A 57,671-nucleotide genomic window follows, 5' to 3' on the forward strand; every position below is an offset into this window, starting at 1 on the left:
ATTGCTATTTGCTGCAGAATAAAGCACAATGAAACCAATACAGCAAATTAAGCTAATTAGTAAAATTAAAGTAATCGGTAATTTTTGTAATTGTTCTAGATAATTTTTATGCATTGTTTTTGTATTCAGTAGAGGTGTTGTATGTCATTCCTGCAAAAGCAGGAATTCAATACTTTAAAGCTTTTTAAAAGCTTTATTTAAATTTTATAAGTAAAACTATATAAAGTAAAACTATATAAAAATCTTGATTTCAAAGATTTTTTGAAAAGCTCAATTTATTGCGCTTTTTCTTGGATTCCTGCTTTCGCAGGAATGACATAACAGGACTCCAGCAACAAATCTGCTAACTAAACCCCAACATCAAACACCTTGAAAATAAATACTAATTCGTCAGCTATCTCTTTCAGATAATCAAAACGACCGGCAGAACCTTTATGTCCCGTATCCATATTTGTTTTTAATAATAAGGGATTATTGTCCATTTTTAGTTCTCGTAATTTTGCTACCCATTTAGCAGGTTCCCAGTAACCTACACGTGGGTCGGATATACCGCAAGTAACGAATAGAGCAGGGTAGTTTTGTGCTTTTACGTTATCATAAGGGGAATATGATTTAATATATTCAAAATATTCTTTCTCTTTCGGATTACCCCACTCATTATATTCCAAGAGAGTTAACGGTAAGCTTTCGTCAAGCATGGTACTCAAAACATCAACAAACGGTACATGCGCGATTGCTGCTCTATAGATTTCCGGTTTTTCGTTGAGTACGTAACCGATTAACATACCGCCGGCACTACCGCCCATTATTACTATATTGTTGTTACTTGTATATTGTTCGTTAATTAAAGCTCTACTACAGGCTATAAAGTCTTCAAATGTTCTTTTTTTGGTTAAAAACTTAGCAGCTTCATACCACTCATGACCTAGATCATCGCCACCTCTAATATGAGCAACTGCGTAAATAAAACCGCGATCGGCAAGTGTCACTGCGGTATTTCTAAAATTGACGGGCATAGCGATGCCATAAGCACCGTAACCCATTAGATATAAAGGATTTGAACCGTCTTTTTTAAATAAAGATTTTTTATAAAACAAGGTTATAGGTACTTTTACATCTTCATTATCTGCAAATATTCTCTCTACTTTATACTCCTCCGGGTTAAAGCCTGAAGGTATTTCGTGGCTCTTTAATATCGTTAATTTATCGCTATTAAAATCGTAGCTATAAGTGGTATTGGGTCTTGCTAGAGAAGAGTAATCTATTCTGATATCGTCTTCCTCAAAGTTTGTAGAAAAACTACTTGCTTGGAAACTTTCGTCGGGAAAATGAATTGTGTTTTCTTGTAAATCTTTAAATCGCTTTATTTTAATTAGTGGTAAACCTTGGTCACTATAGTTTAAGATTAAATAATTATTTGTAACATTAAAGCTTTTTAAATATTTGTCTTGTTCTTCCTTAATATAAATATCATCCCAATCATCCCAGCTAGTATTTTCAAAATTATTTACTGGCAGTTTTATAATATGGAAATTTTTAGCTTTATAATTAGTTTTAATATAAAAATAATTGCCATTATATTCTATTTCATAGAATATTTTGTTTTCTGCAGCTCGTACTAATTTAGGCGTAAAACTATCATCCTGCATAGAAATTACGTAAATTTCATTTTCATTATGATTGCCTGAATTTATAAAAATATATTCATGACTTGCTGATTTCTCGCAGCTGATAAAATGAAGAGGGTTTTTTACCTCGAATATTAATTTATCCTGAGTGACCTCTTCACCTAGACGGTGAAACATTACCTTATCCCAGCGTTGATTCTCATTAATAGTAATATAGAAAAAGCCGTTTAAGTGTTCATGCCAAATTATAGTAGGAGCTACAGCTAAATCTCGATCGCTTGATACAAGCGAATTTTGCGGCATTCGCCTATGCTCACGTACATTTGTACGTTCCGCAGGCTCTTCCTGAAATTCATCTTGTCTGAAGCGATCGAGATTTAGCTGTACATTGCCTAATTCATCAGGTAAGTATTTTTGTTCTTTAAGGTTGTATATTTTGATATTGTATTGTTCATTACCTGTAAAATTAACACTATAAGCCATTAAATTGTGATCAGGTGACATTGCAATTGTAGCAACATCAGTGAAACCGCTATTTGGAGCAAGAAGGTTGACATCTAATATTACTTCTTCCGCTGAATCCATATTATTATGCTTTCTGCAATATATCGGATAATTTTTATTCTCCTCTACTCTATGGTAATAGTAATAATCTTTGTTCTTAACATAAACCGATTCATCGTCTAATTTAACCCGTCCTTTTAATTCTTCAAAAATCTTTTCCTTATCATTTTGCAGATCGGCAAAGAAATTTTCGGTATATTGATTCTCAGCTTTTAAATAATCTAAAATTTTAGAGTCTTCTAAATTTGGCCACTTAGGATCACGCAACCAGTGATAATCATCGTTTATTGTTGCTTCGTGAACTTCAAAGCTGTAATTTTGTTTGTCTGTTATTGGTGGTTTCATGTTTTTTATTTTTTTGTGTTGTTATGCCTAAAGTCGTCATTGCGCGGAGCCGTAGGTAGGCGACGCAGCAATCTAGTAAAATAATAAAAAAAATTCTGTAATCAGAATTGTTTACTGGATTGCTTCGTCGAAACTTACAGTTTCTTCTCGCAATGACGATTTTGGTATCTATGCAACAATGACATCGAATTATTGTAGTGTTAAAATCAAACTAATTAATAGGAATAATACAATCAATATAGCAGTTTGCTGATTATGCCAAGCAGATATTTTACTTAAAATATTATCCCAAATAACCTTAAAATTAAGATATTCTGCCGCATCTTCGTTATTGTCTGCCGTTTCTTTATATTTATCGATACTGAAATATATAAATTTTTCAATATATTGGTATAGGTCAAGGTTTATGTTTTCTGTCGAAATGCGTGGTATTTTTCTAAATATTAAAGCCAGTAACAGTGAGATTGCAAGGATAACTAGCTTAAAGTTAGCAGTATGTGATATTTGAATAGGGTAGAATAAACATATGCATAAAGTTATGATGCAGAAAGAGAGGTAGGGTATAGTTCTTATGTTATTCCCGCGAAAGCGGGAATCCAGAAATATTATAAAGCTTTTATTTTTAAGGTTTTTACTGGATTCCTGCTTTCGCAGGAATGACATAAAGAGAGACGGGAATGACGTAGAACTCTCCATCAACAACCCAAATAATACGGTACAAGTCGCTATCTTGGAAAATAGCATTACACTATTCTCGTTTAAAATATTAGCTATTTCATCTTTAATATAAGAAGAACTAATAGGCAGTATAGATGTATAGATCAATATACTAATAACAAATCCGCTAAATAAAATAAAATTAATTTGAGTATTCTGAAGATCTTGGTAATGTTTAATATCATACTCATCTTCTATATAAGCGAAATATAAAGCAAATAAACCGTTATATAATATATGTATGAATATAAAGCTTGTAATAAGATAAGCTATATTTGGAGAGTTTATGCTAATAGCTGTTAATATAAAACCAAGCTGTGATACGGTAAGATAACATATTAATCGTTTAAGTTTTTTTTCAATTAGAGAAAATACTAATCCGTAAATGATCATTGATATCCCAAAAAACTTTAATATCGCAAGACCGCTAAATAATTTTAAAATGATAATTAAAGTAACTTTAGTAGTAAAACTAATTAAATATACAATACCGCTACTTGAAGCTATAGGATAGCAATGAACCACCCAGCCGTTTACAAAAATAGCCGAGGCATTAATTAAACAACCTGTAAGTATGAATATTGCTGGTAACTCAAAGTTATTTACTGATTCCGTTAAAGAAGTAAAAGTCGTATTACTGGTTGTTTGGATTAGAAGAGTCATACCGATTAAGATTAGCCCGCTGCTGAATAAATGAGTGAGGAAATATTGACGTGCCGGTTTTATCTTTAATTGGTCACAAAAAATAATTATGCAGGCAAAAATCGTCATGAATTCAAGCGAGATTATCATGGAAATAAAATCAGCTGCAAATACGCATATAATAGAGGATAAACAGTATAAACTACCTATTAAGCATTCTAATTTTCTATTTTGGGAAATTGTATAAAGATTTAAGATAGCAGTAACAATTAGAAATGCTAGAGCTATTAGCTGATTTTGTGGGTGAAAATCAAACATAAGCTCAAAATTAGTAAGCGGAAATGTACACTTGGTATTTTGAATAAACATTTTAATCTTTAGAAGAAACTGTTAAAACCTCTAGTCCCTGGATTCTTTTAAAGTCTTTTACATTTAGAGTTAATATCGGAAAACTGTAATAGCCGTTGCTGCAATAAGCATATCATGAGTTCCTATAGTTGTTATACGTTGCGTGTATAAATCATGAATAATACGTGCATATGTATATACTTCTTCAATACCGAAAGGTAATATAGTAAACAGACTTTTTACGTATTCTATAAAAGCTAAACATTTTATACGTTTATTCTCATTCTTGACTCTATCTACTCCTATTAATAGTTCAGTTAACACAATAGGGCTAATATAAGCCTGACCGTAATGTGCCCATTGCTTATTAGTACTTACCTTTCCTCTTTCTAAAGCTATGATTATAGCAGTATCAATAATTAATCCCATTTTTCAACCAATTTTTTAATATCTTGTTTAGTATTGCGTCTTATTCCTTCGAGATTTTTCATGCATTGATCAGCATCTTCAGGATCAAGATGTGGACCATTTTTAAAAGCTTCCTCTAAGTCTCTTACTGCTATAGAAGGCTTGATTTCTGCAGGCGTAATCCTTGCTACGATATGATTACCTTTTTGAAGGTCAAAGCTTTTACCTTTATAGTCAACTCTATTCATAATATCTGAAAAAGATCGTACACATTCTGTTGCTCTAATAATTTGTGCCATATTTATACCTTTGATACTTCAAAAGTTGGAAGTCAAATAAGCAGTGCGCCTGCACAGCGTACAATATAGTACGTGAGCACAGGCGAATCCCGAAATTTGACGTACCAAGTCTTGAAGTATCAAAGGTATGAATATTATATGATTATGTGTAAATTATGTAAATATGTTTATGTAATATAAGCTAAAAATTCTCTGATTAAGATTTGAATAAAATAGAAAAGAGTTACGGCACAGCAGCACATTATTATACTAATTTGCATAGAGTAGGGGAGTGGTTTTGTTACGCTAGATTCTACTAAAGAAGGTTTATAAATAGAGCTTAATATTTTGAGCAGGTAAAGGCTTGAGAATATACTACTAGCTATTACGACAATCATAACAATGATTTGATTCTGTTTGCTTGCGGCAAGTAATATTGAGAATTTGCTAATAAATCCGCTAAAGATAGGTATACCGATTAATGATAATGAAGAGATAGATATAATAAAAGAAATTAAAGGAAATTCTTTGGATGTACCATGTAAATTCTGTACTTGATCAGCTTTCTTTAAACTGTAAATACTTCCCATACTATAAAATAAGCAGATTTTTGTAAAAGAATGTGAAACTAAATGGAGTATTGCGGCTCCAAGTGCCTTAGGTGTTAACATGAAAGCACTAAGCAATGCAATGCTTAATTGGTTCATAGTGGAGTAGGCGAGTATTTTTTTGATATTATCCGTGTCTAGGGCTTTGATTGAGCTATAAAATATGCTTACTATCGGTATAAAAATTAACCAGTTAAACTCAGCAAATATCATTTGTAAATACGATAAACCGAATATATATAATAGGATTTTGTAAATACAAAATAATCCGGTTTTAACCACTATTACGGCATGCAGCAAACTACTAATGGGGTAATGTGCAACCATTGCAGCAGGAAGCCATGAATGCACCGGAAAAATTGCAGTTTTAGCAATACCGCAAATAAACATTAACAATAGAATAATTGACTGGTTTTTGGAAAAATAATTTTCTACTAAACTTCCACTTGCAAAATCTCCGTTACCGGCTTTAGTATAAATAATTATCACTGCCGGTAAAAATAATATTGTGGCAGAAATCATCAGAATTTTTAGATATTTATATAACCCGCTAAGTACTATATTATTTTTGGTATGTCCTATTAAAAAAGCTGTAGAAATAGTTAAAAGCTCATAGCAAATAAACATCGTGAATAAGTTGCTAGATAAAGCAATTAAAACACCGATTAGAATAGTTAAGTTAAAGAAAAATAAGAATCTAGAAGAATAGTCTATATTATTAATAGCAAGATATTTAGGAGTGTAAAGTAAAGCACAAATCCATAAAAAACCTATTAAGCTTAAGAAAATAAGCCCTAAAGGTTCAAGATGGAATCCTATAGAGTAATTACCGAATATATTAAATTCAAATCCTGCTCTAATACCTTTTAAAAACAACCAGTCTATAATTAAAATATTACCGAAGAAAAAAATAGCGATAGTAATAAGTAAAAAATTACGTATAAAGCTATCTTTTTGAGTGGCATACGGGCTAGTTAAATTTAATGCACCAACTAGCAAAGTTGATATAATCAAAAGACTCGGAGTAGTAAATTGTGTAATCATGATAAGCTGTGATACTTTTTTTGATAGTATGGTTAGAGCATTACCTGTATGGCTTTCTATGTCATGCCTAGCTAAAAGTAGACTCCAGAAAAAGCGAGATAAATCGTGCTTTTAGTTTTAAAAACTTACTGTGTTTATATTTTTTAATTACTGGATTCCCGCTTTCCGCTTTCGCGGGAATGACAATAGTACCATTTTATAATGGTAAAATAACGATCCTACGGAGCTAAGTAAAATTATAATAAAATCTAATAGTAGATTTTGTGTTAATAATAATTCAAGAATATTTACTTTGATAAAAAATAATGGACTGATAGGTAAGCCACAGCTGCAAATAATAGCAATTATTATTAAAACTTTGTTAGGCTCTCTTTTATAGCTTTCATTATAAGCATCTATCAAGAAAAGAGCTATTTTATTTATACTATCCGCAAGTAATAAACTTGGTAAAACTATTATACCGTTTTCGGTTACGTATAATAAAAATACGTAACCTATTTGAGTGAAACATGAATAAATTATAATATTCTTGAAATCTTTTGCTTGGTAAGCAAAATACGGGGCTATAATAAGAGTAGCTAAAGCGATAGGTTTGAGAAAATTTGTAATAGCCGTTTTAATTGTCTCATAGCCTATAATAATATAAGTAAATTTATATATTATATATATTCCTATTATAGTAGAAATCCCTGCTAAATATACTAAAATAACTGAAGCCGTGTTATTATAAGCTCTCATCATCCAAAAATGCATAGGGAAAAAAGCGGTTTTTAAAATAGCACCTATTAAGAAAAAACCGATAGCTATAGTGATTATACGGGAATTAGTATGTTCTTGTAAATAAGCTGCAATTTCTGCCATATTCAAACTACCCGTAATGCTTAGCAAAAATCCTATAGATATAATAATAAGAGTTGCACCGATACTACCTATTATCAAATAATCAAAAGCTCCGATTAAAGATTTTGGATTATTACCTGAGGCTATCAGGACATAGCTACTAAGTGCCGAAATCTCTATAAATATATATAGATTAAAAAAATCGTGAGTAGCAATCATCCCTAAATAGCCCGTATGAGCGAATAATAATATCCCGTAAAATAAAGATTTTCTATTATTGTTTATATATTTTAAGATAGTTTGATTAGTAATCTTATGACAAAAAACTAAAAAGAATAATAAAACCAAGTTAAGATAAATAATAATAGCTTGGTTTAGTGCATTTAGCCGATATTCTATTCCTATTTTTGAAGTCCATCCTCCCATGGTATAAGATAGCTCCGTATTTTGTATAATGCTATATCCATAAACACTGACCAAAAGGCTAGATAAAATGCAAATCGTAGTAATTACTCGTGCAAAGGTAATAAAGCGAAAAGATATTATTGAGAGTAAAGCCCCGAATAAAGGGAATAATATTTGTATGATAGGGACATGGTTAGCTAGAATCATTTCTCAAAATTAATTTCATTTTCTGATATTGTACCAAAATGTTTATAAATTTGATATATTAAACTTAAAGCTACGCTAAGAGTAGCAAACCCAACTACTATAGCAGTTAGCATTAATACATGAGGCAAAGGGCTAGTGTAAGTAGTGACGCCCTCTTGTAAAATAGGTACACCGCCTGTTTTAATTTTTCCGATACTTAAATAAAATACTAACACCGAACTTTGAAAGATTCCAAGCCCGATAATTTTATGAATATAATTACGACTTGTAAGCATTATAAATAAGCCGCTAGTTAGTAAGATCAAGGCAAAGAAATATATTAAATGATGCATAATTATATTGTTATTGTAAGAACAGCATTGTTACGTGAATCAGTTTCATCGTCATTGCCACGCTCCTTTTAGTTGCTCGCAATGACGTTGGTAGACGTTAGTTAATACGCTTTGAAAGACTGATTAAATACACATGTGACTTTTTTGCCCTTACGTATAGCGAGCTTAGGAAAAACCTGTTCAAGGATCACCATATTAGGATTATCTTGAGCAAGGCGATAATTTACTAAAGATTCTCGAAGTGAATCATCTACAGCAAAAATACCGGAAATTTCAGCGTTTTTATCTCTAAATTGCAGATAAGTAAACTCGCCATCATCAAAAATTTTAATAGGAGCTATTTCTTCGCTGCCGCTAATATAGTAATTAAAGTTATATTTTTCAGGATGAGTTAGGTCGGGACTTGCTAGGGCAGCAGAAAAAGTTTGCATATGACCGCTCATATTGTCATTTTCGTCATCCGGATAAAGAAACTTTACGTTAAAGACCATTTCAGGATCACGCATATCAAGAGTTTCGGCGGCATATAGTTCAAAGAAGTAAGTCCGTTTATTAGTAATTAAAGTCATATTAGTAGTAGCATCCGGTTCCATCGGTTTAATAAAAATCCTATGACCAGCAGGTACTATTTGCCATGAAGTAGTATCTCCCATAGAAATACTTACTATTTCCTCGTCTCTGGCTAGTTCTATACTTGCTTGATAGCCGTAATATCCTGTGAATTTGAAAACATCGTCAGGGTTATAAGTCATAACTCTTAGACGTGGGTCTCGACCTAGAGGTCGTGATATAGTAAGAGCAAATACATCTAATGTAAGTATTATAAAAGTACAAAATATTATTAGTTGCTTCATATTATTTCTGATTTTTATTCCTTAATAACTTTAGCTTGTAACTAGTAACGGTAAAATTGAACGGCATATCAGGTGATGTACTTGTACTGATAGAATCCATTATAAATCCGATTCTTGCTTCCCATAACATATTTTCTAAAATTGTACCCGTACTATTTTTTGCCAATGATTCAAAAGTAACAACTGCCTCGTTATCGTTTATATTGTTAATTGATAATATATTAATTGAGCGTCTATATAGTTTTTGATATCTTATGACCGGTGATAATGGGTTATCAATATGCATAAAATTAGCAAATTGCATATAAACAATACTCGTAGAAGCATTTTTGATAAAGGTAAATTGTTCTTTTAATATATCGTAATTGTATTCTTCTCGTTGGTTTACATAATTCTGAAGCATAATATTTGCAACAGAGATATAAGGATTTGCTAATGTTGAATGTTTAGTATTAGTAATGGCAGCTTGTTTTTCGGCATCATCTTTTATTAAATAACTTACTTTTTTGTTGATTGGTAGCAATATGTTGATATTTATACAAATTAAGGTTAATAATAAGGTAAAAATCGTGCATATTAAAAGCAGAAGACTTCTATGACTTAACGGTAAGATATACTTAAAATTATACCATTTTCTTGCATCAATAAAATATTCGCCGGATTTTATATATTCTTGTATTGCGTTGGTTAATGGGTCCATAATTACTAGATTAATATCTAATTTTATTCTGTTTTAACTCTATCATAATTATAATATGATTATGATTTGTTAATTTAATGTTATTTAAAGCTATAAAATAAGTTTATATTTTTGCTACAATACCAAATATTGTTTAACTTTAAAATTAAAATAAATAAATTATAAATTAAAATTATACAATAACAATTATTGATGGTAGTTATTATGTTATACTCGTCCCACTTGAAAAATTGGCGACAATGTCTTTATAAGTCCGCAGGTAGCCACGTATTAAGTATACGCTCTACTCCCAAGCTGAACTGCGTATAACTACTCTTTATTTACTTCAGAGTATAATAGTTTACAATCTTTTTAATATTTTTTTCTATTTATAAATAGATTTTTTCAAAAAATGCTTGTGAACTATTGTATAGTAAGGTAATTTTATAAATAGTAACAAGATAATTTAATAATGTATAATTAGAATGTTAAAATCATTAAAGCTTCTATTAGTATTAATTATGCTTGCTCAATTGTTGTCATGTACCCCTTCAGCTCCTTATGAAATTAAAAGCCCGTGCGTTTCTGCTGATATAGATGATGGCTCGAGTGTAAGCGTAAATCCTTGTATAAGAAGACCTGTTAATTCAGTAAATATAGCATAAAAGTAATAGTTTTTTTACACAATAACAATGTAATAATAAAAATACCTTTGATATGAATAATATATTTGGCTTCTTTAAATCAAGTAATAACTCGCAAAGCGGTTCAGGAGATACACAAACGCAAAAAAGTATTAAATCGGCTAATCCTTTAAAAATTACTCAGAATTGGTATGAAGAGCGATCTGATAAGTTACTTGTTCAACGTAACTTACTTATCATATTAATAATACTACTAACCATTTTTATGGTTATATCAACTTTAGTAATAGCATTTGTAGTAAAATCTAAACAGTTTGATCCTTTTGTTATTCAGCTTAATAGTAATACCGGACGTGCCTCAGTGGTAGAACCTATTTCATCACCGGTGTTAACGGCGGATGAGTCTCTTACAAGGTATTTTATAAAGAAATACATAACAGCACGGGAAACATATAATCCGGTTGATTTTGCGACGATAGCTCGTACGACAATAAGATTATTTTCAACAAGCAGTGTGTATTACAATTATCTTGGCTATATAAGAAATAAAGATTTTGATCCTACTTTAAAATATAAAGAAGAGAATACTACATTTTTAGTAATAAAATCATGGTCAAAAATTGCAGCAGATAAATATATAGTTAGATTTTCCGTAAATGAAACATCAGGAAACCAATTAGTTTATAATAAAATAGCGGTAGTAAGTTATGCTTATGTGCCTATGCAATTAACAGATTCAGAACTTGATGTAAATCCGGTAGGGTTTCAAGTTAACGGATATAGGGTAGACGATGACAATAGTTAGATTTTATTTTTTAGTTTTTATATTATTAAGCGGTTTTACAGTACAACGAGAATGTCCACTTGTAGATGATACATGTAATAGTAGTAATAATTATGTAGATGATTTATCTATAACTAAAGATAATAGGATAAAAACTTATATATATAATCCAAATGAAGTTTATTTATTAGTTTTGCATTTTGGCTTTCAATCTCATATAGAATTTGCTAAAAACGAAGAAATCCAAAATATAATTCTTGGGGATGCTTATGCTTGGAAAATAACTCCTTTGGCAAATAGATTATTTATTAAGCCTCTTGAAAAAGATATTCGTACAAATATGACTATTATAACTAATAAAAGAATATATGAATTTGATATCGCTTCTACGGAACTTATGATGGGTAACGAAAGGGATTTAGTATATGTAATTAAATTTTACTATCCTAAGAAAAATAGTAATTACATGGTAAGATTTTAATCGATGTCATTTCTGCGTAGATACGTCATCGCGAGCAGCCGTAGGTTGTATGGCAATCTCATGAAATAATACAAACTCCTGAGATTACGGACGTACAATTGCTCTGCGATTTCCTCGCAATGACGGAAAAACCGATCCACGCAACAATGACAATAAAAACACTTTAATTAATATAATTTAGATATGGCTGAAGAGCAAAATAACAATCATAATACCGGTTCTTTATCAGGAGCAGATTCTCCTGAAGTACAAAGAGAATTATCAAAAGTTTCGGTTAGCTTTAATAAGAGTATTGCGATAGTAGTCGTAATTTGTGGTATTTTTATATATATTTTTTATACTCTTTTTTTCGGTACTGAAAAAGAAGAAATACCGGAGACTCAGATACCGAGTAATATTGTAAAACCTGTTACGGAGGTTGATGATAATATCCCGGAGATTCCAAAGTTACCTGATCCGCCTAAGCTTGAGACGCCCACCGCGCCTCCACCGCCTCCGGTAGTAAAAGTTCCACCGGTCTTACCTCCTACTACTCCTGTAGAAGAGAATAAAGACAAAACGTTTCCATTGCCGCCGATTTCGTTGCCTTCGACTTCAGGAACGTTAGTTGAGAGCGATGCAGAGAAGCAACGTCGTGAAGCAAAAAGAAAATCAGCTATAGTGTTAATTGGTAGTGTAGAGCCTAAAAAAACACCGGAACAGATTACGGCAGAAGCGACCTTTAAAGATCGCGGTGATATGTCTTTGGTTCTCGGACGCGGTAAATTAATTGATGCAGTCCTTGAGACGGCAATAAATAGTGATCTCGGCGGTGAAATAAGAGCCATTATTAGTAGAGACGTATTTTCTGAGAAAGATAAAGTTATATTGATACCGAAAGGGTCAAAAATATTCGGTAAATATGCAACCTCAACTTCGTCAGATAGTTACGGTAGAGTTTCTATAATATGGGATAGAATCGATTTAACTAACGGTTATACTATAGCATTCGACTCACCTGCAGTTGATAATTTAGGTAGACCGGGATTGCAAGGAAGAGTTGATAATAAATATAAAGAACAATTTGCAAATGCCGTATTACAATCCGGCTTTAATATAGGGCTTGCTAAAGTCCTTGATAAGTTAGTGCCGCCTCCTATAGATTCTCAGGCAGCGGCTACCAATAGTGCTACGGCAACACAATTGTTAAATACTGCTCAAACTATTGCGTCTAATACCGCTATGGATGCAAATACTAGGATAGTTACAATTTGTACTAATATACTTGCTGCTATTACCGATAAAACTTCGACTGCTTATACTATTATGACTCAAGCATGTACAACCGCACAAACTGCTTCTTCAGCGAATACTGCTGAGCAGAGACTTCAAACCTTAGTACAGGCAGTTAATACGGCAGCTTCAAGTTTGCTTACTACTACCTCTATAGCATCAACTCCGACGCAAGCACAAAAAGCTTCTACTCAAGCTTTTACGGGTGTGACGAATGTTGTACAAAATATGATAACTCAGCAGCAGTTTAAGCCGACGACAACGGTTAATCAAGGTACGCCGGTTAGAATATACGTTAATAAGGATTATAAATTCCCAAAAGCCGTTTTATTAAAATCGAAGGTAATGAAATGAATGAAGAATTTGCAGCCTTAGAGACGTTTTTACTTCCTTTTAAAAATTTATTTGCTGAAGACGGTATTAACGAAATTATGGTTAATAAGCCCGGAGAAGTATGGGTTGAAAAAAAAGGCGATATATATTCTCAGCAAATACCGGAGCTGGATAGCGAACATCTACTTGCATTAGGGCGTTTAGTCGCTCAATCTACCGAACAGATGATTTCAGAAGAAAAACCGCTTCTTTCGGCAACTTTACCGAATGGCTACCGTATTCAAATAGTATTTCCTCCTGCTTGTGAGATAGGACAAATCATTTATGCTATAAGAAAGCCTAGCGGTATGACTCTAACTTTAGATGAATATGCTAAAATGGGGGCATTTGATGATACTGCAACAGAGAGTTTAGTAGATGAAGATGCAGTAATTTTAAATAATTTCTTAGCTGAAAAAAAGATTAAAGAATTTATTAGACATGCAGTTGTTTCAAAGAAAAATATCATAATTAGCGGCGGTACTTCAACCGGTAAAACTACTTTTACTAATGCGGCACTTACTGAAATACCTGCAATAGAAAGATTAATTACTGTAGAAGATGCTCGTGAGGTTGTGCTATCAAGCCATCCTAACAGAGTGCATTTACTGGCTTCCAAAGGAGGACAAGGGCGTGCAAATGTTACTACTCAAGATTTAATAGAGGCCTGTTTGCGTTTAAGACCAGATAGGATTATAGTAGGTGAGCTTCGAGGTAAGGAAGCTTTTAGTTTTTTGCGTGCTATTAATACAGGTCACCCCGGTTCAATATCAACACTGCATGCTGATAGTCCCGCTATGGCTATTGAGCAGTTAAAGCTTATGGTTATGCAAGCAGATCTTGGTATGCCGCCTGAAGAAGTAAAGAAGTATATTTTAACCGTTGTAGATATCGTTGTGCAGTTAAAACGCGGTAGCGGCGGGAAAAGATATGTTTCGGAAGTATATTATAAGAAGAACAAGAACGTTGAGGGGATGGTTTAAAAACGTCATTGCGAGGACATTACGAAGTAATTGACGAAGCAATCTCAGGCCACAATCCTGAGATTGCCACGCTCCTTTTAGTCGCTCGCAATGACGTAAAAATTACTCCACGCAAAAACTAATATATAAGAATAAACTAGGAATAATAAACTAGGAATATCAATTCATGGAATGGCATAAGATACTTAAAGTTACTAGAAATATATTCGGTCATGCTATAATTCATCCGGTTGTTATTTTTTGTACCATTTGGATAAGCGGTGCATTTGTTGCAATTTTTACTAATGAGGTTGGAGCTTTAGGTGTAGATATAAATGCTATAAATATTGCTTATAAGTGGGCGTACTGGCTTATTAACGTTTGGGGGCAGTTAAAAATTGCCGACTATAATTATTTAAAATTGAAGCTACTTGCCTCTCTTCTCGGTCCGGCTATTATTGTTATAATATTTTACATTAAAAATTTTGAAAGAATAAAATCATTACAATTTTTCAAACAAGATGAAAAAGTATATGGAGATGCAAGCTGGGCTAATCCGTCAGATATAGAGGCTGCAGGTCTTAGATCTAAGAAAGGTATGCTGATCGGTGTGGATGCCGGTGGATATTTTGTTGCAGACGGGTTCCAGCATGCTTTATTATTTGCTCCTACCGGTTCAGGTAAAGGTGTAGGGTTTGTGATACCTAACTTGTTATTTTGGAGTGATTCGGTAGTAGTGCATGACATAAAGCTCGAAAATCACGGGTTGACAAGTGGTTGGCGTGAGAAGCAAGGGCAGAAAGTTTTTGTATGGGAGCCTTCTAATCCTGATGGTGTTACTCATTGTTATAATCCGATTGATTGGGTTAGTACCAAACCTGGTCAAATGGTTGATGACGTTCAAAAAATTTCAAATCTTATAATGCCGGAAAAGGATTTTTGGAATAATGAGGCACGAAGCTTATTTTTAGGCGTAACTCTATATTTAATAGCCGATCCTACTAAAACTAAATCTTTCGGTGAAATAGTGCGTACTATGAGGAGTGACGATGTAGTTTATAATCTAGCGGTCGTACTCGATACGCTTGGTGGTGTAATACATCCTGTTGCATATATGAATATTGCTGCATTTTTGCAAAAAGCCGATAAAGAGCGTTCCGGCGTAATATCTACAATGAACTCATCGCTTGAATTATGGGCAAATCCACTTATTGATTCAGCTACAGCATCTTCTGATTTCAATATACAAGAATTTAAAAAAGTAAAAACAACCGTATATGTAGGGTTAACACCCGATAATATACAGCGTTTACAAAAATTAATGCAGGTGTTTTATCAGCAGGCGACAGAATTTTTAAGCCGCAAAATGCCGGATTTAAAGGAAGAGCCGTATGGAGTAATGTTCTTACTTGACGAGTTCCCGACGCTTGGGAAGATGGATACTTTTAAAGCCGGTATAGCTTATTTTAGAGGTTATAGAGTTCGTTTATTTTTAATTATTCAAGATACGCAGCAGTTAAAAGGAACATATGAAGATGCAGGGATGAATTCTTTCTTATCTAATGCAACATATCGTATTACTTTTGCCGCTAATAACTATGAAACGGCAAATTTAATATCGCAGCTTGTCGGTAATAAGACGGTAGAACAAAGATCATTTAGTAAACCTTTATTTTTTGATCTTAATATTTCTACTAGAACCCAAAACGTTTCTCAGGTTCAAAGAGCTTTACTTTTACCTCAAGAAGTAATACAGTTACCGAGAGATGAGCAAATTGTTTTAATAGAATCCTTTCCGCCTATAAAATCTCGTAAAATTAAGTATTACGAAGATAAGTTTTTTACTAGCAGATTATTACCGCCGACTTTTGTACCTACTCAAGTACCTTTTAACCCTAGGGCAAATAATAATGAGTCTTCTGAAGAGACCGAAACAATAACTGTTCCGGAAAATAATGAGTAAGATCCAAAAATGCGTTCAGCTATTATTGATATCGGTTCAAATGCTTTAAGAGCTGTAGTTTATGAAAGTGATGAGCTTGGAGCGCCGGAAATTTTTAATTATAAATTTAGAAATTATCTTACAAATTTACTTAATTTAGATAATTTAGACGTAAAACATCAAACATATTTATCTCTACAATATCTTATTCATATTTTTACCAAACTGTCCGTTACTAATATTAGATGTGTTGCAACAGCTATACTTAGGGGGCATCCTAAAGCAGATGAATTCAAAGCTATAATTAAAAAGAGATTCAATATTGATATTGAAATTATCTCAGGTGAACGTGAAGCTTATTTAACTGCTGCCGGTTTAATTTCCGGTATTAGTGATGCTTGCGGTATTGTAGCCGATCTTGGAGGTGGAAGTCTTGAGCTTGCACAGATTGGAAATAAAAAAGTCGGTAAATTAAAATCATTGCCGCTTGGTACAAAAATTATTGCTAGTAGCAATTTTGGTGATATCGGACTGATTACTAAAATGCTAGAGGAAGAATTTGGAGCTGCACATTATCCTAATTTATATTTAATTGGCGGTGCATTACGTCTAATGAGCCGTATATACATGGAGTCTATAAATTATCCCCTTAAAAATTTACATAATTTTGAAATAAATCGTGTAGAATTTGAGTTATATTTAGAGAAATTATCACAAATCGATAAATTAAAGCTGAGTTATTACGAGCAGAAAGCCATAAATTATAATGCAGTTTTAGTAATAAAAGCAATGATTAAGGTATTTTCACCGGAAAAAATTATTATCTCAAATTACGGTTTAAAAGAAGGAGTAAGATTTGACTCGTTGCCGTCTCATGAAACAGAAAAAGATATTATTTATGAGAGGGTGAAGAGATTAGTAAAATTTGATAGAAATATATGTAAAATTGAAAAATATATTGAAGCAGTACAATATCTTTTAATTAATTCCGATGCCATGACTCTTATTATTATTGAACTCGCTATAATGCTAGCACAATATAATAAAAATATTGATAAAACACTCAGAGCAAATTTTGTTTCGGAATTTATATTATCTTCAGATATTCCTTTTAGTCATAGACAGCGTCTTATGCTAGGTATTGCCCTTACGGTTACTTATACTGCTAAAACTGACATGCAGATTAATAAAATAGCTAAGAAAATGATTAGTAAAAGTGATTATTACAACAGTCATATAATCGGTTATTATATAAAAATTGCTAGAGAAATTGATGGGCCGGAATTTCAAGAGCCTTCTTTTTCGATTAAATTAAAAGACGATAAATTTTTACAAATTAATGCTTCAAATATCTTGCCTAAACAAGTCTTTGAAAAGGTTTGTGAACGTTTAAAAGATATAAGCTCTGCTAGAAAAAATATTAGGTATAATTTTAGTGATTAGGGTTTTTTTGTTATAGTACCGGATAGTTTGCGAAAAGCCAGTGATGTCATCCCTGCGAAAGCAGGGATCCAGGCTACAAAAATCTTGATTGCAAAGATTTTTTTATTATATTGTTTCACTTTTTTAAAGTAAAATCTTTAAAAAGCTTTAAAGTGCTGGATTCCTGCTTTCGCAGGAATGACATAAAAAGCGCCACACAACAATAGCTAAATTAATTACGCTCCATCAAATGTGTCACAATTATATTCCTTTGTACATCCTATAATAGTAGATTCCATTTTAGGAACTATGTGTTCCTCCCAAAAATCTGCCAGCGGTTGAATTACATTAATAATACGTGAATCTTTGATGGGATGCAATAAATTATCTATACTAATTTCTAGATACCTAACTATGAACTCTGCAGCTCTATCATCTGATTCTCTGTGTATAAGATCTCCAATTCTTTCTAAGTAGTAAACTTGCTCGCTAGTAAGATCTTTATCTTTTATTATTTGCGGTAGAATCTTGGGTTAATATACATTGCAATTGAACTTTTTGATCAGTTGCAAATAATGCATGATAATCCTGTTCTTGTACACAAGGTAATTTTAGTAAATTAATAATTAAATTGGTCATAATATGGGCATGAGAATTAGTTTTTATAACTTCCTCTAATTCTCTTGTATCTGCTTTTCCGGTCTATAATTATTAAAGTAAAATATAGGTAATATAGTCTCGTTTTTTAAATGTTTAATCAATTCTTTACTATTGTTATATTTACTACCTCTGGTGTTAATATTAAATTTGCCGTTAAATCAAGTATTGGTTTTGCCGCTCTACTATATTCATATGAACTATTAATTATTTTTAGGCAAAAATATTTTATCATCATTTTGATATGGTGCATTTTTTACGAAATCTGCTTTCAAAATTTGAAAACTATTATTTAGTGGGATACTTGCATTGCAAAAAATTTTCTCTATTGCATAATGTCCAAATTCATGTGCTATTATTGATTCTAAATTAAATTTTTCTATACATATTAGGTTATTGTCTCAATCGTAATGAGAAAATGATTTATTATCAAATATTATTTTTAGGCTATCTTGCACTTTAATATTAGCCGCTATATAGGCTAATAACTTATTTGTAGGTCCCCCCATTCAAAAGCTTTGTATAGTTATGAAGAATTATATTGTCATTTAAATCTCTTACATTGTAAGTCCTTGTCATTAAAATAGTAATATCAGAGTTTTCGCTATAAATTACTTCTGCAATCGGTGATAATTTTTCTATTTTAAATGTTGCAATATTAAGTGCTTCAATATTTATCTCAATTTTATTATCTTCAATAAAGCTTTTAAACTCTTGAAAACTTCAATAACTAGCTAATTTTTTAATTCAAATCCTTCTATTTTAAGTTCACTAATTGCATTGTTATTTTGCTCTTCAATCGCTCTCTTCTTAAACTGAATCAACTCTTGCAACATGCTGCTTTTTGTATCTCTATATTGTATAGTATCAAAATTTATAAATGCTGCTACATCAAGCATAGATGTATCATCGATGTTATATATATATCTATCGTATTTAGCAGAAATAAAGTGGCTAGGGTTAGCATAAGAAATAATAATAAGTTTATATGCTTCTAGATCAAATGACGTAATGGCATGATGTAATCCTAACAAATTATAGCTGTTCTTAGATGCTAAAATTGATTTTATTTCATCATATTTTTTAGTTTTTATAAAATTTTTTATTAGCTTATTCAAAGCTGTTGTGGGTCATTGTGAATAATATTCAGATGGTAAAGACATGTTTTATATCCTATCAAGTTGCTATATTTCATGGTAATATGTTTTATAATAAATAGTATATCTTTCTATTTGTAAAGAAATAATTTTAATTACATTAACGAACATTAACATCTTATTAAGCTCTCTTAGTCTACCTCCCAAATCATTATTATATAATCCTGAAAACAACAAATATATTAGGATATATGATAAAAAATTATTGGAAAAAGTTTTGGAAGAATGGTACTACCAAATCACAAAATTTTATTGAACTAAACGACATTGCATATGGTAATTTAAAAAGAGTCAGAGTCGGCATAGAAGCTTATGGAGAAAATGTTATAGTATATAGATGTATTAATTTAATTGCACAATCGACGGGACATGTTCCGTGGGAAGTGCTTAAAAGTAAAACCGGAGAAGTAATATTAGACCATCCGGTGCATTATTTATTAAAAAAACCGAATCCCAAAAAAGCCGGAGCGGATTTTGTTAGTGAGCTAATTGCAAGCAAATTATTATTCGGTAATAGTTATATTTTATCAGCTATAGACTCGTACCCTAAAGAGATTTATTTACTACCGGCTCTTGCTACGGAACTTGTTATAGAACATAACAATTTAGTTGCTTATTTTGATTTGCCTAAATTATTTTTCCGTTAACTCTTGCAGTACCGAAAATTAGCGTTATAGGTTCACTGTAATTAGCTGTGACATATTTAAAACTTTCTTTGAAATTTTTAATATTGTCATATTCTATCGGTTCGTGATTTAGTTGATCTAAATACTCACCAAGCATTTTGTCGACAAATACTTCCCATGCTTGAAAATATGCCGCCGTCAAATGTATTTCCAACAGTACCACCAAGCGAACTAAAAAAACTTTCAAACATATTTACCACATTATAATTTAATATGGATTGATATTAGCAGTATGATGTGGTAACACTAATATATGTCATTCCTGCGAAAGCGGGAATCCAGAAAAAATAACCTTAATAATTGGTACATGTTTGACAAAATAAACATATAAAAGCTTGTTTTTTTATATGTTTTCCTAGATTCCCGCTTTCGCAGGAATGACATAGAAAATCGCAGGGTGACATGCTGACTTTAAAAAAATGGAAATCATAAATGTTTAAAAAATATATATTTATTCTAATATTATTTATTGCTTCTATAGCTCGTGCAGAAATTATAGAAGTGGATAGTTTAAATAAAATAAAACAAGATTTTAAAGAAAATTATAATAAAAATTATGTACCTCAAGATTTATTAGTAGTAACGGTTCTAGATGAATTTTTGTTTAAGTCTTTAGTGCCTATCGTTGAACAGCTTGATAAAGACATTTATCTTACGCTAATTCCTCTTTTACGTAATATTAATAAAAATTCAAAAGCTATTTATATAAATCAATTGATTTTAACTAATGATAGTTATAAGAAAGAATTACAAGAATCTGATTTTCCAAATTTTGTAAATGAAATGAGTAATAGTAAAATCCCCATAATAGCAGTAAATGATGGATTTACCGGTAATTTTAATAATATTCCTAAATTTGAGATATGGTTTGCCGATTATTTAAAGAAAAATTTCGATATTGATTTTTCAAATAGTTTTCCAAACAATAATTATATTATTTTTAATAATTTAGACAGTTTTGCTAATACTTATCCGGTATTTTATAAGGGTATATTGACGAGTAATAATATATCGGAAGCGGAAATGATGCTCAATTTCCTTGTTCAAATGAATTTTATACCGAAATGCTTTATAATGATTAGTAGTAGCATAGAATTGTTAAGCTCAATGGAATTTCAACTTAATAGCTATAGTTCTAATATATTATTTATTGGTTATCATTATAATAATAAAAATACTCCGAAAAATAAAGATGTTGCATATTATACTAAACTGATTAATGATTTAATATCTCAAATAAATAAGCTAAAAAGAAATAATCCACCTTTAAAGAATAATAATGCAAAAGGTAAAAATCCTTATGACACAAATAAATAAAGTTTTATTGAGTTTACTTTGCTTAGTTATTTCGTATGCGGGCTACGGTCAAATTATTCCTACTTACTCCGTAGATTCAGTAACAATGAAAAACTTATTACCGAAGATAGATGCAGATACGCTGGTACTTATAAATATAGATAATACTATCATAACACCGAAATCCAAATTATTTCGATATCAGGATAATTCTTATATAAATTTTACTAAATATTTATATAGTCTTGCAGCGTATAACGCATCAGTTAATAAAACTATTGCAAAATTGATAGTGCAGCGTCAAATGATGCTTGTTGAATCTAAATGGGTAGATTTAATTAATAAGATGAAACAGCAAGGTGCAACGGTTTTAGGTCTTCAGGAAATAACGGCCCCATGTAATTTAATTGAAAATTATGAAGGATGGTTATATACCTTACTTTACGGACTCAATATTAATTTTACTAATAAAGTTAATGATAAAGATGTATTTAGATTTAATCCAAGCGATGCTGAAGCCCCTATTTTTTATTTAGGTATAATATTTACCGGTAATATAAATAGAGTAAAAGCTCTTATAGAGTTCTTAAACATTATACCGAAACAACCTAAAAAAATAGTAATTTTTGCAAATAATAAAAAAGATTTAGAAAATATGGACTCTTATTTAAGTATGGTTGATATAGGATATTATGGAATTGAATATTTGGGGTGGCAAATGTTACCGGGGTCACCTGATCATCAAATCGCTGAGTTGCAGCAATCTACGTTTTTAAATACCGGTCAGTGGTTAGAAGATGATACAGCTGCAAAGATGTTAAATAAATAATTATGAATGACAATTTAATTAATGCTTTAAAAGATTTAATTATTAATACCGGCAAGATTGCACTAGATATAAAAAAGGCAGGAATATTGACTGATATTAAATCAGATGGGTCAGTAGTCACTAATGCCGATAAGGAAATTAGTAAAATAATTTATCAAACTCTACAAACCTTAACCTCTCAAATAGCTATAGTATGTGAAGAGCAGCCGCTACCTATATTCAGCAGTGATACTTTTTGGTTAATCGATCCTATTGATGGGACATGGAGCTATGTAAACGGTAAAAGTACATATACGGTCAATATAGGGCTTATTGAAAACGGTTTTCCAACCATCGGCTTGATATATCACCCTGAAACAGCAAAGCTATATTATACCGATGTAAACGGTCGGTTAAAAATCGAACAGAATTCTAAAGAAATATTTGTTAATCATGAACCTAAACATGAAGAGCTTAATGCGGTAATAGGTTTTTATAATTCAAATAAAGCTACTAAAGAATTTTTAAGTAAGTATTCATTCGGTCAAATAAATGCAATAGGCAGTTCAATTAAACTATGCTTAATTGCTGAAGGAGCAGCTGATATATATCCAAAATTCGGTCAAACTATGGAATGGGACATAGCGGCAGGTCATGCTTTAATTAAAGCCGGTGGTGGTAATATTTTAGATACGCATGGACAAGAAATTACTTACGGTAAAGAAAGTTTCGCTAATCCTCATTTTTTTGCCTGTAGTAAATATTGGTTGGAAAGGGAGGCAAGGTTGCATAGATACTAGATCGTCATTGCGAGCAGCCGTAGGCTGCGTGGCAATCTCATGAAATAATAACAAACTCCTGAGATTGCTTCGTCAAAACTTGCAGTTTTTCCTCGCAATGATGAAAAAACTGATCCACGCAGGCACTGCCAAACTCGCATCAAACCCACTTCTTTAACTCATAAATTAACTCAAGTGCTTCTTTAGGGGATAGTTTATCAGGATCGATAGTGCTGAATTTTTCATCTAATTTGCTGCTTATAGTAGTTTTATTAGGTTCAAGATTAAACAAACTCAAATTATTTGATTCCATTGATAAAATATTTTTTCCTTTACCTGTAGAAGTTTTTTCAAATTTAAGCAGAATCTGCTTAGCTCTGTTTATAACACTCGCAGGAAGACCGGCAAGAGCCGCAACATGAAGACCGTAGGACCTATCGGTAGCACCTGATATAATATTATGTAAAAATAGAATATCTTTACCTGACTCCTCAATAGCAATAGTATAATTTTGCAAAGCCGGCAGGAAATTACTCATAACGGTTAGCTCATGATAGTGCGTTGCAAATAAACAGCGACATTTCAGCTTATCATGAATATATTCAAGCACCGACCATGCTATAGATACCCCGTCATAAGTGGATGTGCCTCTACCTACCTCATCAAGTATGATTAGTGAGTTTTTTGTAGATTGAGCAAGAATTGCCGAGGTTTCAAGCATCTCTGCCATAAAGGTCGATTGTCCCTTAATTAAGTCATCGGCAGCACCTATTCGGCTAAATATTTTGTCGACTACCCCTATTTTAGCACTTTTTGCCGGCACAAACGAACCTATTTGAGCAATGATTGCAATAATGGCATTTTGACGTAAAAAAGTACTTTTACCTGCCATATTAGGACCGGTAATTAACCAAATACGCTCAAGCTCCGATAAATGACAATCATTATATACAAAGCTTTTGCTTTCTCGTTGTAGTGCTTTCTCTACTACAGGATGCCGTCCTTTAACGATATCAAAGCTTAAAGCATCGGTAAACTCAGGCTTAACATAATCATATTCATCAGCGATGTAAGCAAAATTACAAAATACGTCAAGCCCGTTTAAGGAGCTTGCAAGCATTCGTAAATAGGAAGCTTTTTCGATTACTTGGCTACAAATATCCGCATATAATTCTTTTTCTAAGCTTATTACTAAGGTTTTAGCGTTGACTAACTCACTTTCAAGCTTTTGTAGTTCAGCAGTAGTATAACGAACATGATTAACCGTTGTTTGACGGTGAATAAATTTGGGATCAAGGATTTTATTAACATTTTTAGCGGTGATATCGATAAAAAGCCCTATAACATTATTATGAGATATTTTTAAACTATCTATTCCCGTTTCTTTGCGATATTGATCTTTTAGCTTTTCAATATGTAATTTTCCGTTATTAATTAAATCATGTAATTGGGCTACTTTCGGATGATATTCATGTTTTATTATACCTCCGTCATTTAAATTATTCGGTGCATCTTCTCGTATTGTTTCGTCTATTAAATTATATAATTCTGCATCGCCTGATAGAGGTTTAATAATTTTTTCGATAAAATCAGGTAAATTAAAACCGTAAGCGTCAAAGAATACTCCTTTAATAATCGTTGCCGTTTCTAAAGTATATTTAATGCTAAGTAAATCACGACCTGAACTTCTGTTCATCGTAATACGTGTTAAGCAGCGTTCTATATCACTAGTTTTTTTTAGAAGTTCTCTAATTTTTTTTACTATTTCTAAGTTGGAATAAAAGAACTCGGTAATATTTAAACGATGATTTATTTTAGCAATGTTGGTTAAAGGACTTGAAAGAAAATTATATAGTAAACGTCCGCCTTGTTTAGTAACCGTATGATTAAGGGTGCTTAATAAACTTCCTTGCGAGCCGCCTTGTGAGTTTGTTACAATTTCAAGGTTGCGTCTAGTAGAGAAATCAATAGTCATATAGCTATGAAAATTGATAATTCTAGGGATTGGCAAATGAGGAATATTTTGTTTTTGCGTTAACGATAAATATTCTAAAACGCTACCTATGGCACAAATTTGACTACTAGATATCTCGCCGATTCCTTTAATATCTTTCATTTTATAAAAATCTAAAATGATTTTTTCGCATTTATTAATCGCAAAAAAACTATCAACTTGATAGGTAATACGAAAATTTAATTGTTTGAAAATACTATCCGCAAGATTAGAAGATCTCAGATTTTCGCTAAGCAGAATTTCACGAGGTTTTAAACGAGCCAGCTCATTAAGAATTTCTGTTTCCGGTACATTAACTACAACAATTTCGGAAGTAGAAAGATCAACATAACAAAGGCTAGCTGTTTCTTTATTTTTCGGTATTACGAGACTTGCTAAATAATTAGGTTCGGCTGAAGCAATTAGATTTTCTTCAATTATAGTTCCCGGAGTTATAATACGTGTAACATCCCTAGTAACTACCGCTTTATAACCGCCTCTATTCTTTGCTTCTTCAGGTGTTTCTAGTTGATCACAAATAGCAACCTTATAATTTTCTTCAATTAACTTAGTTAAATAATTCTCAAGGGCATGATAAGGTACTCCGCACATCGCAATTTCTTCTTCGCCGTTTTTGCCGCGCTTTGTTAAAGCAATGCCAAGTACATTGCTTGCTAGAATTGCATCTTCATAGAACATTTCATAAAAATCACCCATTCTAAATAGTAGTAAACAATCTAAATGAGCAAATTTAATGTCTAGATATTGCTGCATCATTTTCGTTGCAACATCGTAATTATATTTTTGTTTCAACTCTTGAAGATTCATATTAAGCAGCATAATTTATATTATAGTGTGGCTTTATTGCATGGATACCGAATCGTCATTGCGAGCGACCATAGGGGAGAGCGTGGCAATCTTATGAAATAGTGCAAAATGCCTGAGATTGCCACGTCGAGGCTTTGCCTCTCCTCGCAATGACGGATAATAACAATGTTTAACAGTTTATACAACTATTTTATCTTTGATAGGCGGGTGCTATGTCTGCCGCCTTCAAATTGGGTAGTTAAAAACTTATCTATAATATCAAATACTATTTTTTGGCCTATGGTTTTTGCTCCGAGTATCAAGATATTAGCGTCATTATGAGCTTTAGCATTTTCGGCAGTTAATATATCGTTGCACAAAGCGGCTCTTATTTCCGAGCTACGATTCGCGGCTATAGACATACCAATCCCCGTATCACTAATTAAAATACCGATAGGTGCTGATTTTTCAATAATAATATCTACTACTTTCTTAGCATAATCAGGATAATCAACGGTTTGTGTATTATTTGTTCCGCAGTCATAAATCTTTAGAGATTTCTGCTCTAAATAATTGATAATTTCAGACTTAAGCTCATAACCTGAATGATCACTAGCTATGACAATATTATAAGTTTTCATAGTTAATTTTTTGATGGAAAATAATGATAAAAATTATATACTATGTAAGATTTGTTTTCTAATGTAAATAATAGTTTTGTTAAATATATGAAATATCCTGTTGTACTTAGTATCGTTATATGTTTTTGTTTAGTTGCTTGTGTTGATCAGCCACCGGCTCCAATTGAGTATAAAGTAGGAGATGTTACTGCAAATAATAATTCTATCGCACTAGATCACGATGAGGGTATGATAGTTCAAAGAACTATGGAAGACAATCCCGCGTCAGAAAAAGTTAGCGGTAGACTCGAAGAGCCAAAGGCAAAAATTATAGAAGAGGATAATGATGATATTGAGATTCCTATGTTTCGGAATGAAGACGAAGATGAAGAAGCGATAGAACAATTAAGCTTTGTAAAACCGTTAAATGGGGTAATTATTACCGAGTTTAAAGCCGGTAAAAGTAAAGGGATAGATATTGCAGCTAAAGAATATAGTGAAGTTAAATCGATAGCTGCAGGAACGGTAATATATTCAGGTTATAATAAGCAATTCGGTAATTTAGTAATAGTTAAATTAGATAAAGACGATCTAGAAGTAGCATATGCGAGTTTAGATGATTTATTACTGAAAAAAGGTGATAAAATTGCTAGAAATAGTGTTATCGGACATGTAGAACATAAATTATATTTTGCTATGCGTAAAAATAAAATAGCAGTTGATCCTAATAAGTATATAGAATTTTAAGAGTAGCAAAGCTAAAAATATAGCCATCCGCATTACGTCTAAAGGTGTAGAGCTTGTATTACCTCTTAAGGTAAAAGCCGAAAAAGGTCATAATTTTTTGTTAAGTAAAGAATATTGGGTTAGGCAAAAATTACGTCGTAATGTCACTGCGATACCAAAAGATGAAGATAAGATTTCTATTTTGGGTAAATCTTATGACTTATGAAATAATACATATTGATTCGTCTAAAAATCAGATAAAATTAAATGATTCTACGTTAGAAGTGTGTTGTATGTAGTCAGGTACTAAAAAAACTTAGTATAGAAGTATTCCTTAAAAAGAAATTATTAGCAGAAATAAAAATAATAGTAGAGAATATATCTAAAAAACATAATTTGACTTATTCCAATATGAGAATAATGGAAAATGTTAGCCGTTGGGGGAGTTGTTGTAGCAAAGAGAATCCTGTTTTTAATTGGCGGGTAGTTTTTGCCCCCTTTGAAGTACTGAAATATTTAGTAGCTCATGAAATGGTACATTTAAAAGAAATGAACCATAGTAAAAATTTTTGGGAGCTAGTTGAGGATATATATCCCGAATACCAACCGGCAAAATTATGGCTAAAAAGAAACGGTAAGAATTTATATAGTTATTTGCCATAACTTTATGTCATTCCTGCAGAAGTGTATGGGTGTCAACTTAAGGATCGATGTCATTCCCGCGAAAGCGGGAATCTAATCCAATACTTTAAAGCTTTTTAAAAGCTCGATTTATCTCGCTTTACGCTGGATTCCTGCTTTCGCAGGAATGACATTGGAAAGGTTAATTTAAAGAAAAACATAAAGGATAAATAGAATGCACAACACCACAAAAAGAGTAACAGTCCCGACACTTGAAGAAATCTTATATGAGCCTATAAAAGTGTTAGATTACGGCTTTATTAGAGTTATCGACTATATGGGGGATGATAGTGCTATAGTACAAGCAGCTCGTGTTTCTTACGGTAAGGGTACGAAGCAATTAAACCAAGATAAAGGGCTGATAAACTACTTGCTTCGTCATTATCATACCACTCCTTTTGAGATGTGTGATATCAAGTTCCATATTAAACTACCGATATTTATTGCAAGGCAATGGATTAGGCATAGAACAGCTAGCGTTAACGAATATTCGGCAAGGTATTCTATTTTAGGTAATGAATTTTATCTACCTGAACCGGCAAATATTGCTTCCCAATCTGCCGTAAATAAACAATGTAGGGAAGGGGATAGCTTACCGAAAGAAGTGGCTGAGAAGGTCCTTGCAATTTTAGAGGAAGATGCTAGACAGTGCTACGGGCATTATAAGGAACTGATGAATGCCGATGAAGAGGGTAATATTATAGATGAGAACGCCACAGGGATAGCAAGAGAGCTTGCTCGTATGAATTTAACTTTAAATTATTATACGGAATGGTATTGGAAGATTAATTTACATAATTTACTTCATTTTTTAAGATTGCGAGCCGACCCTCACGCTCAATATGAAATTAGAGTTTATGCTGAAAAGATGCTTGAGATAGTCAAAGCTTGGGTTCCTTTTGCTTACGAAGCTTTTGAAGAATATCGTTTGCAGGGAGCAAATATTTCACGTAAAGGTTTGGATGTAATTAAAAGAATGATAAACGGTGAAAAAGTTACCCATGAAACTAGTGATATGACTAAGAGAGAATGGGAAGAACTGATGAAGATTTTGGGGTAATGTATGTCATTCCCGCTTTCGCAGGAATGACATACAACAACCATAACGGAATTTGATAAAAAGGAGTATTTTAAGTGCGAAATATTATATATTTTATACTATCACTATTATTTAGTTTTACCAGCTATGCACTTGAAACAATAAACATTGAGCATGGGCGAGCTGACCCGACACCTATAGCGGTCAATAAATTTGATGCCGATAATTCTGCCGCTGATGTATTAGGTCACGATATGGTTAAAGTTATCTCTAATGATTTAAAGCTTTCGGGGTTATTCCGTCCTATTTCTGCTGCTTCTTTTATAGAAGAGAAGACAGGAATAGAATATAAGCCGCTTTTTGCTGCATGGCGTCAAATTAATGCTAGTCTTTTAGTAAACGGTGAAGTTAAAAAACTAGGAAGCGGTAAATTTAAAATTAGCTTTATATTATGGGATACGTTGCTTGAAAAACAGCTCGCCGGTGAAATTCTTGAAGTACCGGAAAATCTATGGAGAAGAGCAGCACATAAAATTGCCGATAAAATTTATGAAAAAATTACCGGTGATGCCGGTTATTTTGACACTAAAATAGTGTATGTATCAGAAAGCAGCTCTTTACCGAAAATAAAAAGAATTGCTTTGATGGATTATGACGGGGCTAATAATAAATACCTTACCAATGGAAAGTCACTAGTCTTAACCCCAAGATTTGCTCGTTCGGCGGATAAGATTTTTTACGTTTCATATGCTACTAAAAGAAGAGCACTCGTTTATGAAAAAGATTTAAAAACAGGCAAAGAAAGTGTGGTAGGTGATTTTCCCGGTATATCGTTTGCTCCTAGATTCTCACCGGACGGTAGAAAAGCTGTAATGTCGATAGCTCAAAACGGCTCGACGCATATTTATGAAATCGACCTTGCTACTAAACGGCTTCATAAATTAACTGACGGATTCGGTATTAATACCTCTCCTAGCTATTCACCGGACGGTAAAAAAATTGTATATAATTCCGATAGAAACGGTGTGCCTCAATTATATATCATGAATTCAGACGGAAGTGACGTTCAGCGTATTAGTTTTGGCGGTGGTTCTTACGCAGCTCCTAGCTGGTCGCCTAGAGGAGACTATATAGCATTTACTAAGATTACTAGAGGAGACGGAGGAAAAACTTTTAATATCGGAATTATGAAAGCATGTCCCCAAGATGATGAGAATAGTGAAAGGATAATAACAAGCGGATATTTAGTCGAAAGCCCTTGTTGGTCGCCTAACGGACGAGTTATTATGTTTACTAAAGGTTGGCCGTCGAGAGCTAAAGCTCCGGGAAAAAACAAAATTTTTGCAATTGATCTAACAGGTCATAATGAAAGAGAAATTATGACACCAGCAGATGCTTCTGATCCAGAATGGTCAGGTGTACTGAACTAATGTCATTTCTACGAAAGCATTGTTGAGTGGATCGTTTTTCCGTTGTCATACCGCGACTTGATCGCAGTATCCAGTTAAAAATACTAACATTGTTAGGATTTTTAGTTGTTTTTGGATCCCGTGGTCAAGCCACGGGATGACAGTCCAATAAGGCTTAAGCTACTTCTCTACTATGGTTTAAAATAAACTTCTTTATTTTTTCAAAAGCCGTATTTTCTATTTGTCTAATACGTTCCTTAGAAATATTATACTCATTGCTTAGAATATCTAGAGTTTTAGGAGTATCCGTTAATTTACGCTCTGTTAAAATACGAAGTTCCCTATCGTTTAAAATCTTCATAGCATTTGATAGTAACTGCCTTTGACTGGTAGAATTTTGCTTATTAATAGCCATAGCTTCAGGAGTAGGGCGTGTTTCTGGTAATAGTTCTATTAATTCTCCGGATTCTGCATCGTCACTATTTATAGAGTTATTTAACGATAAATCAGGACCTGAAATTCTAGTATTCATTTCAGAAACTTCATTAACCGAAACGCCTAGCTCATCTGCTATTTGTGCAAAATCATCGGTAGTAATAGCCCTTGAGTATAAATTAGTAATTTTATGCTTAACTTTATTAAGACTAAAAAATAATTTTTTTTGTGCGGCCGTTGTTCCCATCTTTACTAATGACCAAGATTTTAATATATATTCTTGTATGGCTGCTTTAATCCACCACATCGCATATGTTGATAGGCGAAAACCAAGTTCGGGATTGAATTTTTTTACTGCCTGCATTAAACCTATATTACCTTCTGAAACCAATTCGGTAATAGGAAGACCGTAAGTCCTATAGCCGCTTGCAATTTTTGCAACAAGTTTAAGATGGCTTGTTACTAATTTATGTGCAGCTTGTAAATCATTCCCTTCTAAATAGGATTTTGCTAATAACAATTCTTCTTCTTGCGTAAGTGAAGGAATTTTATTGATTTTCTGTAAGTAGCTATAAAATCCTGATTCGCTAGAAATTGCTAATGCATTAATATTATTAGTCATACTATACTAACCTTAAAAACTATTTTTTTTATACTAACACATATATGATCTAAAATAAACTTTTTCTAGAGTATTTTTAAATAAAATCAAATAATGTCTAAAAAATCCAATAAAAATTTAGCTTTTTCTTTGCTGGGATTAATAATTAGTATGGTGTTACTCAGTTTTGCTTCCGTACCTATCTATAATTTATTTTGTAAAGTTACAGGATATGGAGGCACTACTGCAAAAGAAACGGTGAGTGTATATTCTAAGGTAAAAGGCACTAAACCTATAATTATCGAGTTTGATGCTAATGTTGATAAAGATTTACCTTGGCGGTTTATTCCAAGGCAGCAAAGAGTGCAAATTGTTCCGGGGCAGAATACTCTAGTGTTCTATGAAACGGAGAATCTAAGTGATAACGATATAATAGGTACTTCCGTATATAATGTTACTCCAAATAAAGCAGGAAAATATTTCGTAAAAATTCATTGTTTTTGTTTTGAAGAACAATTATTAAAAGCCGGCGAAAAAGTCTTAATGCCGGTTACATTTTATATAGATAAGGATTTTGAGCTTGACCCTGAAATGCAAGACATTAAAGTACTTACTTTATCTTATAGTTTTTTTAAAGTACAAGAGATGTCGTCATTGCGAGGAAATTACTTAAGTAATTGACGAAGCAATCTCAGGAGTTTGTTATTATTTCATGAGATTGCCACGCTCTCTACGTTCGCTCGCAATGACGGCTTTGGAATTATGCAACAACACCGGCTCATTGAGTATACTCGATAACCCATTTACGAAGTCTAACAATCGGCGGAGTATTTATAAGAGCGGTAGAAGGTAAAACTTTGCCGTTAGTATTAAAATTAATTATAGGATCTATACCGTATATGCTATACCAAGGTTTTAACGGTGAGCTATTTGAATATTTACGGTGGAACCAAGATAAAGAAGGTGTTGTTTCTTCATATTCTATTACTTTAACCGATTGTGGATTTTTATGATATATAAGGCTAAGTACCGATTGATCGGAATGATGCCATTTATATTCATCGTAATTAGGATGGATATTATAATCTTTGCCTGAAAGAATTCTAATATCTTCACAACTTTTTAGCCATTTTTCAATGAAAGAACGAGAAAGCTTGGTATTACGCACAATAATAACGGCGCTCCAAATGTGATCGTCATTTCTGCATTCGTCTGTAAGGCAATCCATTAAAGCAAAAGTTTCACCTTTAACAAAACTACCGTTTTTACGATTGCGATCATGTACCAGTAATATATCATTATCGCCTAAAAGATTTGTTAAATTACTGATATGCTTTTTAATAACAAATGCTGAATCTAAATATACTATAATAGCTCCTTCTGGTGCATTTTTCATTGTTTCAAGTATAATATAAGGCTTCCATAGCCATAACCCCGCTCCTGCAGGTTCATTAAAAATTTCTTGGTTTTTTTCTATAAACGCTTGATTTATGTGCTTTTTCTTATAGTTAAATATGAAGTCTATACCTTTATTAATTGCATAATGAGTGGTTGCATTTTGATTATGATAAACATACTCCAGACCGTCGGCATAAGAAACTAAATAAATTGGTTCTTTTATGGAATTCTGAATAGATAAATCTACTTTTTGTAACGATAAGTCATTAATAAAACCTTGACGTGCATATTCTAAAATAATCAGTATGAAATAAATTAGAGCTAATGTAATAACTGTTTTGTATAATATTTTAAATAACATATACTTTTTGCATTATTTGAAGCATTTTGTCATTCCCACGTGGATTAGTAAATCGTCATTGCGAGGAAATACGAAGTATTGACGCAGCAATCTCAGGAGTTTGTTATTATTTCATGAGATTGCCACGCCAGCCTACGGGCTGCTCGCTCGCAATGACGAAATCGATAATTATTAGACAATGCTAATTATAGCATTTTAATATATTAAAAGATAGTGTTGTAATTTAATTATACATTTAGTATAATGTGCTGTTTGTTTAAGGTTGGTATGATTAATTTAGGGGATAAGCAGTCTACTATAGTTGTTGCAATGTCAGGCGGGGTTGATAGTTCGGCGGTTGCCGCAATGCTGCATGAACAAGGACATAATGTTATAGGTATTACCTTGCAGTTATATGATCACGGTATGGCAGTAGGGAAGAAAAATGCCTGTTGTGCCGGTCAGGATATTTACGATGCTAAAATGGTAGCAAATAAGCTAGGTATTCCCCATTACGTACTTGATTATGAGAGCAAATTTAAAGAGTCGGTAATAGATAATTTCGTCGATAGCTATTTACAAGGTGAAACACCGCTTCCATGTGTGCAATGTAATAAATCGGTAAAGTTCAGGGATCTAATTAAAACGTCTAGAGAGCTTGGAGCAGATAAGCTTGCTACCGGTCATTACGTACGAAAAATAAACGGTGATAATGGAGCGGAATTATATACAGGGCTTGATCCAGCAAAAGATCAAAGTTATTTTTTATTTACGACAACTAAAGAGCAATTAGAATATTTACATTTCCCTCTAGGAGGGCTTACTAAGGATGAAACACGAAAGCTTGCTAGTAAATTTGGGCTTGAGGTAGCGGATAAGCCCGACAGCCAAGATATTTGTTTCGTACCTGACGGAAATTATAAGAGCGTAATAAATAAAATACGTCCAAATAGTAGTGAAAGCGGTAAAATTATTCACGTAAACGGGTTTAAGCTAGGAGAGCATAGCGGTATAATTAACTACACCATAGGGCAACGTCGTGGTCTTGGTATAGCTTATAATGAGCCTTTATATGTAGTAAGGATTGATCCTAAGGACAATATAGTATATGTAGGACCGGAGTCCGCATTAAACGTGCAGGAATTTATCATTAGAGATGTAAATTGGCTTGCAGATGAGATTAAAGATAATGAAAAGTTAGAAGTAGCAGTTAAAATTCGCTCGACAAGACCGCCACGTCTAGCCGAAATAAGTAAACTTGGTGATGATAAAATGAAAGTAAAATTTTTATGCGAAGAAAAAGCCGTTGCCCCTGGGCAAGCATGCGTTATTTATGCCGGCGAAAGAGTACTTGGCGGCGGATGGATTACTAGAGAGATAAGGTAATTGTGTCATTGCGAGGAGCGAAGCGACGTGGCAATCTAGTTAGACCTCCTGAGCCACGCTCCTTTTAGTCGCTCGCAATGACACAATTCACAAAAAAATAAGCTCACTAAAATAGGAGAAACTGATGAGTTTTTTAAGGAAGAAAAGTTTTGAATCAGTAAAAGAGATAGGCAGCTCAAGCGGTTTTAGCAAGACGCTTGGAGCATGCGATTTAATATTACTGGGTCTTGGTGCGATGATCGGCACGGGCGTATTCGTCGTTACCGGTATAATTGCTGCTAAATATTCAGGACCTGCAGTGATGTTATCTTATACGATTGCAGGTATTACCTGTATCTTTGTAGCGCTTGTTTATACTGAACTTGCTGCAATGCTTCCGACATCAGGAAGTATTTACACTTATTCCTATGTAGCATTTGGCGAAGTATTTGCTTGGATGATCGGTAGTGTTATAATATTAGAACTTGGTGTTGCTGCAGGAATAGTAGCTGTAGGCTGGTCGGGCTACGTACAAGGAATACTAGCAGCAGGTGGAATCAATTTACCGAAAGAATTAACTACTGTACCGACAAACGGCGGTATAATAAATTTACCGGCATTTTTAATCTCGGGATTTATTGGATTTATTTTATATTTAGGTACTAAAGATAGTAAGAGACTAAATGCAATTTTAGTTTTCATAAAAATGGCTGCAATATTCGTATTTATACTTGCTGCTGCCCCTCATTTTGATGCTACTAACTGGAGTAATTTTATGCCTTTCGGTTTTAGTAATGTTTTAGTAGGTGCGTCTATTTTATTCTTAGCTTTTACGGGTTTTGGAACGATTGCAACCGCAGCTGAGGAGTGTAAAAACCCAAAACGCGATATAATGATTGGTATTGTTGGCTCACTTGTTCTCACTACTATAGTTTATGTAATAATGGCAGGGCTTGTTACCGGTATTGCACCTTTTGATCAGTTAAATAACGATCAACCGCTTGCTTATGCTTTAACTATCAATAATAGCAAGATCGGCTCTGCTATTGTTGCAACCGGAGCAGTTTGCGGTATGATGACGGTGTTGATGATGAATATTTACGGTACTTCTCGTATTTTTTATGCTATTGCACGTGACGGTTTACTACCGAAAAGTTTTGCAAAGCTGCACCCAAAATATGATAGTCCGTATATTACGATTATAATATTTGCTTCTTTAGCCGCTATCCTTGGAGGATTTTGTTCTACGGAATTATTAACGCAATTAACTTCAATGGGAGCTCTTATTGATTATATCACCGTTGCAATAATAGTGGTATTATTTAGGGTAACGCTACCTGATGCTCAAAGACCTTTTAGATGTCCTTTAGTATTTATTATCGTACCGTTTATTTTAATTGCTTGTGCATATTTACTATTTATTCAAATATATGACGGTGAATTTAATCTATTAACCGCAGGTCGTGCATTAATATGTTGGTTTATTACAATATTTGTTTTATATATTATAAGATCGTTTTTTATGAAAAAAGAGCAGAATTAAGAGGGGGCTATCCGTCATTGCGAGCGAACGTAGAGAGCGTGGCAATCTCATGAAGTAGTACAAAATTCTTGAGATTGCCACATCGAGGCTTTGCCTCTCCTCGCAATGACGAGTTAGTAGTATCCACGCAACAAAACAAAATTAACCAAATGACTGAAAAGCTGCAACCACTCCGAGGAATGAAAGATCTCTTGCCGGATGATTATAAAGTCCACGACTATATAATTAACAAAGCAAGAGATGTTGGAGTATTGTACGGCTATAAACAAATGAGTACTCCTATTTTGGAGTATACTAAAGTCTTTAACCGTTCGATGGGTGAAAGCTCTGACGTAATCAGCAAAGAAATCTATAGTTTTTTAGATAAAAGCAATGATTCCGTAGCATTACGATCTGAATTTACAGCATGTATTATAAGAAGCCTCATCTCAAACGGATTACAACATAAATTACCATTAAAGTTTTTCTCTACCGGTCCTGTTTTTCGTTATGATAGACCGCAAGCAGGGCGTCAAAGACAATTTCACCAACTAAATTATGAGTATATCGGTGCTAAAGGAGCAATTACTGATGCTGACACTTTGAAGTTAGCCGTTGATATATTAAAAGCACTTGAAATAGAGCAGGATACTACCTTAGAGCTTAACTCTCTTGGATGTAATGAATCAAGAAGCGTTTATCAGCAGAAATTAGTAGAATATCTAAATGATTTTAAAGATCAATTATCAGAAGAAAGCAAAATAAGGTTATCCAAAAATCCAATGCGGATACTTGATTCTAAAAGTAAGACTGATCAGAAAATAATAGCAAACGCACCGGTTTTATCTGAATATTACACTGATGAATCCCAAGAATATTTTGAGGAGTTAATAAAGTATCTAGATATTTTAGGCGTGAAATATAGCATAAATCCACGCTTGGTTAGAGGGCTTGATTATTATTGTCATACTGTTTTTGAATTCACTACAAAAAAGCTAGGGAGCCAATCTACTATTCTAGCCGGTGGACGTTATGACGGGCTTGCTAAAATCATGGGTAATAACGATGATGTGCCGGCTATCGGTTTTGCTGCCGGTATTGAGCGAATTGCTTTAATGCGGGAATATAATATATCTGAAGTTAAGCTGGTATTTGTATTACCTATAGGCAAAAATAATATTTGCTATGCTTTAGAAATTGTAGATAAATTGCGAACAGAAAATATTGCTACTATCATAGAACCCCTAGGTAAAATACCTAAAAGAATGCAACGCATTTTTAATGAAAATGCTAAATTTATTATTTTTATAGGTGACGAAGAGCAGGCGAATAATAACTTAAAAATCAAAGACTTAAAAAAAGAAGAAGAATATATAGTAGATTTTGCAAAAGCTCTTGAGCTATTGAAGAAATAAGATTTTTTATTGTTATACCGTGAACCTTCCATGGTATCCATCAAAATTAACTTTAAGTAATAAGCATTTATGAATCTTGCCACAAGCTCGGCATTGCCCGCATGGCTCTTATGTTATGCCTGCATAGGTCTTGTTGTGTGGATACTGAAGGTCGTCATTGCAAGGAAAAACTGTAAGTTTTGACTAAGCAATCCAGTAAAAAATTCTGATTGACAGAATTTTTTTATTATTGTTTTGGACTGCCACGCAGTCTACGACTGTTCGCAATGACGGGGCGGTATCTACGCAACAACGTCTTCGCTGGAATGACATAAAACGAGTCATGCAACAAGACCTGCAGTTGTTCACAGTGGCGATTAGGTGTCTATACAATAATACCATTTAACCACGACATCTAAAAATATGATTGTTATAAACGATTTAGCCATGAGTTATGGTACAAGAATACTATTTACCAATGTAAATTTGCATATTAAAAACAATAAACGATATGGTTTAGTAAGTGCCAACGGAGCAGGTCAAACAACTTTTTTCAAGTTCTTAACTAAGGAAGAAGAGCCAGCTTTCGGTGAGATTAACATACCAAAAAACTCCAAAATAGGTTGTTTAAAACAAGATCAGTTTCTTTACGAAAATACTAAAATTATAGATACGGTAATAGCAGGGAATAAGGAGTTATGGAAAGCTTTACAGGAAAAAGAAGAGATATGAAATCGGCAGGAATGTAGCGATGAAGATGGGTATAAGTTTGGTGAACTTGAACAAGCAATATACGATAATGACGGTTATACTGCTGAAATTTTTGCAGCTAGCTTGCTTGTAGGTCTTGGAATAGCCGAAAAATACCATTATGCGCCGCTTTCTGCGTTGTCAGAAGGTTATAAGCTTCGTGTATTACTCGTACAAAGTCTATTTAATAATCCCGATATTTTACTATTCGACGAACCGACAAACCATCTTGATATTATCTCAATATATTGGCTTGAGCATTATTTCAAAAACTCTTTTAAAGGAATATTAATTTTTATATCGCATGATTTAGCTTTTTTAAATAATGTCGCAACGGATATGATGATTATATTGAGAAATACGGCAACGATTATTTAAGTTCTACTACAAAATTATCCTAAGTTTTAGGCATTGCTCATTAAATATAGATATCGTTATTGCGAGCAGCCATAGGCTGCGTAGCAATCTCGTCAAATATCCTGAGATTGCTTCGTCAATTGCTATGCAATTTCCTCGCAATGACGATAAAAATCGAGTCATACAACAAAGCAGAATCTGAAAGTTAATCACTCCACATTATAAAACTCCAAATGATGACCGCTAATGAACTTTTTTACTTCAGCATGGTTACCATACTCATCAACATTTAATAATAACCCTTGTTCATTAAAATATAATATATTCGTAAATAATCGGTCATCACAGTCCCACTTAGCTTTAAAAGCATTTTCCTTAATAAGTTTAATTCCGTTTAATCCGTGTTTGTGATATATTATTCCTTTTTTTAAAGCAGAAACAAAAGAGGTAACTTTACTTTTATCAAAGGTATTATAGATTTTTTTAGACATTGTACCGTAACAATCAAATCCTCTATATTTGCCAAGAAATTTAGCCGTATCTTTTGTGACTTCCTGATTATCAATTTTAATTTGACCTTCTTTAGGAATATTCCAAGAATTATTATTGAAGTTGGTAATCATTTAAATGGCTAGATAAAATTCATGTTTCTTTTTTAGTTGATAATATTGATGGATTTTTTTTGTATCATATTGAAGGGTTAATTATTCTAAGTTTTCTATTTGCTTATTATCGGGGGAATAGCTTGCAATAATCCCTTCTTGTTTTTTTTTGACTTAATTTACTTGCATATTTTTGTACTTTTTGGGGTTATTATTTAATAAGGCGGTAACTACTCCAATTTCTAAAGTGTTTTCATTGTAAGAATCATTTTGCAGAGCATTTTCAACATTTTGGAAAATCTTTTCAGATTTTTCAGAAGTTAATTTAGTCTCGTTATCTGTTATTAAACCGGTATTAACGGCTTTAAGAACCTCTGCTTTTTCATTGGACGTTAGAGTATTATTTTGAAGTAACGTATAATTTGGGTCCACGTAACTCCAAAATTTTATAATAGCCTTTTCATACAAATTTATTTGATGCTCAGGTATCTTATTTAAAAGATCAGAAGCCGTTTTAAATTGCTTACTACATAGGGCAAGTGAGAATGCTAGAAGTATGTTGTTTGGGGTATCACTAATTGCTTTTAGTTTTTCGGTTAATATTGATTGCTGGTTTTTGTTAATTTTTTTTATTGGAAATTCTGTTATAAAAAGCCATGTATTTACAGCCATCATATATTGTGATGAATAGAAAGGAACTAAAGTATTTTTTTAATTACATCTAACGTCTTATAAGAAATTTCATATGGATTAGTTAACATTTCTAGAATGTATTTTATATATTATTCTACCGGCACATATTGTATTAAGTCATTAGCTTTATCACATTCGCCTTGTATTCTATAATTAGACCATAAATGATAGGCTGCTGTTGGATGTGTGGGTAGAAGCACAAAAGCATGTTCATAACATTTAGTGGACATATCATAGCTTCCGGTTTCTTCATAAACACGACCTGTTCTATAATACCACTGGACTAAAACCCGATTTTCAGTATTAGTATTTAACGAAAAAATAGATTCTTCAAGTAAAGCTTTTGCCTCTTCACAATTTTTATTTTCCATTAATAAATCAGAGAATTGACCTGACAAATCTAAGCTGGATTTTATAGTGCTTGGGTAATTTTAAGCTTAGATTCCGGTTCAATAAGCTTTAGCACGGGGGGGAGTAGATATTCTGCACATTTGCTATATTGTTCAACTTCTTTTGCAAAGTATAAAATATAGATTTATTGCTGCAATTATACGTTTAAATATCTCTTTAGCAGCTTCATTGTGTCTATTTAATATACTACATTGAAAGGCAAGACTCATTATTTGAATTTTGGTTAACGTATCAGGTGGTATAGAAATGATTTTATCCGGCATCCATTTTATGAGTTCACCATCTAATTGATATTCAAAAAAGCCTGGTCTCTGTATTATTTCATAATTTTTCAACAATTCATGATTTGTATAACTTTCATATGGATAATTAGGCATTAATTTATGTATTAGTGAATGCTTAATTTCTGTAGCTTTCTTGCTACTTACTGTAGATTTTTCACTATTTAAATGTTCAAATATATAAGGCATTGCTTCTATAGCGGCACCAACAGTTGGTATAGATGAAAAGTTTTTATCCATTTCTACTACATCAAGACCGGAAAAGTTTTTTCTAAAATTTCTTATGTTATTTTCTGATAATATATTGGGGGTGTTATAAACCGTGGTAATATCAAGCTTAAAAGTAATTGAAGGCTCTGCATTTTTCATGAATATAATTTAGTATTAGTTGGGCTTAAGAACTGCTCCAATGTGATAGGAAAGGTTTAAAATTTTACATAGAATTATTATTAAAAACTTACAGTGTATGAACTTTTTATTACTGGCTTCCTGCTTCTAGCTAGGAATGACATCGAGAGGCTAAATTAACTCACAAAGCAATTTTTCTAAGTAATGTCTATTCAAACCCAAATCCAGTAAAATATTTATGAAAATATCCGGTATCATGGTATGACACTGAAGTGTTTTTCAAAAGCCATACTAAATTGATTACTAAAATTTTTCACATAACCTAATGACAAAAATAAAATATGAATATATTATTTAATTTTAGAATAATTTAAATAATATATATTCAATGAGTGCAGATACTAATATTAGCGACGGTTTAGAAGTCGTTACGCAAGATCATTTATCGATTTTTTCTTTAATAAGCTCCTCCGACATTATCGGTAAGTCAGTTATGCTGATGTTGCTTATTGCCTCTATTTGGTCATGGGCTATTATTTTGGATAAAATATTTAAGCTAGTGCAAGTGCAGAAAAGCATGCGGGCATTTGAAAATGTGTTTTGGTCCGGTGGAGTATTAGAGCAATTATATGAAAGCATAAAGAGGTCGGTTAATAATCCGCTAGCTTTAATTTTTGTCTCAGCTATGGATGAGTGTAAAAGCTTAAGCACTAAAGGGCTTTCTGAAGGCTTAAAAAACAACCATAAAGAGCGTATAATGGGTGCAATGTACTTAGCTCAAAATAGGGAAGTCGAAAAGCTCGAGAAAAATTTAAGCTTCTTGGCAACTGTTGGATCAAGTGCTCCTTTCGTAGGTTTATTCGGTACCGTTTGGGGGATTATGCATAGCTTCCAATCGATTGCTACTTCAAACAATACTTCTCTTGCCGTAGTAGCTCCCGGAATTGCCGAGGCGTTACTTGCAACTGCGATAGGCTTATTTGCAGCTATTCCGGCAGTAATTTTTTATAATTATCTGATTTCCCGTATTATTCTTATCAATAATAAGATTGAAGATTTTATTAGTGAGTTAAACTCTATACTTTCTAAGGCAATTGATCAGGAGAAAATGTAATGGTTATAAAGCTTGCCGGAAATAATAGAAAAAGTAAAAGAGCGGTAGTTAGCGAAATTAACGTTACGCCGCTTGTTGACGTGATGCTTGTGCTATTAATTATTTTCATGATTACTTCTCCAATGCTTGTTTCAGGAGTAAACGTGGATTTGCCTGAGACAAATTCAAGTCCGATTTCAGGTCAGGATGAGCCTTTGGTTGTTACTATCAATAATAAAGGCAAAATTTTCTTACTTGAAATTCCAATAGAAAGAATGCATTTAACCGACAAGCTTGCAAATATCACTAAAGAAAAAAAGGATGCTAGAATTTTTGTAAGAGGTGATAGAAATGTTTCTTATGGGCAGGTAGTAGAGATAGTTGCCGCAATTCATGCTGCCGGTTTTTCTCGTGTAGCTCTTATTTCAAATATTAAAAATAATGAAAAGTAATCAAAATAAGGATAATTTTACGGTTTTCCTTAGCTTCTCTGTTGTTCTGCACTTACTTCTTTTATATTTTTTTCTATTTGGTATGCTGTCACTTTTTGAAAAATTACCGGAAGAGCAAACTATAACTTTTGAAATATTACCTGTTAGCGATAAATCAAATATTATCACTCAGACAAAGCAAAAAGAAGCCCCTATAGAAAACGAAGACGCTAAAAAATCTGAGCAGAGTAAGCCAAAAGAAGAAGAACCGCAAGATTTGCCTAAAGCAGAAAAAGCAAAAGAGCCTGAGGCTAAAACAATGGAAGAAAAGCCTAAAATAGAAGAGAAAAAACCTATAGAAGAACCAAAGTCTGAAGAAGCAAAAGAAGCGTTACCTGAGAAGAAAGAAGAAGTAAAGGAAGAAAAACCTAAAGAAGAAGAAAAAAAACAAGCAGAAGAAAAGAAGAAGCCCGAAGAAAAGAAAGAGGAAAAGAAACCGGCTGAGAAACCTAAAGAGGTGAAGAAAAAAGAGCCTAAAACCGATGAGCTTGATTCTTTGCTGAAGAATTTAGAGCAATCTGCGGAGGGGGATAATGTAAAATCCAATAAGCATCAAAGGTCAAAAAAAGCTGATAATGCAAAAGAAGCTAAAGGGGTTTATACGGATGGGCTGCCTCTTTCCGATAGTGAAACATCTTTGATAAAAAGACAGATTGAAAGACATTGGAGTAATGTACCGGCAGGAGTTAGAGGTAATAATAAGGTAAAAGTCATTATTAGTATTACGCTAGATAAAGCAGGTAATGTTGAGCAGGCAAAGGTTAACGAAAAAATCTGTCCTAATATTCCGGCTAGTGTTTGTGAAGCTTTGGCGGATAATGCAATTAGAGCGGTATGGCAAGCAAGTCCTATCGAAAACCTTGACTCTGCACGCTTTAACCATTGGAAAGAGATTAATTTTAGCTTTGATCCAAGTAAATTGTAGTAGGTTGGGCATTGCCTGCGTGGATACCACCCCGTCATTGCGAGCAGTCGTAGACTGAGTGGCAATCTCATGAAATAATAACAAACTTCTGAGATTGCTTCGTCAATTGCTATGCAATTTCCTCGCAATGACTATTTTCGAGCCCACGTAGGCAAGCCTTTCGCAGGAATGACATTATAAGAACCATGCAATAATTAAAAAATATTATTCATCATGTTCGTGGTGATCACCGATGAATTCAAGCCCCATATCTTTTTGCTCATTATTGAAACAACAAGTAGCAGCAATAACCAAACAAGAATAATAAGGTTGCTTCCATTAAAAATAGGGTCAAAGCAGCATTACTAAAGCTTGCTAACTCATATTCTGAAGGTAATAAATCCGTAGGGATGTCTTTGTTCATAAAACTTAGTTATTATGTTTACTATTTGTAAATAAAAACACTCTATAACTTTGTCTATTAAAATTACATTTATTTCACAAAGTTTTAAGAGCAGGATAAGTAAATAATAATACATGGCATAAATTTAGACCGAAATGAACTAATCATAGAGCATAATATTTTGCCTGTTTTATAATTATGCATAACCATAGAAAAAACCGCATATAGTGCTTAAAGCTATATTTATATATATTTAGTCCGCCTTGAAAATGTGCGATCCCAAATATTAAAAAATATTAAAGATGCTATAATAAATAACAGTTAAAATCTGCTGTTTTGGTAAAAGATTTTGTAATGTTCTTTGTAAAAACCCTCGAAAGAATACTTCCTCAGCCATACAGACGAAAAAGAAATATTATTGTAATGAGAAAAATGTAGGTGATAGTTAAGGATGACATATAAACCTTTGTAAAAAACTATTTATTAATATATAGTTATTTTTTAGCATTAAAAATAGAAAAATTATTAAATATAGAGATTTTTAATAAATAATAATTGGATTTTAAAAAGAAAATATAAAAGATAATCATAAAAAAAACCAATGAAATAATATATATAGAATAGGGCGATTTTATGAAAGATATAGAATATTGGGAAAAAATTTTTGAAAGCTGTAAATATTCAGATAAATTAATCGAAAGGCTTTTATTTTTAAATACCCAAGTAAAACAACCTATCGATATTAGAGAAGTTAAAAAAGGTATTTATTATGCTCGTAAATATCATGGTGAGCAAATGCGTCAATCAGGTGACCCTTATTATTCTCATCCAATCGCAGTAACAATTATGGTAGCGGAATTTGTAGCAAAAGAAGTGCCTAAACTCTTTACTTTTAGAATGCTACAAGCTGCATTACTTCATGACACTATTGAAGATACTGAACTTACTGAAGAAATGATTAGCAATATTTTTGATGAAGAAGTAGCAAAGCATGTAGCAGGTCTAACTAGAATTAAACCTTGGGGAAAAATAAGTAGCGAGAAAAGTCTTATTTTATTAATTAAACAAAAAAGATACGATACTGCTCTTATAAAACTTTTTGATAGAATACATAATTTACAAACTTTGGAAGCAAAATCGCCTGAAAAAGCTCATAAAATAATTAAAGAGACATTAAAAACCTTTTTAGTGTTAAGTGAAATACTTGAAATACCTTCAGTTTCAGAGCTGATATATGCTGAATGTTATAAAAATAATTTTAAGTTTAATATAAATGCTACTTTAAATAAAATTATAAATTTCGATTCGTTTCCATTTGCTGAAAATAAGTTACTCCCATAAAGAAAGTTATACCTATCGGAATGAAAATTAAAAATAATCCCCAATATCCTAGATAATTGGTAATATAAACTAAACCAAATGACGTTATAATATAAGTAAATAATTTTGCTATTGCACTTAGCATACTAGTATATGTAAATCTCTTAAAAACCGGAAAATATTTATAAAATATAGGAGCTGCCGGTATGTGATCAAATACGAATAATGCAGCTAAACATTGAAAAATAAAAATATATAAAGGAGTAGGGTTATAATGTAACATTATAGGAAAAAAAATGAGAGAGGTAAAAAATAGATATAATTTTACCTTTAGGATTTTTAAAGGATGGATTTTATAGCTAATAAATGCAAGACCGATAATACCGAGTAAATCTATTATAGATACCCAAAAATTTTGATTTATAATTTGATTTGGAGTAAATCCGCATTCTCTTTTTAATATATCACCGCAATATATATATACAAAATAAAAACACGGTGGTCTAGCACACTGGATAAAGAAATACCAAATAGAAGTGGTGTTTGGAACTTTTTGATCTAGAATATCTTTGTCAATTTCTTCAAGCATAATATTATTTTCTTGAAGTCTTAGTTTTAATTTGTTGCTTTTATTTGAAAATGCCTCTGCTTCTTTTAAACTAGTCCTTGCAATAGTACCTACAAACGCGATAGTTGCACCAACGAAAAATGCTATACGCCAACTTGATTCATGGTGATAAATATTTTGATTAGTAAAAATTGATGCAATACCTAGTGCTACCGTAGTGCCTACGGCAGAAAATACGGTTATAATTGCTACTAATGGATATTGTATAGGAGGAGATGAATTTTCGGTTAAGTATAGCTCTGCACCTCGTGCTTCTGCAGTTGCTGACATACCTTGAATTATACGACATATAGTAAGAACCCAAGAGGCTGTTATACCTATCTGTGCATATGTTGGCATGCTGCCTATAATCACACAAGTAATAGCCATTAATAGGGTAGTTAAAACAACGACAATCTTACGTCCAAAATGATCACCTATATACCCAAATATTAATGCTCCTATAGGTCTTAGCAAATAGGTGGAACAGAAAGAAAAGGCAGTAAGTAACGAAAAAGTGAAAGAATCATATTCCGGAAAAAATAAATTATTTAAAAGCATCGCCATATGCACATAAAGCATAAGGTCAAAATACTCTAGAAATGTACCTATAGAAAGTAATCCGACTGCTTGTTTTTGTTCTGTATTTAAACTTCTTTGTTCTTTTTCGTAGCCTAACATATAAATAACCTTTATATATAATTAGATTACAAAATAGGCTATACTTCTTTTGGTTCAAAGTCAATAAAGAATTAAAGAATTTTTAATAAATATTGTTACAAAATATTTAGGTTCCGTAAAGTCATCTAACTTAAAATTTTCAAATTATCTATTTTTCTCTGAAAGCTTTAAATGCAGTATCAGTAACGGGATCAAGTAAATATCTAAGTAGTGTTCTAGTACCTGTTACAATTTGTACCTCAGCTTGCATACCGGGGTGTAATTCAAGATTTTTAACTTTAGCAACTTTGTTAAATTCATCCATATCGATTTCAACTCTTGCAACATAATAATTATCTTGCTGTTGTCCCGGATGCTGTCTTTCATCTTGTACGATATCTGGAGATATGCTTACTACTTTACCGGTAAATGTTGGAGTTGTTCTTGATTTAAATGCACTGAAACGTATTTTTGCAACTAATCCCTCATGTACTGAGTCAATGTTTTTTTGAGATACCTTTGCTTCTATTATTAATGGGTCATTAGTTGGCGAAATTTCCATAATAGGTTGTCCGTGACTTATAACACCGCCTATTGTATGATATTTTAAATTATTAACTATACCGTCAACAGGTGATCTGATTATCACACGATTAAGCGAATCCGTCAGGGCATTATATTTTTCTTTAAGAGATGCGGTTTGTACTTGAGCTTCACGAAGCTCTGTTAAAGTCCGTTCAGTGTATTTATTTTGTTGATTTATAATTTTAATTTGAGTTTCGGTAATAGCATGGCGTATTCCTGCTATTTCAGCTTCAGTTGTTGCAACATCGCTTTTTGAAGCGGCAACTTTTGCCTCTTGGTCTAATAAGGCTGCTTTTTGTACAAAGCCTTTTTCTTTTAACGTTCTTAAAGCGTTTAAACGGTCTTGATAAACTTCAGCAGTTTTGGAGGCGGCAACTTTTTTTGCTTCTAAACCTTCAATTTTTTTCTCAAGTTGAGCAATATTTTGATATAATGAATCTTTCTCTGAGTTATATACTTCTTTTCTAGATCTAAATAAATTTTCCTGCGTATGAATTATTTTAGCTACTTCCGGTAAATTGATATCCTGCATTAGAAAATCAGAGAATTCGATTTGTTCTAAATTATCACGTTCGGCAATTAAACGATTTTCAGTTGCTAAAAAATTACGGTACTGACCAAGAATATTTTCATGTTCGCTTTTTATTCTAGTTTCTTCAAGCTCTATTAATTTATCGCCTTCTTTGACTTTATCACCTTGCTTCACATAAATAGCATTGATTATTCCGCCTTCATGATGTTGAATCGTTTTTTTATTTGTGCTTGGCATTACGATACCGACAGCTACAGCACCACTATCAAGCGGAGCAAGAGCCGACCATAATCCGCCTATTAATACTAAAAAGATTATAACATAAATACCGAAAAGTATAGGTGATCTTGCAGCTTGGGCTACGTTATTACGATCTTTATCGGTTTTCTTGGTAATAAAATTAACAAACCTATCAAGTTTTACTAATAAGAATTCTATAGCATGAGAGGTTTTCTTTAATGTAGCATTTATTAAAGCTTTACGTTTAGAACTTTGACCTTTAAGATTTAACGCATCTTCTCTTAAGGACAATAATTGTTTTAATTGTTCCGGAGTAATTTGAGGTTTATTGTGTTTTAAGTCCTGCATAATATTTAATCATTATTATATTTAGTCATCATTGTTTGTATTTTGCGTCATTGCGAGGACATGACGTAGTAATTGACGAAGCAATCTCGATAGAATTCATGAGATTGCCACGCTCACTAAGGTTTGCTCGCAATGATGATTTGGAAGTCACGCAACAATGCCAATCAGGTCACGATATGACACTTTAGTTATTAATATGCATTGTACCGCTTTTTAAAGTTTTCAAGTGTTTTTGAATCTCTTCTTCCGTTCCGTAAACTGCAACGACTCCATCCTGTAATATTAGAATTTTATCAACAACGGATAATACGGATGGTCTATGTGAAATTACAAGAACTGCTATTCCTTTAAGTTTTGCTTGTTTTAAGGCACTTGCAAGGGCAACTTCACCTGCCTCATCTAAATTAGCATTAGGCTCATCTAAAATGATGAGTTTTGGATTACCGTAAAAAGCTCTAGCAAGTCCGATACGCTGTCTTTGACCACCTGATAGATTAGAGCCTGCAGGACCGATATCAGAATCATAACCGTCAGGGAATCTTAATATCATTTCATGAGCTCCGGCTATTTTAGCTGCTTCAATAACTTTTTGCGGATCGGCATCTTCTTCCATTCTAGCTATATTTTGTTTAATACTACCGCTAAAAAGTTCTATTCCTTGCGGAAGATAGCCGACATGTCTACCGAAATCTTCTCTATTCCAACGATAAATTTCAGCATTATCTAAACGTACGGAACCTGATGATTCTTTCCATACCCCGACTATGATTTTAGCTAAAGTTGATTTTCCTGTAGCCGAAGGACCGATAATTGCTAAAACTTCGCCCGGTTGTACTGCAAAACTAACGCCTTTTAAGATATATTTCGGTACGGGAGGTTGCGGTAAATGTTTCGGTATAGGGTGAGCATAATAAATATTTTCAACAGTAAGATGACCATCAACGTTCGGAATTGGCATCGTTTCGTCTCTAGAAGAATAAGTGTTAAATAAATTATTAATGTTTTTGTATGATTTAATAGCGCCGCTCATACTTTTCCATAAATCAATAGCATTATCGAAAGGAGCAAGAGCTCTACCGACTATGATAGAACTCATAATCATATTACCGGGAGTCATATCTGCACTGTGAGATTTTACAACAATGTAAGCACCAACTCCGGTAACAGCCATTTGCATTATATTACGGATAAACCTTGAAAAGTTAGAAATAACACCGTTACGATAGCTAGCAACCGATTGCTTATCAAGTGCTAATATGTTAAATTTATGCCAATTTTTTGTAACATTCTTCATCATTCCCATTGCTTCAATTGCTTCTGCATTTCTGTTTGCAATATCGGCTTGTGTCATACCTTTTATCGAAAATTCGGTAGCTTCACCGAGCGTTTTATTAGTAGCTGCAGCGTTAAAGAAAGCGGTTGAAACTATTATAATTGCACCAAAAACGGTAATAAGACCGATATATGGATGAATTGAAAAAATAACCGCAATATAGATAAGGCTCCAAGGGGCATCGAATAAAGTATTAATTCCGGTACTTGTTAGGAATGTTTTGACGGCTTGAAAATCACGTAATAATTGGCTAGAACCCATATTTGCTCGTGTTGCAGCTGCAGAAATTGAAGAAGCAAAAATTACGGGCGCTACTGTTCTATCAAGCCATTCTCCTACCTTTATAAGTGTAAAAGAACGAGCAATTTGTAATAATCCGTAAACAAAATAAATATATGCGATTATTATTGATAAAAATAATAATGTTTGTAGATTACCGCTTCCAAGGACTCTATCAAGAACTTGTAGTGAGTACAGAGGAGTAATTAACATTAGTAAGTTGATTACAAAAGCAAACCAAAAGACTATCCAAAAAGCTGTCCTACATTCGCCTAATGCTATTACTAGAGGGTTTTTTTTATTTAATTGATTATTATTTTTATTATCCATATTAGTTATATTATAAATAATTATTAATTAATTCTTCAGCAATTTGAACACTGTTTAAAGCTGCTCCTTTACGTAAGTTATCACATGTGATCCATAGATTTATCGTATTATCTCTACTTACGTCATTCCTAATTCGGGAGACATATATGGCATCTTCGCCTACCACTTCAACGGGTGAGATATACGCAAGGTCATTATTATTAGAAATTGTAACAATTCCATCGGCATCTTGTAATATTTCTTCGACTTCTTTGGCATCAATTTTGTCGTTAAATTCTATGTTAACCGATATAGAATGACCGATAAATACCGGTACTCTAACCGAAGTAACGCTAGCTTTAAAGTGATTACCTATAATTTTGTTTAGTTCAGAAGCAATTTTCGCTTCTTCACTTGTATAGCCATCTTTATTGAAATCACCTATATGAGGAAAAAGATTAAATGCAATCTGTTTTGGAAATTTCTTAGGATCATTCTCTCCAAAAACATATTTAGATTTTGTTTGGTCGTAGAGTTCGTCCATTCCTGCTTTACCTGCTCCTGATACTGATTGATAAGTAGATATCACTACTCTTTTAATCTTTATTTCATTATCTAGCGGTTTTAATGCTACTGCAAGCGGAATGACGATACAGTTAGGGTTAGCTATGATATTTTTAGTATTAAACTCTTTAAGTGTTGATAAATTAACCTCAGGTACAATTAACGGCACTTGATTATCAACTCTAAAAAGTGAGGATTTGTCGATAACTACACAATTACTAGCCGTAGCTTTTGGTATAAATTCTTTTGAAACTTCTGAACCTGCACAAAAAAAAGCAATATCGATATTGTCAAAATGTAAACTTTTTAAACTATTAATTTGTAGTATTTTTTCTCCAAAGCTTACTTCCCGTCCTAGAGAGCTATCTGAAGCTATAGCATAAACTTTATTAATGGGGAAATTACGCTCAACTAGAATATTTAGAGTTTCACGCCCTACATTTCCTGTAGCTCCGATTACTGCAATATTGTATTTTTTAGTCATTATTTATTAATCCGATGAGTTTTTCACCTCCGATAATATGGAAATGGAAATGAAAAATAGTTTGTCCCGATTTCTCGCCTTTATTAGTTATTAAACGATAACCGTCTTTATCTAAACCCGCTTCATTTGCTATATCAGAAATTTTAGCAAAAAAATGTGTTATTTCGTCTATAGAAGCTTTAGAGATGAAATCGGCATAATCTATATATTCGTTTTTAGGTATAACGATAATATGTACAGGTGCTACGGGTGCTATATCTTTGAATGCTAAAATTTGTTCGTCTTCATAAATTATTTCTGCCGGAAGATTTTTACCTATGATTTTTGCAAAAACATTTTCTTTGTTATACATCATTTTATTCCTGTTAAAAGCTTTATTGCATGGCTTGATTTTCCGTCATTGCGAGTAAAAAATGTAAGTTTTGACGAAGCAATCCAGTAAGAAATGCTAATTTTAGCATTTCTTTAATTTTTTTCTGGATTGCCGCGCAGTCTACGACTGCTCGCAATGACGATTTAATATTTATGAAACCACGTTTCTGTTAAACAAGCATATTACACTACGTTTTAGAAATTTTAATTCAGCTTCAATTCTAGAGTTGGCAATTATTATATCTTCTAGTCGGTAATTATTTCTTTTTAAATAATTTTCTCTAATATCTGAAGCAAAAAAGCCGAAGCCTAATATTAAGACTATCTTAAATATAAACTTTAACTCTTCGATATTAATTGCCGTAACGATTATATTCGCTATTACGGTAATAGCAACAACTAACCACATTTTATGGTATAATGCCCAAAATATACTTAAAAGAGCCGCTATCCATGAAAAACCTTCTTCAATAACAATAAAATTATTATTTTTTTGTGTGGAGTTAATGTATATTGCGTATATATTCATTATTTAAGTTTAAGCCTTGAAAATTCAAGGGACAATAATTAATTAAATTGGATTAGTCAAGTATACTCGTTTAATTTGGAAAATTGGCTACGTTGTCTTGGTAAGTCCTCGGATGCTCACGTATTAATATACGCTCCGCTCCTCGGCTTACAGACTCCTTGCTCTTTTCCAAATTAAACTTCGTCTATTCGTCTACTTAACAGTAATTCTAATAGTACTTAATTAGCAACTGAATATCAATAAATTTTATATTATGTCAGATAATTTAGCCTTACACGGCACAACAATACTTTGTTTAAAAAAGAACGAAGAAATAATTATAGCAGCAGATGGACAAGTCTCGCATGGTAATACCGTACTAAAATCTACAGCACGAAAACTTCGGACTATAGCAAATAATAAAATTATTGCCGGTTTTGCAGGTTCTACGGCTGACGGTCTTGCGTTATTTGAAAAACTTGCAGTAAAGATAGAGCAACATAAGCATAATTTACTTAGAAGTGCAGTTGAGCTTGCAAAAGATTGGCGTAGCGATAAATATTTGAGACGTTTGGAAGCAATGATGATTGTTGCTGATCGTAGTCATATATTAATTTTAACCGGTAACGGTGATGTCGTAGAGCCTGAAAATAATGTTGCAGCAATAGGTTCAGGCGGTTTATTTGCACTATCTGCCGCTCGCGCTCTAATGTCTTACGAGAATAATTTAACTGCTGAAGAAATTGCTTTAAAATCTATGAATATAGCTGCAGATTTGTGTGTATTTTCTAATCATAATATTATAATGGAAAAAGTTGTATGAAAGCTACTAAAACTACTTATAAAAAAGACCCTATGGGGCTTACCCCTTCTCAAATAGTGAATGAACTTAATAGATTTATCGTAGGTCAAGAAAAGGCCAAAAAAGCCGTTGCTATTGCACTTAGAAATCGTTGTCGTCGTAAAAGAGTAGAAGGTAATTTACGTAATGAAATAGTACCGAAAAATATTTTAATGATTGGTTCAACCGGTGTCGGGAAAACGGAAATAGCAAGACGCCTTGCAAAGCTGACTAATTCGCCTTTCTATAAAATTGAAGCAACTAAATTTACTGAAGTCGGATATGTAGGGCGTGATGTAGAATCAATAATGCGTGATTTAGTCGAAATAGCCGTTAATACTGAAAAAACTTTAGCAAAAACGAAAGTAGATATTAATGCCCGTGAAAAAGCGATAGAGAGAATATTAGATAGTTTAGTAGGTAAAACTTCTAGTAGTGAGACTAGAGAAAAGTTCAAAGAAAAAATTTTAAACGGCGAACTTGATGATACGGAAATTGAAATTAGCGTAGCTGATACTATACCTGTCGGCAGTGGAAGTTTTGAAATACCGGGTATGCCGGGCGCATCTATGGGCGTTCTTAATCTTGGCGATATGATTGGACGAGCCCTTGGCAGCAGTAAGACTAAAACAAAAAAAATGCTAGTTAAAGATGCTATGGCTATTATTATACCTGAAGAATCAGAAAAATTAATAGACCAAGAAAAAATTATTCAGCAAGCTATAAATTTAGCTGAAAATGATGGTATAGTTTTTATTGATGAAATTGATAAAATAGCTTCGACTGGTAGTTCCGGAGCAAAAAATGCCGAAATAAGTAGAGAGGGAGTGCAAAGAGATTTGCTACCTTTGATAGAGGGCACGACGGTTAATACTAAATATGGACCGGTTAAAACCGATCACATATTATTTATTGCTTCCGGTGCTTTCCATATTGCTAAACCTTCTGATTTATTACCGGAGTTACAAGGAAGGTTACCGATTAGAGTAGAATTAAATTCGCTTACCAAAGATGATATGATTAAAATATTGCTTGAGCCTGAAACTAGTTTAATAAAACAATATTCGGCGTTAATAGGTACTGAAGACGTGTGTCTTGAATTTGCTGCTTCTGCTATTGAGAAGATAGCGGATTATGCGATCACCGTTAATTTAGAAGTCGAAGATATAGGGGCTAGAAGGCTGCATACTATACTTGAGAATTTGCTTGAGGATATAAGCTTTGAAGCTAGCGAAATGAAAGGCAAAAAAATAACTATCGATGATAAATTCGTAGAAAATCAATTGTCAAAAATAATAACTAATCTTGACCTAGCTAAGTTTGTTCTATAGTATGTTTTTTGATCAATGGTTGAGATAAGATTGTTATTTTTCATCATTACGAGGAAATTATGTCAGTAATTGACGAAGCAATCTCAGGAGTTTATTATTTCATGAGATTGCCACGCAGCCTATGTCTGCTCGCAATGACGATTTAGTAGTATCCATGCAATAACATCTACAACCTAGCAAAATAGCATTTTAAGAAAAATTTCATGATAATGCATATAGCAAGTCTAACGTTTAATGGAATTGATATTATCGATGTTGATGTGCAGGTACAAATATCACCGGGTATCCCTGCTTTTACTACAGTAGGGTTTGCCGATAAAAACTATCGGAAGTTGCTTGGTCGGGTAATGATAATATACTTGTTGCAGGTAATTTAATTGAACTAGTAAATCCTTTTAAAGGTTCACAAGTTTTAACTCCTCCGGAAGCTAAGCTACAAGATGAGCCGATAAATTATCCCGATTTTAAAGATATAAAAGGTCAAAAAATTGCTAAACGAGCTTTAGAAGCAGCATCAGGTGGGCATAACCTTTTAATGTTCGGTCCTCCCGGAACCGGTAAATCAAGACTTGCTGCCTGTCTTCCCAGTATACTACCTAAAATGTCTACAAAAGAAATTTTAGAATGTAGCATGATTACAAGTATTGCAGGAAAATTTTTAGACGGTAAACTTACCAAAGCAAGGCCGTGCAGAACTCCACATTATTCATGCTCACTGGCCGCTATGGTTGGTGGTGGTGTCGGAAAAAAAGTAAAGCCTGGGGAAATTACGCTAGCTCATAACGGAGTATTATTTTTAGATGAACTACCTGAATTTCCACAGCATGTTATTGATGCATGAAGACAGCCTATTGAAAACGGTGAAATACTAATCTCACGATCAAATGCTCATATAAAATATCCATCCGGCAAATTTCCAGTTAATAGCAGCTATGAATCCTTGTAAATGCGGTTATTGAAGCGATTCTTATAAAGAATGTATGAAAGCTCCAAAATGTGCTAGCGACTATCAAATGAAAGTATCGGGACCTATTATGGATAGATTTGATTTGCATATAGAAGTATCTAGTATTCATGTTTATAATTATGACTTGATTGTAGATAACTCTGAGGAAAAATCTGAATATATAGCTGCAAGAGTCGAGAAAGTACGTGTAATTCAAGAAAAGAGATATGAGGGTATAATATTAAAACAAATAACAGATTAGATGGGTAGTTGTTAATAGATTACGCTATGCCTGCGGATGAAGGTAAAGATTTACTGAATGAAGCGGCAAATAAATTTCGTTTATCAATGCGTGCTTATAACCGCATACTTAGAGTAGCGCGCACGATTGCCGATCTTGAGAATGTTGATAAGGTCTTGAAAGTGCATATTGCGGAAGCTTTGAGTTAACGTATACTGTCTTCATTTTTTGCAATATATTTAAGATGATTTAAGGATAAAAGATATGAGTACTATAATAAGTTTTGATTACGCTATAAAATAATTTAAATTTATTAAAAGATAAAGGGGATTATGAAATAGTCGAGGGATTTATTTCGGCTATTCTTAAAGATGCTGGTTATAAGTTCTGTTAAAATAAAAGCCCTACTAGAAAGTGGCAGTAATAAAGAAAATGATAGCTTAAAATCTAGCGTAGCAGATGTCATTGTGGAAGATGAAGAAGGGCATAAATATATAGTAGAAATAGATAAATCCTATACAAATCTTTTTATGCATAAAGCTTGTTTTAATTCTAGTAGATTAATAGTTGATAGTCTTTCTAAGAGCGAGGATTATTTTACTATAAAAAAATATTTCATATTAATTTATTGTATTTTCCTTTTGATAATATGAAAGCACCTTTACATCACGGTAAGACTATTTTTAGAGAAGTTGATAAAAAACACCCTATGAAATTTTCTTTGGGAGATATATGAGAGGTAAAATATTTGATTTATATAATGTATTTCCAGAATATATTGTAATATCAGTACCATTATTTAATGATGTTATAAGAGATGAATTGGATGAATGGCTATATGTAGTAAAACATTCTGAAGTTAAGAAAGATTTTAAATCACCATATATGAAGAAAGTAGAAAAACGTCTTGATATACTTAAGATGACTCCTAAAGCGCAAATAATTTATCGTGCCTATATCTATATGAATAAAAGCTATAAAGAGCGTGATTATATAGTTTCTGCTGAAGAAAAAGGTAGAGAACAAGGTATGGCAAAAGGAATAGAAGAGGGGAGGAAAAAAGGTAAACAAGAAGGTATACAAGAAGGCGAAGTTACAAAAAGTATAAAAATAGCAAAAAAGATGTTAATGAAAAAAAACTCGATAGAAGAAATACATGAGATTACTGAAGTATCTATAAAAGAAATAGAGCGATTACAAACAGAAATTGAGAACCTTAAAAAATAACTATCTTTAATGACAAAAATTTACTTTATAGCTGGTGAGGTGTCAGGAGACTTTGTAGGTGGTCGTATAATTCAACATTTAAAAAACAATACAGAAGTACAACTAAATTCACCTGTATCAAGCTTTGTGAATGACGCTGTACAGTTTGTTGGTGTTGGCGACAAATATATGGAGGAAGCCGGTAGCTTTAAAAGCTTATTTCCTATTACTTCCATAAATTTAATGGGTTTTGTAGAAATTTTGCCTCATATTTTTAAGCTTAAAAAATTAATTGATAAAACTGTGGAGGATATAATAAATAGTAAAGCTGATTTATTAATTACCATAGATTCACCAGGGTTTACTTATCGTGTGGCAAAGCGAGTAAGGAAACTTTTACCAAAGCTGAAAATGATTCATATCGTTGCACCGTCAGTTTGGGCATATAAAGAGGGTAGGGCAGTAAAATACGCTAAAATTTATGATTGTTTATTTGCTTTACTACCGTTTGAACCTCCATATTTTACTAAAGTCGGTCTTGATTGTAGATATATAGGTCATCCGATTATGGAGCAAGAGTTTTATAGTGATAAAATAGCTTTACGTGAAGAGTTTAAAATAGATGAGAATGAGAGAGTTTTGTGTGTTACTCTTGGTAGTAGAAAGGGTGAGATTCTAAGGCATTTATCGGTTTTTGTTTCTTCTATTGAAGAAATATTCAAGAGTTGTAATAATCTTAAAGTTATATTTACTCTTGCAAATCCTGCTCATGAGGCAATAATAAAACCGTTTCTAGAAGATGTTAAGTTTAATTATTTATTTTCAAGTGAGAGACTTAAAACTTATGCTGTTGCGGATGTAGCTTTAGCAAAATCCGGTACTAATACTTTAGAGATAGCAGCTTCCGGTACTCCTATGATTGTGGCTTATAAAGTTAATCTTATAAGCTTTTTTATTATCAGGCTATTGATAAAAATAAAATATGTTACGTTGATAAATATTATAGCCGATAAAGAAATAATTCCGGAATTTATCCAATTTAATTGCCGAGCTAATCTTATTAGTAATAAGCTTCAAGAATTATTATTTAATTCTAAAAAAGCTTATGAGCAGGTAATAGAAAGCCAAAAAATTTTGCAGC

55 protein-coding genes and 12 pseudogenes (2 of these 67 only partly in view) are annotated in these 57,671 nt (G+C 32.7%); 35 read left to right on the forward strand and 32 right to left on the reverse strand.

Features of this window, described 5'->3' with window-relative positions:
* The 5 genes and pseudogenes from rodA to vapB all read right to left on the reverse strand — a co-directional run.
* On the reverse strand, nucleotides 1-114 hold the 5' portion of the coding sequence (gene rodA / locus MCC_RS02530) for a rod shape-determining protein RodA (protein ID WP_014408398.1). The gene continues 987 nt to the left of window position 1, outside the view; 114 of the gene's 1,101 nt are visible here — the first part of the coding sequence; it begins with the start codon at nucleotides 112-114; its stop codon lies beyond the left edge, outside the window.
* Between the two features lie 233 nt (nucleotides 115-347).
* Entirely contained in the window at nucleotides 348-2,537 is a 2,190-nt protein-coding gene (locus tag MCC_RS02535; protein ID WP_014408399.1) for a prolyl oligopeptidase family serine peptidase, read from the reverse strand.
* A 189-nt stretch (nucleotides 2,538-2,726) separates the two neighbouring features.
* A complete protein-coding gene (locus tag MCC_RS02540; RefSeq protein WP_014408400.1) occupies nucleotides 2,727-4,265 on the reverse strand; it encodes a proton-conducting transporter transmembrane domain-containing protein in 1,539 nt (512 codons plus the stop codon).
* Between the two features lies 1 nt (nucleotide 4,266).
* Nucleotides 4,267-4,673, reverse strand: a pseudogene (gene vapC / locus MCC_RS02545) (ribonuclease VapC).
* A complete protein-coding gene (gene vapB / locus MCC_RS02550; RefSeq protein WP_014408402.1) occupies nucleotides 4,664-4,951 on the reverse strand; it encodes a type II toxin-antitoxin system antitoxin VapB in 288 nt (95 codons plus the stop codon). Before vapB ends, vapC begins: the two are co-directional and overlap by 10 nt.
* Before the next feature lie 3 nt (nucleotides 4,952-4,954).
* On the opposite strand from vapB, the pseudogene MCC_RS07740 reads away from it, so the two are divergent.
* Nucleotides 4,955-5,079 (forward strand): annotated as a pseudogene (locus MCC_RS07740) (palindromic element RPE5 domain-containing protein); the annotation flags it as partial.
* 39 nt (nucleotides 5,080-5,118) lie between these two features.
* Here MCC_RS07740 and MCC_RS02555 read toward each other — a convergent pair.
* From MCC_RS02555 to MCC_RS02575, 5 genes are all read right to left on the reverse strand, one after another.
* On the reverse strand, nucleotides 5,119-6,582 hold the full coding sequence (locus MCC_RS02555; RefSeq protein ID WP_014408403.1) for a proton-conducting transporter transmembrane domain-containing protein: 1,464 nt from the start codon (nucleotides 6,580-6,582) through the stop codon (nucleotides 5,119-5,121).
* A gap of 147 nt (nucleotides 6,583-6,729) precedes the next feature.
* Nucleotides 6,730-8,034 (reverse strand): proton-conducting transporter transmembrane domain-containing protein, encoded by a 1,305-nt coding sequence (locus tag MCC_RS02560; RefSeq protein WP_014408404.1) that lies wholly within the window; start codon nucleotides 8,032-8,034, stop codon nucleotides 6,730-6,732.
* Nucleotides 8,031-8,366 (reverse strand): Na+/H+ antiporter subunit C, encoded by a 336-nt coding sequence (locus tag MCC_RS02565; protein ID WP_014408405.1) that lies wholly within the window; start codon nucleotides 8,364-8,366, stop codon nucleotides 8,031-8,033. The genes MCC_RS02560 and MCC_RS02565 overlap by 4 nt, the downstream gene beginning before the upstream one ends.
* Before the next feature lie 101 nt (nucleotides 8,367-8,467).
* The gene (virB9, locus tag MCC_RS02570; RefSeq protein ID WP_010977039.1) at nucleotides 8,468-9,220 is read right to left on the reverse strand and encodes a P-type conjugative transfer protein VirB9; all 753 of its coding nucleotides are present in this window, start codon (nucleotides 9,218-9,220) and stop codon (nucleotides 8,468-8,470) included.
* Nucleotide 9,221: 1 nt separating this feature from the next.
* A complete protein-coding gene (locus MCC_RS02575) occupies nucleotides 9,222-9,920 on the reverse strand; it encodes a VirB8 family type IV secretion system protein (RefSeq protein ID WP_014408406.1) in 699 nt (232 codons plus the stop codon).
* Between the two features lie 464 nt (nucleotides 9,921-10,384).
* Between MCC_RS02575 and MCC_RS02580 the strand changes: the two genes are divergently transcribed.
* The 7 genes from MCC_RS02580 to MCC_RS02610 all read left to right on the forward strand — a co-directional run bounded on the left by MCC_RS02580 (nucleotide 10,385) and on the right by MCC_RS02610 (nucleotide 17,799).
* On the forward strand, nucleotides 10,385-10,564 hold the full coding sequence (locus tag MCC_RS02580) for a DUF2706 domain-containing protein (protein WP_014366024.1): 180 nt from the start codon (nucleotides 10,385-10,387) through the stop codon (nucleotides 10,562-10,564).
* Nucleotides 10,565-10,616: 52 nt separating this feature from the next.
* Nucleotides 10,617-11,348: a VirB8 family type IV secretion system protein gene (locus MCC_RS02585; protein ID WP_014408407.1), complete on the forward strand. Its 732-nt coding sequence runs from the start codon at nucleotides 10,617-10,619 to the stop codon at nucleotides 11,346-11,348.
* A complete protein-coding gene (locus MCC_RS02590; RefSeq protein WP_014408408.1) occupies nucleotides 11,335-11,808 on the forward strand; it encodes a TrbG/VirB9 family P-type conjugative transfer protein in 474 nt (157 codons plus the stop codon). Before MCC_RS02585 ends, MCC_RS02590 begins: the two co-directional genes overlap by 14 nt.
* 183 nt (nucleotides 11,809-11,991) lie before the next feature.
* Nucleotides 11,992-13,434: a TraB/TrbI/VirB10 family type IV secretion system protein gene (locus MCC_RS02595; protein ID WP_014408409.1), complete on the forward strand. Its 1,443-nt coding sequence runs from the start codon at nucleotides 11,992-11,994 to the stop codon at nucleotides 13,432-13,434.
* Nucleotides 13,431-14,435 (forward strand): P-type DNA transfer ATPase VirB11, encoded by a 1,005-nt coding sequence (gene virB11 / locus MCC_RS02600; RefSeq protein WP_014408410.1) that lies wholly within the window; start codon nucleotides 13,431-13,433, stop codon nucleotides 14,433-14,435. The genes MCC_RS02595 and virB11 overlap by 4 nt, the downstream gene beginning before the upstream one ends.
* Before the next feature lie 166 nt (nucleotides 14,436-14,601).
* Nucleotides 14,602-16,377, forward strand: coding sequence for a type IV secretory system conjugative DNA transfer family protein (locus MCC_RS02605; protein WP_014408411.1), 1,776 nt, complete (start codon nucleotides 14,602-14,604; stop codon nucleotides 16,375-16,377).
* 9 nt (nucleotides 16,378-16,386) lie between these two features.
* Complete coding sequence (locus MCC_RS02610; RefSeq protein WP_014408412.1) at nucleotides 16,387-17,799, forward strand: Ppx/GppA phosphatase family protein; 1,413 nt, start codon at nucleotides 16,387-16,389, stop codon at nucleotides 17,797-17,799.
* Here MCC_RS02610 and MCC_RS11085 read toward each other — a convergent pair.
* From MCC_RS11085 to MCC_RS02625, 4 genes and pseudogenes are all read right to left on the reverse strand, one after another.
* Nucleotides 17,796-17,983, reverse strand: a pseudogene (locus MCC_RS11085) (hypothetical protein). The gene MCC_RS02610 and the pseudogene MCC_RS11085 sit on opposite strands and share 4 nt — an antisense overlap.
* A gap of 296 nt (nucleotides 17,984-18,279) precedes the next feature.
* Nucleotides 18,280-18,417 carry a hypothetical protein gene (locus MCC_RS10120; RefSeq protein ID WP_014408413.1) on the reverse strand — a complete coding sequence of 46 codons (138 nt, stop codon included), beginning with the start codon at nucleotides 18,415-18,417 and terminating at the stop codon, nucleotides 18,280-18,282.
* A 118-nt stretch (nucleotides 18,418-18,535) separates the two neighbouring features.
* On the reverse strand, nucleotides 18,536-18,688 hold the full coding sequence (locus MCC_RS10125; RefSeq protein WP_014408414.1) for a hypothetical protein: 153 nt from the start codon (nucleotides 18,686-18,688) through the stop codon (nucleotides 18,536-18,538).
* Nucleotides 18,689-19,169: 481 nt separating this feature from the next.
* Nucleotides 19,170-19,553, reverse strand: a complete 384-nt coding sequence (locus tag MCC_RS02625; RefSeq protein ID WP_014408415.1) for a hypothetical protein — start codon at nucleotides 19,551-19,553, stop codon at nucleotides 19,170-19,172.
* Between the two features lie 422 nt (nucleotides 19,554-19,975).
* On the opposite strand from MCC_RS02625, the gene MCC_RS11090 reads away from it, so the two are divergent.
* Nucleotides 19,976-20,239, forward strand: a complete 264-nt coding sequence (locus MCC_RS11090; protein WP_331270633.1) for a hypothetical protein — start codon at nucleotides 19,976-19,978, stop codon at nucleotides 20,237-20,239.
* Here MCC_RS11090 and MCC_RS02635 read toward each other — a convergent pair.
* Nucleotides 20,220-20,469, reverse strand: a pseudogene (locus MCC_RS02635) (host specificity protein). The gene MCC_RS11090 and the pseudogene MCC_RS02635 overlap by 20 nt on opposite strands.
* A gap of 241 nt (nucleotides 20,470-20,710) precedes the next feature.
* Here MCC_RS02635 and MCC_RS02640 point away from each other — a divergent pair.
* The 3 genes from MCC_RS02640 to MCC_RS02650 are packed head-to-tail and all read left to right on the forward strand — an operon-like array spanning nucleotide 20,711 to nucleotide 23,182.
* Nucleotides 20,711-21,595 (forward strand): DUF2608 domain-containing protein, encoded by an 885-nt coding sequence (locus tag MCC_RS02640; protein WP_014408418.1) that lies wholly within the window; start codon nucleotides 20,711-20,713, stop codon nucleotides 21,593-21,595.
* Nucleotides 21,558-22,403, forward strand: a complete 846-nt coding sequence (locus tag MCC_RS02645; protein ID WP_014408419.1) for a DUF2608 domain-containing protein — start codon at nucleotides 21,558-21,560, stop codon at nucleotides 22,401-22,403. The genes MCC_RS02640 and MCC_RS02645 overlap by 38 nt, the downstream gene beginning before the upstream one ends.
* Before the next feature lie 2 nt (nucleotides 22,404-22,405).
* Nucleotides 22,406-23,182, forward strand: coding sequence for a 3'(2'),5'-bisphosphate nucleotidase CysQ family protein (locus tag MCC_RS02650; protein WP_014408420.1), 777 nt, complete (start codon nucleotides 22,406-22,408; stop codon nucleotides 23,180-23,182).
* A gap of 139 nt (nucleotides 23,183-23,321) precedes the next feature.
* Here MCC_RS02650 and mutS read toward each other — a convergent pair whose 3' ends face one another.
* Together mutS and rpiB are read right to left on the reverse strand one after the other, a co-directional pair.
* On the reverse strand, nucleotides 23,322-25,994 hold the full coding sequence (mutS, locus tag MCC_RS02655; RefSeq protein ID WP_014408421.1) for a DNA mismatch repair protein MutS: 2,673 nt from the start codon (nucleotides 25,992-25,994) through the stop codon (nucleotides 23,322-23,324).
* A 173-nt stretch (nucleotides 25,995-26,167) separates the two neighbouring features.
* Nucleotides 26,168-26,602 (reverse strand): ribose 5-phosphate isomerase B, encoded by a 435-nt coding sequence (gene rpiB, locus MCC_RS02660; RefSeq protein WP_014366012.1) that lies wholly within the window; start codon nucleotides 26,600-26,602, stop codon nucleotides 26,168-26,170.
* 51 nt (nucleotides 26,603-26,653) lie between these two features.
* On the opposite strand from rpiB, the gene MCC_RS02665 reads away from it, so the two are divergent.
* The 4 genes and pseudogenes from MCC_RS02665 (at nucleotide 26,654) to tolB (ending at nucleotide 30,457) form a co-directional block, all read left to right on the forward strand.
* Nucleotides 26,654-27,328, forward strand: coding sequence for a murein hydrolase activator EnvC family protein (locus tag MCC_RS02665; protein WP_014408422.1), 675 nt, complete (start codon nucleotides 26,654-26,656; stop codon nucleotides 27,326-27,328).
* A pseudogene (locus MCC_RS02670) lies at nucleotides 27,327-27,970 on the forward strand (M48 family metallopeptidase); the annotation flags it as partial. The gene MCC_RS02665 and the pseudogene MCC_RS02670, both read left to right, overlap by 2 nt.
* A 193-nt stretch (nucleotides 27,971-28,163) precedes the next feature.
* Nucleotides 28,164-29,048, forward strand: coding sequence for an FAD-dependent thymidylate synthase (thyX, locus tag MCC_RS02675; protein WP_014408424.1), 885 nt, complete (start codon nucleotides 28,164-28,166; stop codon nucleotides 29,046-29,048).
* A 74-nt stretch (nucleotides 29,049-29,122) separates the two neighbouring features.
* On the forward strand, nucleotides 29,123-30,457 hold the full coding sequence (gene tolB / locus MCC_RS02680; protein WP_014408425.1) for a Tol-Pal system beta propeller repeat protein TolB: 1,335 nt from the start codon (nucleotides 29,123-29,125) through the stop codon (nucleotides 30,455-30,457).
* Between the two features lie 154 nt (nucleotides 30,458-30,611).
* Here tolB and rpoH read toward each other — a convergent pair whose 3' ends face one another.
* Nucleotides 30,612-31,493 (reverse strand): RNA polymerase sigma factor RpoH, encoded by an 882-nt coding sequence (gene rpoH, locus MCC_RS02685; protein WP_014408426.1) that lies wholly within the window; start codon nucleotides 31,491-31,493, stop codon nucleotides 30,612-30,614.
* Nucleotides 31,494-31,586: 93 nt separating this feature from the next.
* Between rpoH and MCC_RS02690 the strand changes: the two genes are divergently transcribed.
* On the forward strand, nucleotides 31,587-32,153 hold the full coding sequence (locus MCC_RS02690) for a cytochrome c oxidase assembly protein (RefSeq protein WP_014408427.1): 567 nt from the start codon (nucleotides 31,587-31,589) through the stop codon (nucleotides 32,151-32,153).
* 97 nt (nucleotides 32,154-32,250) lie between these two features.
* On the opposite strand, the gene MCC_RS02695 is transcribed toward MCC_RS02690, so the two are convergent.
* Nucleotides 32,251-33,231, reverse strand: coding sequence for a hypothetical protein (locus MCC_RS02695; protein WP_014408428.1), 981 nt, complete (start codon nucleotides 33,229-33,231; stop codon nucleotides 32,251-32,253).
* Between the two features lie 267 nt (nucleotides 33,232-33,498).
* Here MCC_RS02695 and mnmA point away from each other — a divergent pair, with 267 nt between their 5' ends.
* From mnmA to MCC_RS11395, 4 genes and pseudogenes are all read left to right on the forward strand, one after another.
* Nucleotides 33,499-34,596 carry a tRNA 2-thiouridine(34) synthase MnmA gene (gene mnmA / locus MCC_RS02700; protein ID WP_014408429.1) on the forward strand — a complete coding sequence of 366 codons (1,098 nt, stop codon included), beginning with the start codon at nucleotides 33,499-33,501 and terminating at the stop codon, nucleotides 34,594-34,596.
* Between the two features lie 124 nt (nucleotides 34,597-34,720).
* The gene (locus MCC_RS02705) at nucleotides 34,721-36,118 is read left to right on the forward strand and encodes an amino acid permease (RefSeq protein ID WP_014408430.1); all 1,398 of its coding nucleotides are present in this window, start codon (nucleotides 34,721-34,723) and stop codon (nucleotides 36,116-36,118) included.
* A 149-nt stretch (nucleotides 36,119-36,267) separates the two neighbouring features.
* Nucleotides 36,268-37,512 carry a histidine--tRNA ligase gene (gene hisS / locus MCC_RS02710; RefSeq protein ID WP_014408431.1) on the forward strand — a complete coding sequence of 415 codons (1,245 nt, stop codon included), beginning with the start codon at nucleotides 36,268-36,270 and terminating at the stop codon, nucleotides 37,510-37,512.
* 402 nt (nucleotides 37,513-37,914) lie between these two features.
* A pseudogene (locus tag MCC_RS11395) lies at nucleotides 37,915-38,619 on the forward strand (ATP-binding cassette domain-containing protein).
* A gap of 317 nt (nucleotides 38,620-38,936) precedes the next feature.
* On the opposite strand, the pseudogene MCC_RS09430 reads toward MCC_RS11395, so the two are convergent.
* The 4 genes and pseudogenes from MCC_RS09430 to MCC_RS10140 all read right to left on the reverse strand — a co-directional run.
* Nucleotides 38,937-39,353, reverse strand: a pseudogene (locus MCC_RS09430) (hypothetical protein); the annotation flags it as partial.
* Nucleotides 39,328-39,858 (reverse strand): annotated as a pseudogene (locus MCC_RS10130) (hypothetical protein). The pseudogenes MCC_RS09430 and MCC_RS10130, both read right to left, overlap by 26 nt.
* 124 nt (nucleotides 39,859-39,982) lie before the next feature.
* Complete coding sequence (locus tag MCC_RS10135) at nucleotides 39,983-40,264, reverse strand: hypothetical protein (RefSeq protein ID WP_231288742.1); 282 nt, start codon at nucleotides 40,262-40,264, stop codon at nucleotides 39,983-39,985.
* Between the two features lie 132 nt (nucleotides 40,265-40,396).
* Complete coding sequence (locus MCC_RS10140; RefSeq protein WP_231288743.1) at nucleotides 40,397-40,954, reverse strand: hypothetical protein; 558 nt, start codon at nucleotides 40,952-40,954, stop codon at nucleotides 40,397-40,399.
* 367 nt (nucleotides 40,955-41,321) lie between these two features.
* On the opposite strand from MCC_RS10140, the gene tolQ reads away from it, so the two are divergent.
* Genes tolQ through MCC_RS02760 form a run of 3 tightly spaced genes read left to right on the forward strand, consistent with a single transcriptional unit; the run spans nucleotide 41,322 to nucleotide 43,442 of the window.
* Entirely contained in the window at nucleotides 41,322-42,047 is a 726-nt protein-coding gene (gene tolQ / locus MCC_RS02750; protein WP_014408436.1) for a protein TolQ, read from the forward strand.
* Complete coding sequence (gene tolR / locus MCC_RS02755) at nucleotides 42,047-42,478, forward strand: protein TolR (RefSeq protein ID WP_014408437.1); 432 nt, start codon at nucleotides 42,047-42,049, stop codon at nucleotides 42,476-42,478. The genes tolQ and tolR overlap by 1 nt, the downstream gene beginning before the upstream one ends.
* Nucleotides 42,468-43,442 (forward strand): periplasmic protein TonB, links inner and outer membranes, encoded by a 975-nt coding sequence (locus MCC_RS02760; protein ID WP_014408438.1) that lies wholly within the window; start codon nucleotides 42,468-42,470, stop codon nucleotides 43,440-43,442. Before tolR ends, MCC_RS02760 begins: the two co-directional genes overlap by 11 nt.
* A 204-nt stretch (nucleotides 43,443-43,646) precedes the next feature.
* Here the strand turns inward: MCC_RS02760 and MCC_RS11095 are convergent.
* Together MCC_RS11095 and MCC_RS10145 are read right to left on the reverse strand one after the other, a co-directional pair.
* A pseudogene (locus tag MCC_RS11095) lies at nucleotides 43,647-43,845 on the reverse strand (hypothetical protein).
* Nucleotides 43,846-44,110: 265 nt separating this feature from the next.
* Nucleotides 44,111-44,221, reverse strand: coding sequence for a CPBP family glutamic-type intramembrane protease (locus MCC_RS10145; RefSeq protein WP_231288744.1), 111 nt, complete (start codon nucleotides 44,219-44,221; stop codon nucleotides 44,111-44,113).
* Nucleotides 44,222-44,457: 236 nt separating this feature from the next.
* Between MCC_RS10145 and MCC_RS02765 the strand changes: the two genes are divergently transcribed.
* Nucleotides 44,458-45,165 (forward strand): HD domain-containing protein, encoded by a 708-nt coding sequence (locus MCC_RS02765; protein ID WP_014408439.1) that lies wholly within the window; start codon nucleotides 44,458-44,460, stop codon nucleotides 45,163-45,165.
* Here the strand turns inward: MCC_RS02765 and MCC_RS02770 are convergent.
* The 7 genes from MCC_RS02770 to MCC_RS07770 form a co-directional block, all read right to left on the reverse strand.
* Nucleotides 45,116-46,432 carry an MFS transporter gene (locus MCC_RS02770; protein ID WP_014408440.1) on the reverse strand — a complete coding sequence of 439 codons (1,317 nt, stop codon included), beginning with the start codon at nucleotides 46,430-46,432 and terminating at the stop codon, nucleotides 45,116-45,118. The genes MCC_RS02765 and MCC_RS02770 overlap by 50 nt on opposite strands.
* A gap of 148 nt (nucleotides 46,433-46,580) precedes the next feature.
* Nucleotides 46,581-48,116 (reverse strand): HlyD family type I secretion periplasmic adaptor subunit, encoded by a 1,536-nt coding sequence (locus MCC_RS02775; RefSeq protein ID WP_014408441.1) that lies wholly within the window; start codon nucleotides 48,114-48,116, stop codon nucleotides 46,581-46,583.
* A gap of 184 nt (nucleotides 48,117-48,300) precedes the next feature.
* The gene (locus MCC_RS02780) at nucleotides 48,301-50,058 is read right to left on the reverse strand and encodes a type I secretion system permease/ATPase (RefSeq protein WP_014408442.1); all 1,758 of its coding nucleotides are present in this window, start codon (nucleotides 50,056-50,058) and stop codon (nucleotides 48,301-48,303) included.
* A 10-nt stretch (nucleotides 50,059-50,068) separates the two neighbouring features.
* Complete coding sequence (gene asd / locus MCC_RS02785) at nucleotides 50,069-51,085, reverse strand: aspartate-semialdehyde dehydrogenase (protein ID WP_014408443.1); 1,017 nt, start codon at nucleotides 51,083-51,085, stop codon at nucleotides 50,069-50,071.
* Nucleotides 51,078-51,437 (reverse strand): HIT domain-containing protein, encoded by a 360-nt coding sequence (locus MCC_RS02790; protein WP_014365989.1) that lies wholly within the window; start codon nucleotides 51,435-51,437, stop codon nucleotides 51,078-51,080. Before MCC_RS02790 ends, asd begins: the two co-directional genes overlap by 8 nt.
* A 171-nt stretch (nucleotides 51,438-51,608) precedes the next feature.
* Entirely contained in the window at nucleotides 51,609-51,986 is a 378-nt protein-coding gene (locus tag MCC_RS02795) for a DUF2628 domain-containing protein (RefSeq protein ID WP_014408445.1), read from the reverse strand.
* Nucleotides 51,987-52,056: 70 nt separating this feature from the next.
* On the reverse strand, nucleotides 52,057-52,158 hold the full coding sequence (locus MCC_RS07770; RefSeq protein WP_014408446.1) for a palindromic element RPE5 domain-containing protein: 102 nt from the start codon (nucleotides 52,156-52,158) through the stop codon (nucleotides 52,057-52,059).
* 81 nt (nucleotides 52,159-52,239) lie between these two features.
* Here MCC_RS07770 and hslV point away from each other — a divergent pair, with 81 nt between their 5' ends.
* From hslV to lpxB, 10 genes and pseudogenes are all read left to right on the forward strand, one after another.
* Nucleotides 52,240-52,788: an ATP-dependent protease subunit HslV gene (gene hslV / locus MCC_RS02800; RefSeq protein WP_014408447.1), complete on the forward strand. Its 549-nt coding sequence runs from the start codon at nucleotides 52,240-52,242 to the stop codon at nucleotides 52,786-52,788.
* On the forward strand, nucleotides 52,785-54,137 hold the full coding sequence (gene hslU, locus MCC_RS02805; RefSeq protein WP_014408448.1) for an ATP-dependent protease ATPase subunit HslU: 1,353 nt from the start codon (nucleotides 52,785-52,787) through the stop codon (nucleotides 54,135-54,137). Before hslV ends, hslU begins: the two co-directional genes overlap by 4 nt.
* A gap of 203 nt (nucleotides 54,138-54,340) precedes the next feature.
* A complete protein-coding gene (locus MCC_RS10150) occupies nucleotides 54,341-54,514 on the forward strand; it encodes a hypothetical protein (RefSeq protein WP_231288745.1) in 174 nt (57 codons plus the stop codon).
* Nucleotides 54,515-54,624: 110 nt separating this feature from the next.
* Nucleotides 54,625-54,978 carry an ATP-binding protein gene (locus MCC_RS10830; RefSeq protein ID WP_269208682.1) on the forward strand — a complete coding sequence of 118 codons (354 nt, stop codon included), beginning with the start codon at nucleotides 54,625-54,627 and terminating at the stop codon, nucleotides 54,976-54,978.
* A gap of 124 nt (nucleotides 54,979-55,102) precedes the next feature.
* Nucleotides 55,103-55,345: pseudogene (locus tag MCC_RS11640) on the forward strand (ATP-binding protein); the annotation flags it as partial.
* Between the two features lie 26 nt (nucleotides 55,346-55,371).
* Nucleotides 55,372-55,533: a magnesium chelatase subunit ChlI family protein gene (locus tag MCC_RS11645; protein WP_231288746.1), complete on the forward strand. Its 162-nt coding sequence runs from the start codon at nucleotides 55,372-55,374 to the stop codon at nucleotides 55,531-55,533.
* 55 nt (nucleotides 55,534-55,588) lie between these two features.
* Nucleotides 55,589-55,728: pseudogene (locus MCC_RS11650) on the forward strand (PD-(D/E)XK nuclease family transposase); the annotation flags it as partial.
* A 63-nt stretch (nucleotides 55,729-55,791) separates the two neighbouring features.
* Nucleotides 55,792-55,977, forward strand: a complete 186-nt coding sequence (locus MCC_RS02825; RefSeq protein ID WP_041405494.1) for a hypothetical protein — start codon at nucleotides 55,792-55,794, stop codon at nucleotides 55,975-55,977.
* Nucleotides 55,953-56,551 (forward strand): annotated as a pseudogene (locus tag MCC_RS02830) (hypothetical protein). Before MCC_RS02825 ends, MCC_RS02830 begins: the two are co-directional and overlap by 25 nt.
* A 9-nt stretch (nucleotides 56,552-56,560) precedes the next feature.
* Nucleotides 56,561-57,671: the 5' portion of a lipid-A-disaccharide synthase gene (lpxB, locus tag MCC_RS02835; RefSeq protein ID WP_014408450.1), read on the forward strand. 230 nt of this gene lie beyond the right edge of the window; 1,111 of the gene's 1,341 nt are visible here — the first part of the coding sequence; it begins with the start codon at nucleotides 56,561-56,563; its stop codon lies beyond the right edge, outside the window.

Origin of the sequence: Rickettsia rhipicephali str. 3-7-female6-CWPP (genome assembly GCF_000284075.1) — a bacterium.
GTDB classification, from domain to species: Bacteria; Pseudomonadota; Alphaproteobacteria; order Rickettsiales; family Rickettsiaceae; genus Rickettsia; species Rickettsia rickettsii.

Excerpts from the sequence above, each read along its gene's own strand:
- MCC_RS02535 (WP_014408399.1), bottom strand. The coding sequence starts at position 2,537 with ATGAAACCACCAATAACAGACAAACAAAATTACAGCTTTGAAGTTCAC.
- MCC_RS02540 (WP_014408400.1), bottom strand. The coding sequence starts at position 4,265 with ATGTTTATTCAAAATACCAAGTGTACATTTCCGCTTACTAATTTTGAG.
- vapB (WP_014408402.1), bottom strand. The coding sequence starts at position 4,951 with ATGGCACAAATTATTAGAGCAACAGAATGTGTACGATCTTTTTCAGAT.
- MCC_RS02555 (WP_014408403.1), bottom strand. The coding sequence starts at position 6,582 with ATGATTACACAATTTACTACTCCGAGTCTTTTGATTATATCAACTTTG.
- MCC_RS02560 (WP_014408404.1), bottom strand. The coding sequence starts at position 8,034 with ATGATTCTAGCTAACCATGTCCCTATCATACAAATATTATTCCCTTTA.
- MCC_RS02565 (WP_014408405.1), bottom strand. The coding sequence starts at position 8,366 with ATGCATCATTTAATATATTTCTTTGCCTTGATCTTACTAACTAGCGGC.
- virB9 (WP_010977039.1), bottom strand. The coding sequence starts at position 9,220 with ATGAAGCAACTAATAATATTTTGTACTTTTATAATACTTACATTAGAT.
- MCC_RS02575 (WP_014408406.1), bottom strand. The coding sequence starts at position 9,920 with ATGGACCCATTAACCAACGCAATACAAGAATATATAAAATCCGGCGAA.
- MCC_RS02580 (WP_014366024.1), top strand. The coding sequence starts at position 10,385 with ATGTTAAAATCATTAAAGCTTCTATTAGTATTAATTATGCTTGCTCAA.
- MCC_RS02585 (WP_014408407.1), top strand. The coding sequence starts at position 10,617 with ATGAATAATATATTTGGCTTCTTTAAATCAAGTAATAACTCGCAAAGC.
- MCC_RS02590 (WP_014408408.1), top strand. The coding sequence starts at position 11,335 with ATGACAATAGTTAGATTTTATTTTTTAGTTTTTATATTATTAAGCGGT.
- MCC_RS02595 (WP_014408409.1), top strand. The coding sequence starts at position 11,992 with ATGGCTGAAGAGCAAAATAACAATCATAATACCGGTTCTTTATCAGGA.
- virB11 (WP_014408410.1), top strand. The coding sequence starts at position 13,431 with ATGAATGAAGAATTTGCAGCCTTAGAGACGTTTTTACTTCCTTTTAAA.
- MCC_RS02605 (WP_014408411.1), top strand. The coding sequence starts at position 14,602 with ATGGAATGGCATAAGATACTTAAAGTTACTAGAAATATATTCGGTCAT.
- MCC_RS02610 (WP_014408412.1), top strand. The coding sequence starts at position 16,387 with ATGCGTTCAGCTATTATTGATATCGGTTCAAATGCTTTAAGAGCTGTA.
- MCC_RS10120 (WP_014408413.1), bottom strand. The coding sequence starts at position 18,417 with ATGACCAATTTAATTATTAATTTACTAAAATTACCTTGTGTACAAGAA.
- MCC_RS10125 (WP_014408414.1), bottom strand. The coding sequence starts at position 18,688 with ATGCACCATATCAAAATGATGATAAAATATTTTTGCCTAAAAATAATT.
- MCC_RS02640 (WP_014408418.1), top strand. The coding sequence starts at position 20,711 with ATGTTTAAAAAATATATATTTATTCTAATATTATTTATTGCTTCTATA.
- MCC_RS02645 (WP_014408419.1), top strand. The coding sequence starts at position 21,558 with ATGCAAAAGGTAAAAATCCTTATGACACAAATAAATAAAGTTTTATTG.
- MCC_RS02650 (WP_014408420.1), top strand. The coding sequence starts at position 22,406 with ATGAATGACAATTTAATTAATGCTTTAAAAGATTTAATTATTAATACC.
- mutS (WP_014408421.1), bottom strand. The coding sequence starts at position 25,994 with ATGCTGCTTAATATGAATCTTCAAGAGTTGAAACAAAAATATAATTAC.
- rpiB (WP_014366012.1), bottom strand. The coding sequence starts at position 26,602 with ATGAAAACTTATAATATTGTCATAGCTAGTGATCATTCAGGTTATGAG.
- thyX (WP_014408424.1), top strand. The coding sequence starts at position 28,164 with ATGCACAACACCACAAAAAGAGTAACAGTCCCGACACTTGAAGAAATC.
- rpoH (WP_014408426.1), bottom strand. The coding sequence starts at position 31,493 with ATGACTAATAATATTAATGCATTAGCAATTTCTAGCGAATCAGGATTT.
- MCC_RS02690 (WP_014408427.1), top strand. The coding sequence starts at position 31,587 with ATGTCTAAAAAATCCAATAAAAATTTAGCTTTTTCTTTGCTGGGATTA.
- MCC_RS02695 (WP_014408428.1), bottom strand. The coding sequence starts at position 33,231 with ATGTTATTTAAAATATTATACAAAACAGTTATTACATTAGCTCTAATT.
- mnmA (WP_014408429.1), top strand. The coding sequence starts at position 33,499 with ATGATTAATTTAGGGGATAAGCAGTCTACTATAGTTGTTGCAATGTCA.
- MCC_RS02705 (WP_014408430.1), top strand. The coding sequence starts at position 34,721 with ATGAGTTTTTTAAGGAAGAAAAGTTTTGAATCAGTAAAAGAGATAGGC.
- hisS (WP_014408431.1), top strand. The coding sequence starts at position 36,268 with ATGACTGAAAAGCTGCAACCACTCCGAGGAATGAAAGATCTCTTGCCG.
- MCC_RS10135 (WP_231288742.1), bottom strand. The coding sequence starts at position 40,264 with ATGGAAAATAAAAATTGTGAAGAGGCAAAAGCTTTACTTGAAGAATCT.
- MCC_RS10140 (WP_231288743.1), bottom strand. The coding sequence starts at position 40,954 with ATGAAAAATGCAGAGCCTTCAATTACTTTTAAGCTTGATATTACCACG.
- tolQ (WP_014408436.1), top strand. The coding sequence starts at position 41,322 with ATGAGTGCAGATACTAATATTAGCGACGGTTTAGAAGTCGTTACGCAA.
- tolR (WP_014408437.1), top strand. The coding sequence starts at position 42,047 with ATGGTTATAAAGCTTGCCGGAAATAATAGAAAAAGTAAAAGAGCGGTA.
- MCC_RS02760 (WP_014408438.1), top strand. The coding sequence starts at position 42,468 with ATGAAAAGTAATCAAAATAAGGATAATTTTACGGTTTTCCTTAGCTTC.
- MCC_RS10145 (WP_231288744.1), bottom strand. The coding sequence starts at position 44,221 with ATGGCTGAGGAAGTATTCTTTCGAGGGTTTTTACAAAGAACATTACAA.
- MCC_RS02765 (WP_014408439.1), top strand. The coding sequence starts at position 44,458 with ATGAAAGATATAGAATATTGGGAAAAAATTTTTGAAAGCTGTAAATAT.
- MCC_RS02770 (WP_014408440.1), bottom strand. The coding sequence starts at position 46,432 with ATGTTAGGCTACGAAAAAGAACAAAGAAGTTTAAATACAGAACAAAAA.
- MCC_RS02775 (WP_014408441.1), bottom strand. The coding sequence starts at position 48,116 with ATGCAGGACTTAAAACACAATAAACCTCAAATTACTCCGGAACAATTA.
- MCC_RS02780 (WP_014408442.1), bottom strand. The coding sequence starts at position 50,058 with ATGGATAATAAAAATAATAATCAATTAAATAAAAAAAACCCTCTAGTA.
- asd (WP_014408443.1), bottom strand. The coding sequence starts at position 51,085 with ATGACTAAAAAATACAATATTGCAGTAATCGGAGCTACAGGAAATGTA.
- MCC_RS02790 (WP_014365989.1), bottom strand. The coding sequence starts at position 51,437 with ATGTATAACAAAGAAAATGTTTTTGCAAAAATCATAGGTAAAAATCTT.
- MCC_RS02795 (WP_014408445.1), bottom strand. The coding sequence starts at position 51,986 with ATGAATATATACGCAATATACATTAACTCCACACAAAAAAATAATAAT.
- hslV (WP_014408447.1), top strand. The coding sequence starts at position 52,240 with ATGTCAGATAATTTAGCCTTACACGGCACAACAATACTTTGTTTAAAA.
- hslU (WP_014408448.1), top strand. The coding sequence starts at position 52,785 with ATGAAAGCTACTAAAACTACTTATAAAAAAGACCCTATGGGGCTTACC.
- MCC_RS10150 (WP_231288745.1), top strand. The coding sequence starts at position 54,341 with ATGATAATGCATATAGCAAGTCTAACGTTTAATGGAATTGATATTATC.
- MCC_RS11645 (WP_231288746.1), top strand. The coding sequence starts at position 55,372 with ATGCCTGCGGATGAAGGTAAAGATTTACTGAATGAAGCGGCAAATAAA.